Source organism: Haliscomenobacter sp. (assembly GCF_040403615.1).
Classification (GTDB): Bacteria; Bacteroidota; Bacteroidia; order Chitinophagales; family Saprospiraceae; genus Haliscomenobacter.
The window spans coordinates 1-57,671 of sequence record NZ_JBBAKG010000027.1; the positions used below are offsets into that span (position 1 = coordinate 1).

Here is a 57,671-nt window from a genome sequence, read left to right on the forward strand (position 1 = left end):
ACTTATTTATTTCTTGGGCGGGTAAACAAGAGTAATACCCCATTGGTTCAAGTCACTTTTGGCTTGAACCATGTTTAAGCCAGTTGATCCTAAAACTAGTCAATCGGTCTTTCACTTCGCTTTGCTGACGAATGTGCCCATTTATATAGGTCGCCTCACTTACATTCCCACTGAAAATCCGAAATCTCATACGATTTTTTTGTGTACGAAAAATGCCACCATTCGGTGCGTGTTGTGCGAAAGCCTTCGGCAATCATAGTCTCTTGCAGCAGTTTGCGGTTGTTGTTGATGGTGGCGGGGTGGCCGGTGTAATCGATGTAGGCTTTTTTGTCAAACACATCGTATCCCGTGCCCATGTCCAGTTCTTTGCCATTTTGGTCAACTACGGTGAGGTCTACCGCCGAGCCGCGGTTGTGCATCGAGCCTTTGCGGGGGTCGGCGACGTATTGTGGGTTGGGTACTTTTTTCCAGAGTTTCCATTGTGCCGAGTGGGGGCGGTAGCAATCGTACATTTTCAGGCCGCCGTAGCCCTTGGTTTTCAGGGCGCGGTGTACGCGGGCAATGGCTTGCGCTACTTCGGTGCGGAGGTAACATTCGGCACAATCGTAAATTTTTTCGCCCATAAAATTATTGGTCGTGGCGTAGCGGATGTCGAGGGCAATACCGGATTCCAGGTTTTTGACATTGATCCAACCTTCCTGATTGGCCGGAGTCTGACCAGAATACACCGTTGCCGAGGAGGCAATCAGCCCAAGTCCCAGCACGAGAGACAATTGTAGAATCCTCATTTTCAAAATTTAAGTATTCGCTGAAATAACTTTGTTCACCTGCTTACTTAGCTTAATTTCGCAGCTTTAAGTACACCGAATGAAAGACCAACAACGCAATACTTTGCTGTACATACTGGGCATTTTGCTGCTTTTTCCGGCCTTGCTGATCAATTTGGGCCTCCTGACCTTCATCGACGACGAAGGCATTCGCTCTTTGGTGGCGCTGGAAATGAAGCTCTCTGGCAATTACATCACGCCAACTTTGCACGGTGCTTTTTATTACAACAAACCACCCCTGTACAATTGGATTTTGCTGCTGTACTTCAATCTACTGGGGCAAATTAATGAATTTACGGTACGTATACCAACCATCGTGAGTTTGTGCGGATTTGCGCTGACGGTTTTTTACAGCTTTCGCAAGCATTTGGGCAGCTATCTGGCCGCAGTTACCGCTTTTGCGCTGATTACCTGTGGTCGGATCCTGTTTTGGGATTCTATGTTGGGACTGATTGACATTACGTTTTCCTGGGTCATTTTTTTGTTGTTCCTATCGGTGTACGAGCAATTTCAGCAGCGCAACTGGTTGCTGTTGTTTGTTCTTTCGTACTTTTTCGCGGCCATCGGATTTATGCTCAAGGGGCTACCTGCGGTGGTTTTTCAGGGCTTTACCTTGCTGGCTTATTTCATTTACCAAAAAGAATTTCGCCGCCTTTTTTCCTGGCAACATGTGGTAGGTGGCCTGGTATTTGTGCTGATTGTCGGATCTTACTACGCGGTATATGTGCAGTACAACGGCCTGGATACCGTATTTCAAACGCTGTTCAGTGAATCGGCCAAACGTACTGCGGTGCAATTTGGCTGGTGGAAAACCTTTTTGCACCTGTTCACTTTTCCACTGGAAATGCTGTACCATTTTGTACCCTGGTCTTTGCTGATGGTCTATTTGTTGCGCAAGGAAAGCTGGCAGATCATTCGACAGAACTCATTTTTGGCGTTTTGTGCGCTTTGTTTTATGGTCAACATCTTGGTGTATTGGTCGTCGGTGGAGGTTTATCCCCGTTACTTGCTGATGTTTTGTCCACTTTTGTTCGGCATCTTGGTGTACATGCACGACCATTTTTCAGCGCAACCCAATTGGACGAGCAGGCTGGTCAATGGCTTTATGGTGCTTTTTTGCGTGGTGTTGATCATTGGCAGCATTGCACCTTTCTTTTTGCCGCAAACCCAAAGCACTCCTCAGTTGTATCTTAAATCGGGTGTTTTGCTTTTGGCGGCTTTGGCGCTCAATGGTCTGTATTGGCAATGGAAGCCTCAGCGACTGCTGATTGTAGCGCTGGTTTTGCTGGTGGGCCGGATTGGATTCAACTGGTTTGTATTGCCCGATCGGAACGCCAATGATTATGGCGACTTGTGCCGCAAATCGTCCATTGAAATTGGCAAACGTTTCCGCGATCAGGATCTCTACGTGTACGGCGAAACCCCGATGCAATGGACCAATTCCATTTATTTGACCATTGCCCGAGGTAAAATCATCCCCATCCAAAAAGAAAATTTTGATACCAGTGCCTTATACATCGTTGACCCGGCCATGCATTATGGAGTCGTGGATTCGATTGCCGAACTCAAAGTGCGGCACGACCAACGCAACTTCATCATTGGAAAATTAAAGGTTCAACGTTGAAAATTTTCAACATGTCTACAGTCAAACTATCGGTAGTCGTTTGTGTCTACAACGAAGAAGAAAACATCAAGCCCCAGGTAGAGCGCATTGCGGAAGCCCTGGAGGGATACGAATATGAAATGGTCTTTGTAGACGACGGTTCCAAAGACAAGACCCTGCAAGAGTTGTACAGCATCACGCATCCGCGCCTCCGGGTGGTGGAACTGAAAAAAAACTACGGCCAGAGCCTGGCACTGATGGCGGGCATCGATTACGCGCAGGGCGAGTACATTGCCACCATGGACGGTGATTTGCAAAATGACCCTACCGACCTGCCGCGCATGCTCAAGATTGCGGAAGAGGAGGGTTTTGACATGGTGGCGGGCAACCGCGCCAACCGCAAAGACGGGATGGTGCTGCGCAAAATTCCGAGCCAGATTGCCAACTACATCATCCGCGGCACCACCGATGTGCACCTCAAAGATTATGGCTGCGCCTTAAAGGTACTAAAAGCGGATTTGGCCAAAGACCTGGGCTTGTATGGCGAATTGCACCGCTTTGTTCCGGTTTTGGCGCACCTCGAAGGGGCAAAAATTACCCAGGTAGACGTCAAGCACCATGCGCGCCAATTTGGCAAATCCAAATACGGACTCAGCCGTACTTTCAAGGTCATGAGCGACTTGCTGCTGATGTTGTTTTTCAAAAAATACATGCAAAAGCCCATGCACTTGTTTGGCAATGTGGGGGTATTTCTTTTCATCAGCGGCTTGTTGATCAATTTGTATCTCCTGATTGTCAAGCTGATGGGGTACGACATTTGGGGGCGGCCCATCCTGATCCTGGGCATGATGCTGTTGTTGGGGGGCATTCAATTCATTACCATCGGGATTGTAGTAGAAATTCAAATGCGGACGTATTTTGAGTCGCAGCAGAAAAAGCCGTACAAAGTGCGTAAGGTGACGGGGTTTTAGGAACGGGATTTTAGGAACGGGAAGGATGGCCTTCGTGGTGTTTTTTGCCAAAAAAGACCGGTAATAGTTGTATAGTTTTACAAATCTAATCCACACAAAACCAGCATATGCGTTTCGTACTCATCGCGTTATTGATCAGCACTACTATGGCTTTTGCACAAAAAAACACCCCCATTCCCCTGGAAGAAGGCGTTTCCTGGGAACTCGCCCAGTGGCGCGTCCAAAACCTCAGCGCCATCACTTACGATTTGGCGCTGAACGTCCCGCTTGCCAAAACTGATCCACTTCTGGGCAAAGTGTCCATTTCCTTTGAGTTGAAAAACAAACAGCAGGATCTGTTGCTGGATTTCAAGCCCGACAAGGCGTACCAGGACCAGATCAGCATCAATGGCAAAACCCTGCCAGGCAAGCACAGCCAGGGGCATTTTGTACTTCCCGCAACTGCACTGCAAATCGGCAAAAACCAGGTACAAATCAGCTTTGAGGCCAGCAACCAATCGCTCAACCGCAGCGCGGATTACCTGTATACTTTGGTGGTGCCGGATCGGGCTTCTACGGTTTTCCCCTGTTTTGATCAGCCCAATCTCAAAGCCCGTTACACCCTGCACCTGGACATTCCCGCCGATTGGGAAGCCATGGGCAATGGGCCACTGGAACATACCACCCCGACCGGAGCGCGCAAACAACTGGATTTCAAGACCACCGAAGCTTTCAGTACCTACGTTTTTGCGTTTTGTGCCGGAAAATTCCAGCAAGCCACTCAAACCCGCAATGGCCGCAGCATGACCATGTTGTACCGCGAAAACGACCAGGCCAAAGTGCAGCGCAATCTCAACGACATTTTTGACCTGCATGCCCACGCCATCGAGTGGATGGAGGAATACACGGGCATCAAGTTGCCTTTTGCCAAACTCGATTTTGCCCTCATGCCCGGCTTTCAATACGGCGGAATGGAGCACATTGGCGCCATTTTTTACCGCGAAGCCAGTCTGATGCTGGATGAGAATGCCACCGAAAACCAAAAACTGGGCCGCGCCAGCCTGATCGCGCACGAAACGGCACACATGTGGTTTGGCGATCTGGTGACCATGAATTGGTTCAACGACGTCTGGCTCAAAGAAGTTTTTGCCAATTTTATGGCGGCCAAAATTGTCAACCCCTCTTTTCCAAACATCAATCATGAGCTGCGCTTTTTGCTGGCCCATCAACCCAGCGCCTACTCCGAAGACCGCTCAGAAGGCAGCCACCCCATCCAACAAACCCTTGAAAACCTCAAAAATGCAGGCAGCTTGTACGGCGGCATCATTTACCAGAAAGCCCCGGTGGTGATGCGCCAGTTGGAGGCCATGATGGGCGAGGCAGCGATGCGCAAGGGCTTGCAAGAATACCTGCAAACTTACCGTTATGGCAATGCCACCTGGGATCAATTGATTGCCATTCTGGATGTGCACAGTCCCCAGGATTTGGCGAGCTGGAGCCAGGTTTGGGTCAAAGAGGCGGGCATGCCGCACTTTGCGCTGGAGCAGGTTGGCGACGGGCAAGGATTGGAAAAACTGCTGGTGCGCCAGCTAAAAACCTCTGCGACAGGCAAATACTGGCCGGAGCAAACCCAATTGGCCTTGTTTTTCCCCGATAGTGTGGTGCTTCTCCCGGTGCAGATCGCTGGTGCAGTGACGGAAATCAGCAAAGTGAAAGGTCATCCTTTTCCGCAAGCGGCCTTATTGCTGGCCTCGCCGATGAGCTATGGCTTTTGCCGACTCGATATGCGCTCTTTGACTTACTTCCTGGAGCAAACGCCCAAAATCGAAGACCCACTCCTGCGGGGTGCTGCCCGCATGGCCGTAATGGAAGAATTTCTACAAGAATCGATGCCGCCAGCCACTTTGCTGGAAAGCATTCTGGAGGCCTTGCCACAAGAGCAAGAACCACTCAATCGGCAACAGCTGCTGGATCAGTTGCAAACGGTGTATTGGCGCTTTGCCGATCCTGCATTGCGGCAAGCCAGCAAGGCCAAAATCGAAGCCTTGCTCTGGGATTTGCTGCTCAGTGCCAAAGACCCATCCGCCCGCAGCACCTACTTTGCTGCCTACCAATCGATGGCCGAAACCTGGCCGGCGGTGCAGCGCCTCAACCGTTTGTGGAACAAAACCCTGACCGTTCCAGGCCTGACCCTTTCTGAAAGCCAACGCATTGATCTGGCGGCGGCCATCTGTTTGCGCTGGCCACACTGGGCCGATTCCATCCTGACCATTCAATTGGCCGAAACCAGCAACCCCGATCGCAAGCAGCGCCTGACTTTTCTGCGGCCAGTTTTTTCAGAAAAACAAAGCGAGCGCGATGCTTTTTTTGAAAGCCTGAAAAAAGACGAAAACCGCGATTACGAGCCCTGGGTGGAAGATGCCCTGGAATATTTGAACCATCCACGCCGGCCCCTTGCCGAAAAGCTGCATTACATTCGTCCGGCCTTGGAAATGCTGGAAGAAATACAGCGCACCGGCGATATCTTTTTCCCTCGCCGCTGGATTTCGGCGGTTTTGGGTGGCCACAATTCGGGGGAAGCGGCGGCAGTGGTACGGCAGTTTTTGGCGCAGCAGCCCAAGTTTCCCTACCGTTTGCGCAACAAGATTTTGATGTCTGCCGATCTGTTGTTTCGGGCAGCCAAGATGCGGCGATATCCTGATCCAAAAGGTGGCGCAGCGCAAAATCTGACTGAATTGGAACGTGCCATCAAGGCCGAGCTGGCGCGCTGCGAGGGGACTTTCTTTGTCGCTTTTCGCGACCTGCAAAACCCACAAAATGCAATTTTCATCAATGAAAAAACCAGTATCCACCCGGCCAGCACGATGAAAACGCCCGTGATGGTGGAAGTATTCAAACAAGCGGCGCAGGGCAAATTCAAACTGAGCGATTCGCTGGTACTCAAAAATGAATTCAAGAGCATTGTGGATGGTAGCCCTTTTAGTCTCAGCGAAGGGGATGACTCGGATCTGCCCTGGTACCAACGCCTGGGCCAAAAAGTGAGCATTTACGACCTGACCCGGGCTATGATCGTGCGCAGCTCCAACCTGGCCACCAACATGCTGATTGAACTGGTGGGGGCGCCACAAACCACCCAAACCATGCGCGAACTGGGATTGAAAGACATCGAGGTGCGCCGGGGGGTAGAAGACAGCAAAGCCTATACTGCCGGACTGAACAATACTACTACGGCCTATGACCTCATGCTGTTGATGGAACGTATTGGCCATGGCGAGGCGGGCAGCCCGGATGCTTGCAAGGAGATGATTCGCATTCTTTCGGATCAGGAGTTCAACGATGTGATCCCTACCCGTTTGCCCGCAGATGTGCAGGTGGCCCACAAAACGGGGTGGATCACCCAGCACCACCATGATTCGGCGTTGTTGATTTCACCAGATGGGCGTTACTTTTCGTTTACGATCCTGTCTAAAGCCTGGACGAATGAAGCGCTGGCCAACGAAGTGATGGGGAAAGTAGCAGAAATGGCGTATCGCTTTTTTGTAACCAGATGATTAAAAATCCTAGTCTGACGCAAAAAATTACTTCCCGATTTTTTGAGAGGGTTTTGAATAGGAAGCTCACTTGAAATGAAGCGTTCTACTTCCTACTCAAAACCCAAAATCGGGAAGCTAATTTTTCTGCGTTAATTAGCGATTAATTAAACAGTCGATGTTTGGGGAAGTCGCGATAATTGCTAACATTTGTTCAACTTGCATGAATTTTATTCACCTCATAAATACCAACTGAAATGTCACTGAAAGACAAGTACCAATCAGCCCTTGATTTGGCCAAAGAAAATGGCGCAGAAATGGAAAATTTCCACGAAGAAAATGATGCCATCATTTTCAACGGCACTGTTCCTTCTCCTTATGTACGCAACTTGATTTGGGACAAATTCAAGGCCATCAATAGCCTGGCTAAAGATGCGGATGCTCCTGCTGAAATCCACGCCAACATCACCGTTAAGGACGACAGCGTGTACCACCACCACACCGTAGTAGCGGGTGACACTTTGGGTGAAATTGCCAAGCATTACTTCGATGACGCCAAGAAGTACATGGCGATCTTCGAAGCCAACAAAGGTATTCTGAAAGATCCAAACATGATCGTAGTTGGTCAGGTTTTGGCTATTCCAAATCCATAATGGATTGATTAATGGCACAAAGAAAGCCCCAACGCCGGTCTGGCGTTGGGGCTTTTCTTTTGCATCCGTTTCTAGTATAACGCAAAAAATTACTTCCCGATTTTTTGAGAGGGTTTAGAATAGGAAGCTTACTTGAAATGAACCGTTCGACTTCCTATTCAAAACCCAAAATCGGGAAGTTAATTTTTCTGCGTTACCTGGCGGATTTATTTTTGTTTAAACGCCTGCTCCGCCATTGGTTTAGGGCCGTTGCGCATCCAGAATGCGGCATGCATCAAGTTAACCAGGGTATTTTTGGGGTCAATTTGATGTGCATCCTGATACGCTTTTACTGCATCTATGTACCACTCGCCTTGCTCCAGGGCAATGGCGCGCATCAATCCTTGTACTACAGCTGGGTTTGTACTGTAAGCAGCAGCGGTTTCAGCTTTCTGAATGGCAGCAGTTTGGTCTTTGCTGGTTCCAAATTCAAAAGTAAGGGTATTGGATTTGACACCTGCGCTGCTCACTTCCCAGAGGTATTGCTGGCCTTCCTTGAATTTAGCCGGATCGAGTTCGAGGCTCAGTGTGGTATCCTGGGCAGTGGTTTTGACTAGGGTTTCACCTTTGCTGTTTTTGATTTCGAGGGTATAATTCTGTGCTCCGGCTGGTTTTGACCAACGGAATACCTGGGTAGCAGATCGGATTTTACCAAAAGGTTCAATTGTGCTGATGGTATTGCCTTTGCCACCCCAACCGTCGCCTTTCCCTTTTTGACCGCTAATCGTTCCCCAGCCGTCTCCTTTTCCTTTTTGACCCGTAATCGTTCCCCAACCGTCGCCTTTTCCTTTTTGACCAGTGATGGTTCCCCAACCATCGCCTTTCCCTTTTTGTCCGGTAATCGTTCCCCAAGCATCTTTAGGGTTTTGTGGGTTTCCAGCCATCATTACGGCTGCGATTAGATAATCATTGAAGCTTTGCTCAAAATTCAGTTTACTTAAGCCATCTTTTTCAGGAAATAAGCTGAGCAAGCTAGCGGTTTTTTCTCCTTTTACTTGTTGGAATTGCCCGTTGAAAAAAAGAGTCGCGGTACTTTTGGCTTTGAGTGTCAGCGTTCCGGTGCTTTTCAGGGCAGCACCTGCACTCAAACTTTTGGAAGAATAGCCTGGTGCCTGGTAGGCAATTTTACCTTGCGCGGCCATCACAATAATGGGATTTTCATCCTGGGCGAACCCGGACAATGAAAGACCCAAGGCAAAAATGGTCAAGATGAGATATTTGAACATACCTGGAGGTGTTTGAAGATCAAAATTGGAAAAACCCTGATTCCGATCCACGGTGATGAGATGTTTGGTTTTTGGTCAAGCTTACAAAAAATTGGCCCAGCGTTGCAATTTGCCGTCAGTCCCAAGTACAAACAAGATGCTTTTGTACACCATGATCTGCCCTTGGGGTGTCTCCACGTCGCGCTCAGGCTGTCCATACGCACTGACAATACTGCTGCGTACATCGCCAAGGCCAATGTTGCGTGCGGTTTTCCCTGGGTAGTTTGGGCTGGTGATGTGTACGTAGGTGCGCTCGTCGCTGCGGGTATTTTGGCTTATAAACAGTAGCGAAGACTTGCCTATCTGAGGATTTTGCAAAAAACGCAGTTTGCTGCTGATGTCCACCGTTCTTTTGTTGTCGAAAGACGGGTCTTTGCTGATGTCTGCTAGGCTCAAGCTGTCGATGCGTTCGATTTTTGCCAGGGTCATTGGCGGCGCGGCGGCGGCAGCTGGGGCTTGTTTGAGCAAGATACGGGAATTGATCTTGGCGGCAGCGCTGCCGGCAGTTTCTGCGGCTTTAAAAAAAGCTTTGGCCTTATCGGCGCTGTTGCTGCGGGCTTCGATGATGCCCATCAGTACATCAATGTCCGTATTGGTCTTGGGGTACCCCCCTACTTTGGCGGCCTGTCGGGCTTCCACATTGGCATAAAAGCGGGCGCGGTTGAGGTCGCCCAACAAGGCATAAGCATTGGCCTTGTTGAGGTAAGCAGGAGCATAATTGGGGTCCAGACTAATGGCTGCGTCAAAATGCAAAATGGCTTGTCGGAGCAATTGATCACGGGCATTGGCCAAGCCGTCGCCTTTGGCCGCAGAGCTCTCCAGGTCGAGTTCAATCGGGTAATGGTATTTCAGTTCATTGGGTTTGAAGTACTGGAGGGCATCCAGGCAGGCGGTTACCCCCAGGTTGTTGTAGATTTCCCGGCTTTGGTACTCCATCAAAATATAGCGGTAGTATTCGTAAGCTTCGGTATACTTGCCGATGGCCGTCAAAATATTGGCCATGTCATATGCTTCAGTCAGGCGGGCCAGTTTTTCGGCAGAACGGCGGCTGAGTGCTTGTCGATCACTCAGGCTGGGATAACCCTGGATGTCGTTTTTCAAGCCATAAGCCTTGTACAAACTCTGGATGATTTCGGGGCCTTTTTGAAACATCCCGTATCCAGCAGAATAGGCCAAAAAGCCTCCCAAATAATCGGCTTCGGTTTCATTGGATGCATCGTCAGCGAGATTGTCCAATTGAATGCCAATTTTTAAATCCTTATAATCGGCAGCAAATCCGGTTCGCCAGGCGTGTTTTTCGTAATAATGGGTGAGTTCATGTCCCAATAAGAATGCGATGGCCGCATCGGCATTGCTGCCCAGGCTGTTGCACACGCTGAGGGCTTTTTCTTCAATTACAATCGACAACTGGTCATAATCGATTCCAGCAACCCGGCGTTCTTCTGGGCTGATGCTGAAACTGGGTACTGGGTAGCGGAAGTCGCCGCGTGCTTGTACCAGGCGATTGTAAATGCCCACTACTTTTTTGTATTGAACGCTGTCTATTTTTTTCCCACTGCTGGAAATGCTTGCGCCTGGTTTTCTCACCAGAGGCAAAGTACCAAAGCTGCGTTCCTGGGCTGAGGCGGAATAGGCCAACACATAGAATAAGGCAAAACAAATAAGTTTTCTCATCATGATTATTTCATTTTCTCTAATGCTATTCGAAGCTTGTCGAGCAGTTGTTCAGCTAATAAGTTTACGTTGGTACTAGAGCCTTCCACCATGAAAGTCTCCAGTTCTTTTTCTTGATCACTTTTGTACAAGTAAGCGGTTACTTTCACCGCAGTTCCGGTTACTTCGTATTCTCCTCTGACGAAATAGTGCAAACCCGCCGCATCATCCGTGGCATAGTAGGCGTAAGGCAGTTCTGGATTGGAAAGCATCGTCTCCAATTGCTGGTTGACTTCGTCTTTAAACTTGAGGGGATCCAGGCGTTTTTTGTTGGAAAAATCGGAACGCGTAAAAATCTTTTTAGCCAGTGGCAGTTTGAAGGGTGTGCCATTTTTGATCAAGCCAATGCTAAAATCTTCCATCCCGATGAGTTTGGGCTCCTGAACTTTATTGAGTGCCGCAGCCAGCTTGGGTACATCGTCGCGTACTTCCTGGAATAACTTACCAACATCGATGTAATTGTCTTTGTTTGCAGCTGCCACTTTGGGCATGTTGTTCAGCAGGCTGTAGGTGAGTAATCCATGCCCAAACCGTGGGTCTTCATAGCTCAATTTATCCGCTGCGCTACCTGCGAGTACAAAAAAACCGGAGCGGTCTTTCATGCGCTCCAATGCCCGGCGCTGATCGGTATTCAGGGTATTTCCTTTTGCTCCTGCATCCAGTTTTTTGACCACTTCTCCAGAGTTGCAGGCATCCAGGATGAGGATGCGCTTGCGGGCTTTTACTTCAAGAATCCAGGCTTGCAGCGAATCTTGAGCAATGGCCAGCTGGCGGTTGGTGGGCACCGAGAGGTCAAAGCTTTCATTGTCTGGGCTAAGGCAGTAAAATTGGCTATTGGGATCATTTTCTGGCCAGGTGGTGCCGTGCCCGGAAAAATAAACCAGTAATACGTCTTTGGGTTGTGCTTTGGTGGCAAAATCGAGGAGTGCGGCACGAATGGCGGTTCTGCTTGGTCGAGTATTGCCTTTGGCGGTTGAGAGTAGCTTTATCTGCATGCGCATGCCAAAAAGCCCCGCTCCCGAAACCTGAAGCATTTCTTTGTAAGCTGCAGCATCCAGGTCAGGATATTTCAGATCCAGGGTAGTGCCTTTGTAGTCTGAAGTGCCCACAACCAGTGCATAAAGGGTACTTGCAATTGCCAGGTCGGACTTATCGTTGAGCGAAATAGTACTTGGTTTGGCAGGTTTGTCTTTTCCTTTTGAACCACCAGGAACGTATACCAGTGTATCGGGCGGACTGGGCAGCCATCCTTCTTTGTTGTAATAAATAAAGGACAAGCGGTTTGTTTCGCCTGCAATGAAATAATCGGCGTACTGTTTCAAATCGACCATAAAACTGGCCTTGCGTTGAGGGTTGACATCTGCTTCAATTTCTATGTGCTCATCCAGTCGCATACTGACCCGTCCGATGCCTCCACTACGCGGGCTGAGTTGTATGTCAACGTGGTCATCGATAAGTTTGGTGCTCCGTACCTCAGGGTAAAGTGCCAATGCCTGATTGTCGAGGTCGGCTACCTTCCGGAGCGTCCCGCTCGAAAGATTCATGATTTTGCTGAGCAATCCGGGTTCGTAATAGCGGTCTTTCAATTGATCCAGGGCAATGATTTCCAGGTCAGCCACATAATACAATCTTTCCATGGCTCCGGGTGAGGCATCAAATAAGCCCTCAGGCGTAGTGATCAACCAATCTTCCGCGCCGATGGACATGAGAGTGGCCAGCTCTACTCCAGTTTTAAGGTTCCAGATTTTGGAGGTATTGTCGCTGCTGCCAGAAATCAGGTATTGGCCATTGGGAGAGGTGGCCAGAGAGCGGATGGTGCTAAAATGCCCGTTGAATTCCCGCAGTAGTTTTCCAGTGAGATCATACTGTCTGATCACATTGGACGTAAATCCTGCCAAAATACTTTTGTTGTCCGGGCTAAAAGCCAAACTGGTCACCATTGGAAAGTTTACTTCGTCAGATGTGGAGCCGATGTGGAATATTTCCTTTGCGGTTTGGCTGTTGTAGACACTCAAGCCATATTTTTCATTGCTTGCCACGTATTTTCCATCGGCAGAAAATACGGCTTGATCTGAAGAAGTGCCAAAGGTGCGAATTGTGGAAAAATCGCTCAGGCGGTACAGGGTTGCGGGAAAGCCCTTGTCTTCATTGGGTTGTTCTTCCGCTTTGGGATCGTATAAATAGCCCCCCAAACTTGGCGACCATGGCCGGTTTCTTGCGATCAAGCAGGCAGTACCATCTGAAGAAAAGGCAAGACTTGTGGCATGGTTGGCGGGTAATTGCCATTCCTTGGCCTGTTCCCATTCTTTTTTACCATCGAAGTAACGCCACAACTGGATGCCTCCTTCAAAATCACTGATCAGGGAGGAAGCTCCATCTGCGCTTACGGCCAGTGCGGGATGGCTGCTGCTGCGCAGATTGGAGATTTCCGACAGGGATTCTTCATAGATGTTGTAGTCATAAAACTGTCTACCAGATTTACCGATCAACAAATTTGGGGCATTGGGAGTAAAGGCTACTGGCGTATTGAATTCAATTTCTTCAGAAAAAAAATGCTTCAATTCGTTTTCATTGAGGCCATCATCAACAGTCGAACCCTCCCTGGTAAACCCAATGACATCTGCGGTCAAGGCATCCCAAAGCCTGAGATGCACGGCTTGTCCTCCCGTGGCAATAAACAACGAATCGTCTTGTTCAAAGGGGGAAAAACCTACGCTGGTAACGGGTGAAGAATCATTGGCATATTCGGTAATCAACCTCCCTTCCAAATCGCACAAAAGGGCGCCCTTGTTGAGAGGGGCAAGCAGTATCCCTTCGCCATCGGGCGTAAAAATCAATTCGTTGACCTTGTCCAGCCTAAAAGACCTCAGGGCTTTGCCATTGCTGTCCCACAAATTCACGACATCATCATCGGGGCCTGCGGTAGCCAGCAAATCTCCACCAGGAGACACCGCTACACTGCGTACGATGGTATTGTGAGGGCCCATTTTTTTGAGTACCGTACCTTCCGTCCAATTCCAAAGCAAGGCCATTTTATCTTCTCCGCCAGAAAGAATGCGACTGCCATCTGGAGTAAATTCGATGGCCAGAACAGGTTTAGCTCCATGTCCATTCAAGGTTTTGAGCAGGGTTCCATTCAAGGAATACACCCGAATAAGTCCGGCTTCATCCGCAGAAGCCAGGTATTTGCCATCTCTGGAGCAGGCCACTTCACTGATGGGGGCCTCGCCACCGGGAAAGTTGCGAATTGGGTTTCCTTTCAGATCCAGCAAGGTTAAACCTCCTCCGCCATCACCGATCAAAATCTGTTGGTTGCCTGAAGCAAAACAGGCGTCAGCAATGTTCAAATCTTTAAAAACACCCAGTTGCTTGCCTTGATTGTCCCAAAGGTGCAAAGCCCAAATTCCTGTTTCGAGGGTTAACATGTATTTTCCATCAGCAGAAATCTCTGCGTCAATGAGGTCATTCTGGTGTCCTTCCAGTATTTTCAACAAGTTGCCATCGGAAGACCAGAGTAATGCCGTATTGTCCAGGTATCCAGCACAAGTCAGTACATACTTTCCGTCAGGGGAGGCAGCCAAAGCTCGAACGTAAGCCGCATGGCTCATGGGAGGCATCAGTTGCGGCTTTTGGGCAAACAGCCAGGAACTGCATTGAAGCGTAAAGAGGGCTAGAAAAGTGATTTTTCTCATAGTGTTTTTATTGGTTTCAGGTGCGGAGCATTCAATAAAACTTTCCTTCTATATAATTGCACAGCATGCAGAAATAGTTTCCAGTTGATTAAAAATCAGAGAAAAATTAAAGCAAAAAAATCAATGCATCAAGATTCTCTTAGTAGTGGGGCAAAAATAAGTGTTCATTTTCTTTGAGCCAAAGGATTAGATAAGGCACTTAAAGTGAATCGTTTGCTCATCTAATCCTTTGGCAAAATGAAATACTTATTTTTTTGTCGCCCGTTATTTTTCTTTCATGAATTCGATGCCCTCCCAATCTTCGGGGGTTCCAGAAGTGCTGTATCCTTTTGCTTTCTCTAAAAACCACTGGGCGGTTAAGTCCTTTGGGTTGATGGAGATTACCTGGTTTAAATCATCGATGGTTTGATCAAAGGATTTTTGAAAATAAGCCAATAATCCTTGATCAAAAACCTCCAGGGTTTCTTTTTTGTACTCAAATGATGTGGCGGAATCCCCGTCGATGCATTCGTAGATGTCGGTAAAAATTTTCTTCCCCTTCACCTGTACTTTACCCAAATGGCGGAAGTTGAACGCCGATTTGCGCTCAAGCATCTCCAGGGAATATTCACTGAGCAGAATGCGCGTTCCATAAAATTTGGTCAGGCCTTCCATGCGCGAAGCGGTGTTCACTGTATCCGAAATCGTAGCGGCATCCATGCGTTTTTGATCGCCAATGATGCCCATGATGAGTGAACCCGTGTGCAGGCCAATCCCCACTTCTATTTTCTTTCGGCCCTTGCTCAGGCGTAGTTCGTTGTACTGATCCAACTCTTTTTGGATGGCAATTGCCGCGCGCAAGGCATCATCGGGCAACCCTGTGAAAATGGCCATAATGCCATCGCCGAGGTATTGATTGACGAAGCCCCGGTGTTGCTGCACCAAAGGGCCGATGCGCTGATTGTAGGCTGCCACAAATTTGAAGTTTTCTTCCGGGCTCATGGATTCCGACAAACTTGTGTAATCGCGGATATCGGCAAAGAGCACCGTCACGATCTGTTCCACGTGATCGCCCAAGCGTACGCCAACGATGCTTTCATACCCAAGTGCCCGAATGAACTCATTGGGTACAAATCGATTAGAGGCTTGGTTGATTTTATGCAGGTTGAGGTGAGTACTGAGTCTGGCCAAAAATTCGTCTTTGGAAAAGGGCTTGGCGATGTAATCATTTGCCCCAGTATTGAGTCCGGTGATGAGATCAGAAACCTGGTTTTTGGCGGTGATCATCAGTACCGGAAGTTCACTGGGCAGGTATTTTTCCCGGATTTTTTGGCAAACTTCGTATCCCGACATGCGGGGCATCATTACGTCCAACAATACCAGATCAATTGAATCGTCCTGGTTGATGGCCTGCAAGGCCTCTTCGCCACTCAGTACCTGGGTTAGGCGATAGACCTTTTTATCTAGAAAGTTTTTCAGCACCTGTTGATTGACTACCTCATCGTCGACCACTAAAATGTGTACCTTTTCGGTATCGGAATGGGTGGTGTCATTGGCAGTTGACCCACTTGGGTCAATGCCATTGAAAGTGATTTCCCAGGTGTTGATACCCGCTAAAGGCGTCAACTCCTGATGTTGTGCTGCAACTTCAGGAGCAACCCCATCCGTAGATGCGATGGGCAGGGAAAAGAAAAAAGTAGAGCCTTTGCCCGGTTCTGACTTCAACCAGATTTTCCCACCGTGCAATTCGACCAGGCTTTTGGACACCGCCAATCCCAGACCCGTACCTGCAAAACTGCGGGCAATGGAGCCATCGCCTTGTTCGAATTCTTTAAAAATAAGCTCCTGTTTCTCTTTGGGGATGCCTATACCGGTATCTTCTACGGAAAGCACAATAAGTTCATGTTCCAATTCTGCATTTACGGCGATGAAACCCGTTTCTGTAAACTTGAGGGCATTGCCGAGCAGGTTGTACAAAATCTGCTGCAAGCGGTTTTCGTCGGCCAGTGCTGCCGGAAATTCTTTGGGGATCGAGTTGCGGATGCTGAATTTTTTACCTTTCACCAGCGGAGATAAAGTACGCAGTACCACATCGGTCAGGGCATACAGGTTTACCGGTTTGAGAGCCAATTCAATTTCCTGATTTTTCAATTTTGAAAAATCCAGAATGTCGTTGACTAAACTGTTTAGCCTGCGGCTGGAAGAAATGATCATGCTCAAATCTTCTTGCTGCTCGCTGTCCTGCACCCTTTCGATTAAGGACTCTGACAGGCCGATGATGCCTTGCAAAGGGGTGCGCAATTCGTGGGAAGTATTGGCCAAAAACTGATCTTTGAGCACGTCCACCTTGCGCAATTGTTCATTGACTTTTTGCTCCTGCTCGGTTTTTTGGCGTTCCAGTAGCAATTGCTGGGTTTGTCGCTGTTGTTCTTTTCTCCACAACCAATATAAAATTCCACCGAGCAATGCGGTGTAAATGAGGCACATCCACCAGGTTTTCCACCAGGGTGGACGGATGCTAAAGGAATAAGTCTGTTCATCGCTCCAAACACCGGTGCTGCTTCTAGCTTTGGCACGAAAGGTATATTCGCCAGAAGGCAGGTTACCGTAAGGTGCTTCGTTTTTTGTGCTGAGCGAACTCCAGGAGGCATCAAATCCTTCTAACTTGTACTGGTATTTTACTTTTTCTGGTTGTTGATGAGTAACACCTACAAAAGAGAAGCTGAGGTTGTTGTTGTTGTGCTTTAAACTGAGGTTTTGAGGCAAGTTATTCCAGGCAGATAAGCCCGAAAAATGAAAATCACCCACTCTTACCCCATTGCCCAATACAAAAGAACTGTCTTGCTGGTGCAAAAGATCCGGCCAGGAGATGTTTTCATTGTACAGCGAAATGCCCATCAGGCTCAGGTACGGCTTGGAATTGCGGATACGCTCTCCGTTTGGATGATACACGGTGAGTCGATCATTGGCCCCAATGTAGATGTCGCCATTTTTGGCTTCAACCATACTATTGCGCCAACAACCAATGCCGAGAAAACCGTCCTCGTAGCTGTAGTTTTTAAAGAGTACGGTGGAAGGCGTTAGCTTAAAAACAGGTTGGGTGGAAATAGCGGTTTGGGTCGCTTTCGACATTTTGGACAACCCGAAGCGAGTGCCAATCCATATGTTTCCTTTGCGGTCTTGCAAAAGAGAAAGCACAGCATCGTTGCCCAAGCCTTCTTTTTCGGTAAAATGGGTAAAATACTGCCCGTCGAATCGGTTTAAGCCTCCGCCTAAAGTGCCAAACCAGAGGTTGCCTTTTTTGTCCTGGATGATGGACGCTACATCTTTGTGACTTAGCCCATTTTCCGGGAGAAAGTGGGTAAAGTATTGACCATCGAATTGGGTCACCCCACCACCATCCGTACCAAACCAGAGGTTGCCTTTCGTGTCTTCCAGTATAGAAAAGACGGTGTTGCTGCTCAAGCCTTCTTTTTCCGAAAAATGAGTAAAATATTGGCCATTGTATTTGGTTACCCCACCATCTCTTGTTCCAAACCAGAGGTTGCCTTTGTTATCTTCTATTATGGATAAAACTTGATTGCTGCTTAATCCATTTTCATCTGAAAAATGGGTGAAATTTTTTCCATCAAATTTAAATGCCCCATTGCCATTGGTGCCAAACCACAAGCTCCCGGATTTATCTTGAAGTATGGAGTAAATGAAATTATCACTTAAGCCAACGGTATCGTTGTAATGATAAAAAAAGTGATTGTCAAATTTGGAGACTCCCCCACCAGATGTTCCGAACCACAAGACGTTTTTGCGGTCTTTGATTGTACTAAAAACTTCACTATTGCTTAAACCTTCCCGTTCAGTGAGGTGAGTAAAGATATTGCCATTGTATCTGCTTACGCCGCCACCATCTGTGCCCAGCCAGGTATTTCCCCCTTTATCTTCAAATATGCACCGAATTCCATTGACATTCAATCCTTCTTCCGTAGTAAAATGGGTTAGGTTTTTTCCATCGTACTTGATGGCACCATTTTCTAATGTACCAAACCAAATGTTGTCATCTTTTCCAACAGACGCACACGAAATAGGGGTACGCATGATGTTTTTTCGACTGGCAAAATGGTAAAAATTTTTTCCATCATACATTACGCTTCCAAGCTTGGTGCCTAGCCAAATTTTACCATTCTTATCTTCGGCAATCGAGGAAACCTCCTGTAACAATGAATCTTCTTGGGGGCTAAATTGTAAAAATGAAGTCCCATCAAATTTGATTATTCCCCCGTTGAAGGTACCCAACCATAAATTGTCTTTGCGGTCACTATAAATACACAATATTTGATCACTTGCCAAACCTTGTTTTGAGCCATAATGTATGAACTGTTTATCGTTGAACATCGCGACACCATTGTCATTGCTTCCAATCCATAAATTGCCTTTGCTGTCTTCAGCTAAGCAAGAAATGGTGTTGCTCATCAGTCCCCCCTCTTGAGAATAATGCTCGAATGTTTCCCCATCGTATTTTGTCAGTCCCCCGCCATCCGTTCCAAACCACAAGTTTTCATTTTTATCTTCCAGCATACAAATGATAGAGTTGCTGCTCAAACCCTCTTTTTCTGTAAAATGTGTGAAGTATTTTCCATCATATTTTGTTACCCCACCACCAAAACTCCCAAACCATAAGTTGCCTTTCGAATCCTGCGTAATGCAATTGATTACATTGTGCTTCAGCCCTTGCAATTTTCCGAATACACTAAAATTGAATGGATTTTGGTCTTTGCTTCCCCTATCCTTGGCCAAAACTACCTCTGGTATCCCTACTGGTACTTTAATGCCTTTGGCCGTGAAAAATTTAGGTTTGGCAAAGCCCCCGTTGCCCGGGCGGTTTTTGATCAAGGCAACTTCGTTGACTGGAATTGATTGTAGCTGACCCGCAGGAAAGACATTGAGGTCGGTTGGAATGGCCTTGGGAGTGCCTGCTTTGACAATGGAACTCGCAGAAATGTTGACTTTTACTTTTTTTGGACTTTTTACAGAATCCTTGGGCACTACATAAGGCATTGCCTTTACCCGGGTAAGGATGTGCACATTGGATTGCTCGTCGCTGTTTTGCAGGGTACAGCCCAGTACCCAAAACAGGACAATAATACCCCCATACAGCTGTATGTTTCTAATTTTTTCTTGCACAATGGGAGAATTTGAAAGGTCTGAGAGCATGCTCTAAAGATCCTAAGCAAAGCTATTCATTTTTCGTTGACCAGCAATACATCAAAAAGGGCTTTTGACGCACAATTAAGGTTCTTTTCCCTAAAACTGAAAATAAATAAACGGCACCACATCTGCGCTCGCCGTTTGTATCACCAGCCAAACCACCAGTGCCAGCACCAATGACTTTACGGGCACCGGGCTGCGTTCGAAGAGTTTATCCCAAAAAGCGTACCAGCGTTCGGGCAAAAAATGCAGCACATACCCGAGTACAATCAAAAAAAGTACGGGTTTGTAGCCATCCCACAACTGCCCCCACAGCTCGCCATGAAAGGACGAACCAATCTGGGTCAGCACCATTGAGGTGGTCTCCAGTGGCGTGTTGGGATTATTGAGCGCCCCTGAGCGGAACAGTATCCAACAGAAAGTCACGAAGTGAAAAGTCAAAAACGTACCCACCCATGCGCCCAGAATCTGGCGATTGCTCAATACATCAACCGCAGTTGCAACCAGGGTTAACAATAAGGCCAAACTAAAAAAGATCAAATTACTCAGCGATAAAGTGGTGATTTGTTCGGGCGTGATTCCACCGGAAGCCGCCATCGATTGCAAAACACCCTGCAAGGCCAACTGCACAACAAATACAATGATGAAAGCCCGCATGCCCGGATTGCCCCAGAAGCGGTTTTTGACCGATAGTGCCCGATCAATGGCCAAGGCAATCCCATGCAGCGCACCCCAGGCAATGAATACCCAACTCGCGCCGTGCCATAGCCCGCCCAAAATCATGGTGATCATGAGGTTGATGTACGTAAAAAACTTGCCTTTGCGGTTGCCACCCAAGGAAATGTACAAATAATCGCGCAACCAGCTGGACAGTGAGATGTGCCAGCGCCGCCAAAATTCCTGGATGCTACTGGAACGGTAAGGTGTGTGAAAGTTGTCGGGCAAGGCAAACCCCAACAATAGCGCCAAGCCTATCGCCATATCGGAATAGCCCGAAAAATCACAGTAAATCTGAATCGCATAGCCATAAGTTGCGGTCAGGTTTTCCAGGCCAGAGTACAAATTAGGATTTTCAAAAATCCGATCCACGTAATTGACACTGATGTAATCGGAAATGATGGCTTTTTTGAACAAACCGCCCATGATCAGGATCATTGCCCGCGACATTTGCGCGTTACTCAAACTCGGCTTTTTGCGAATTTGGGGCAAAAAATCGGCAGCCCGTACAATTGGTCCGGCCAGCAATTGAGGAAAAAACGTCACAAAAAATCCAAAATCAAGGAAGCTGCGCAAAAACGAGCGCAGATCTTTCATGCCCGCACTGACGGGTTCAATTTGCCCCCGGTACACATCAATGCTGTAACTGAGGGTTTGAAACACAAAGAAAGAAATGCCCGCTGGCAGGTAAATATTTTGCAAAGCCCATTTGGTGTCAAATGCAGCATTGGCAATTTCGATGAAAAAGTTGGTGTACTTGAAATACACCAGCATGCCCAGGTTGAAGACCAAACTGAGCACTAAAAACAACAGTTTCCCACCTTTGGATGGGGCAATGAAAATGAAATGCCCCAGAAAGAAATCTACCACCGCCGAAAAGATGAGCAGCAGGAAAGGGTAAGAGTACAAAATCCACAAGTTGACCGGGCCACCGGTGCATTTGTAGTAGAAAAACAAGGAAAAAACGGTGGTCAGCAACAAACGCAGGTTGAAACTGCGCAACAAAAGCAGGTAAAAGCTGTAGAAAATAAAGAATAGAATGAAGAACTCCAGGTTGCTAAACAGCAGAGGCCTGGATGCTACATACGTCCACAATCCGGAGAGGTCAGTCCAATTAATCGGCGGCATAGGCTTTCATCAGCGCGCTGTACAACAACTGCGCCTTTACTAAATATCCCTGTTCGGTAAAATGAATTCCATCGGCTTGCGCAAGTCCTGCCGAGCGCCAGCGGCGCATTGAGCCCAGTCCACCCATGATTTGATGCAAATCCCAGATGGCTACATTTTGTTCTTGCGTTTGCTTGCGCAAGATATCTCGAACCTGCATTCCAATGGTATTGTCTGATGATTTATTTTTCAATACATCCGGGTTGATGGTCACCAGGATCGGAACATTGGGCATTTTGGTCCTCAGCTTTTTCAAAAATGACGCAATTTCTCGCTCCACCTCTCCCATTTTACTGACCGGCAAAAACGATTCGTTGGTCCCCAGGGTGATGATGATCAGATCGGGAAACAACATGGCCGCCTGATCTGCAAAGTTTTCGGCGCGATTGTAGTGGTAGTAGGTCACGCCATTGGCACCAGCCGAACAATACAATACGCCTGGTTGGGTGTTGTTTTCCAGCAAAAAACCAAACAGGGTTGCGCGTTCTTGTTGGGGGTTGCTTCTGAGTCCCTTGATGCGCAAAACCGAGGTCAGGGTATCCAGATTGACCACACTGATGAAGGGCTGTTCGGGATTGGATTTACTGGAAACGACTTTGGCGCCCGCTTCGATAAAGGCATTCAGATCGGGTGCTGGTGGAGGCGTTTGTCGGGGAACGACCCGGTTGGAAGCCGGAACCTTGAGGTAGTCTCCGGGGTGGATCAAGTTGCTGTTGAGTCCATTCAAGCGCCGCAATTCCGCGATGTTGCAATGGTAACGCCGGGAAATGCTGTACAAAGACTCTCCTGAACGTACCTTGTGCCGACTCGTTCCAGGGTTGAGCAAGGGCTTGCTCACCACACTGGCCGTAATGACTTTGGCGGCTGGTATTTTAGGAGGGCGGGGTTCTTTTCGACCCGTTTCAACCAGCATATCAAAAATTTGTGGGCCTTTCTCGTGAAAAATGGTCACCGAATTGAAACGTTGATCCAGTCCATAAAGGTCTTGAGGGAAGATATTGATTTCAAAATCTTCGTAATACGTGCGAATGCCCATCGCGCTGATGCCAATCGGGATTTCGGTATTTTGAAAAGTGCTTTTGCGCCCTTGCCAATTGCCCCGGCTGCTCGTTTTGATATCGCGGGCATTGTAACTCCCTGCCTCGCGGTACGGAAAAACCAGTCCTCGACCTGCTTGTCCGAATTCCTCCTGAAAAAAATCGCGCATCCAGCCCGTAAAATAATCCCCCTGGATGTGTGAATCACCGATGTGCAAAATCCGCACTTGCTGGGATTTGCCAGATATCAAGGCATCCAGGCGACTGAAAAAAGGAACCAGTTGTTCTTTGCGTTCGATGGTATTGGCCGCAAAATCGATGAAAGGGTATTTTGCCGGATCGAAGGACGGAGGCTTAGGAATGGTGTCGCTTGGCGCAGGTGCAATACTTTGAGCAACCTGTTGCGCCAGACTTGCCTTCGGGCTTTTGACCCTGGACGTACAGCCTGTTGAAGCCAGAATTAAACTCAAAAAGAGCTTAAAGGGAAGTTGAAACATGACCTGAATGTGAATGGTTCGAGGATGTGCCGGGGTCTCAGGTTCATGGGAGATGGGGTAAAGGTAAGAAAAATTGGGAGGGAGGTGATGGAATTTGTTTTTTTAGGGAACAATTGGGTGGTTTGCTTTGTAAGTGGTTCGCGATTGAGGGCTAAAAGCTTGGAACAATGACTATAATTTATTGGTTTGTTGATTTTTATGACAGATAAATTAACTCATTTAGCAATAAATTTAATCAAATACTTGTTGTTAATAATCTTTAAACGTATATTCGCGTTTATATTTTCATACCACTATGTACTTCGTTGGAAATGAAGTACGGAAACAATTAGATAATGAGCGAGACAACAGAAAAGAAATCACCGTTCTGGAAACGAATTCGTCCAAAGAAAGACGCTGCTACTTCAAAAGAACTGTGGGGTACTCTTGATACAGCCAAGGAAAAAATCAAGAAAATTCAAGAAAATAAAAAAAATAATTCTTCTAATTTAGATCAGACATTTGATGCAATACCTGAATGAACACACCCCCTTCTAGTCCTTTGTTTGAAGTTTGCGACTTTAATGAGGAAAATCTTACCTATGCGTTCAAAAGCAACTGGAATGTTGTTGAAAATATTGATCAGGACAAGCTCCATTTCAAGGTGTTGTATGAATACCTCTGTTTTGCATTGAACATAAAGACCATACTGATCGAAAATCAATATTTCAGTAGATCTTTTGCGAGTGATTTCTCACAAAGCAGTAACATATCTTCAAATCTAAATTCATTTTTGTGTAAAAGAATTCATTTTTTCTCATCAGAATTCCCCCCTCATGATAGTCTATTCAATAAATCCGCTTCTATTTTAAACTCCAATTTGCGGAAAAATTACCAAGGCTTTGCAACAGTTAAACCACTTCAAAAAGCCAAATTTGGCACTATTTTGTTATCTCCGCCCACGCATATTTCTGATCAAGATTCCTGGGTAATTAGAGACTACGATGTGGAATTATTGGGAGAATCGATCAGAATAAAATCCTTAGCATTCCAGGAGCAAGATGGCATAATCAGCGCTTGTGCTACAATTGCTTTATGGACAGCCATTCATATGTTGCATAAGTTGTTTAGGGTTGCAATTCTGGCTCCCAATGTCGTAAACCGCCGTGCTGGTGTGATTGCTAGTGGTCATCAAGATATTGGCTTAAGTTTAAGCCAAATTTGCAGGGTGATAAAAAGAATTGGACTGATAGCATTATTGCACACTTTTAATGAAAATCCAGACACTTCTCTTGACAATAATCTTATCAAAAAAATAATATACGCCTATATTAAAATGAAACTGCCAATATTGGTAGGTCTCAAACTATCTAATTCTGGTCAGCACTTGATTACTATGGTTGGTTTTGAAGAACCAGAAATGGATACTATTTCTTTAAAAAAGAAAAAAGAAGGTCAGCTCCACACGTATAGCGATTTAGTTTCCACTTATTATGCACACGATGATCAAACTGGCCCATTCACTAAATTAATTTTTTTGGATGACGAAGGGAATGTCAAAATTTTGCGTTGGGAAAAAAGAACAGAACCAAAAAGCTTCTACCATGGAGTAATTTCAAATATCATTGTGCCGATTCATAAAGATATTCGAATTTCTTTTGAAGACATTTATGTACAAATATCGGAAGTTTTTGAAGAAGTATTACAAAAATTATCAGATCCTGATGAACATCCAGGTTCAGATCCTGATCTAGACATCGTTTGGGACATCTACCTTATTCAAGCAAATGATTACAAAGGTCAATTACAGAAACGGGGGTCCGGTTATTCCTCTAAACAACGAATAAGCTTAATCAATACGTTTTTGCCCCCATACATCTGGATAGCCAGGGGTAGTTCTGAGGGAGTACCATTTATTGAGTTCGTTTTTGACGCCACTGCCTCTAAAGTTAATTCACAAAATTACTGTTTGAAAGCTCTGTTCCTCAATAAAGGTTTTTCAAATTATTTGAAGAAAATTCTTTACCCCAAAAAAGACAACGCTATTCTTAATCAAGCAATGTTGAACAAGTTTTTTGAAAAATCTAACGCTGATCAATCAAACCTTTGGCATCAAATTATAGCTTCTTACGCGAGTTCAGACTTACTTCCAATTAATGTACAAATCGAAATAAAGAAGCCTAAATATCCGCTGGGAGAAGAGAAAAGAATACCTGAAGGAATTGCATCCGGTTTTAGTTGCTATGAAAAATGGAAGCAGGACATTGGAAATGGTCTGACTATAAAATCATTTCGATTGATTAGCAAAGAAATTAATAATCTCTGCAAAAAAAATAACTTGAATGAAGAAAGGAATTCTATTACACTTATATCCAGCGAATACGAAAGACTTGAAAGAGATCTTTTGAATGGAATTATTAAATACGTAGAATCTAATACAATTTATAATTCCATTTATTATAGATTACTTCAATTAATTGCCGAATTAGAAGACCTTAAGCTTGATTGTCTTGATTAGACTTATGATTAAAAAACCAACACCTTAAGCACCCCCGTCTTTTGCCCATCCTGCACCACTCCAAAAACCATACCTTTTGCATTCGATTGCACCTTGATTTCTCCATCATTCAGGTGAGTAAACTTTGCGTTCACTTGTCGCCCCTGAGCATCATACAAACGCACAGAAGGTTGATTCAACGCATGTCGAATCACGAAAGTACCATCCAATGTAGGATTGGGGTACACCGAGACCTCCGCAGACAGTTCAATGTTTTGAGCACTAGTTGTGGTAGCGGAAAATACGCACTCTTTTAGTGCCTTATACTTCGGTGCCTGGGTTTGTGCCATGTAATCCTTCAAGCCCCAACTCCCCCATTTGGAAGGCAGGCCATGCGAGGAAAAAAAGCAAAACAAATCTCCTTTGACGGTATTGTACCAATATTGGCTGTATGTACAGTACAACTCTTGCAGCCCCGCGTCTCGGTTGGCTGCGATCAGTTTATTGGTCAGCGCGTCGTTGTTGACATTGTTGCCTGTAGCCACTACGTGTGAGCCCCCTTCGTAGACCAACAACTTTAGCCCGTACTTGTCGGCCATTGCTTTTTGTGCATTCATCCAGGCATAGGATTCGGGAAGGGAAGCTTTGATGCGCGCTACAATTTGAGCCACACTGATGCTGTTGACAACGTTTTCGGTAACCAATTGATCGGGCACACTGCCTCCAAAGTAAGGCGCAATGGCGATGGCATCCGCCTTCACTCGTTTGGGATTGTACAAAGGATCGTTGAAATACGTGAGGAGTTCATTAGTGATCCAATCATTCACAGCAAAACAAGGGATCAATTTAACCAACCTGGAGCTGTTTTGACCAAAAACGGTTTCAAAATGGTAAAACAAGTCAGCCGAACGTTTGGCGGTGTATTTCCAGGCACGCCCCCAGGGTTCGCCGCTATAGCCAAGCGCCAGCCCCGCGCTGCCCGCATAGGCATGTTGGAAAAAAATGCCGTTCCATACCTCGTTGCTGTATTCCAGGTATATTTTCAGGTTGGGATTGAGTTTTTCTTTGAGCAAAAGGGCCAGTTGCCGGATGTATTCATCGTTGGCTTGATGCGGAATGTTGATCCAGGCGTTTTTATTGGTCTTGTTGCACAATTCAATGACGTATTCCCAGGCTACCCCGCTGTTTTTGGTTTGGGTATAATGACTCAAGGGGGTGCGATCAGCCCAGGTTTTCACCTCCGAGCCATTGGTGCGCAGCCAATCCATGAAGCGGATGGTTTGAAAGTCTTTGACAAAATCGAGAAATTCAGTGGTGAAAGTCTGATTTTGCCAGGTATTGACGTATTGGGGATAGATGAATTTTACATCTTTGATGGGGTTGTTGCGTAGCGAAACTTCAATCTCCAGAACGACTCCGCCATTGGCAGCATTCACGCTTACGAGCGTATCCACTGGACATTGGAAGGTGCCATTTGCAGCACCCCATAACCTCACCCTTCCGGCACCAGCCACCATCAAGCGGTATTTGCCACTCGGGTAATATCCTTGCAAATCCCAAAGCAGTAACGCTCTTACGGCCTGTGGAGCTTGAGTGCCATTGCTGTACGGAATTTCCTGTGGGAATCCATTGGCTTGGAGGGGGATGGAAACCCCACTGTCCCAAGGTGCTCCATCACGGGCTTCGTGCACTGTCCATTCGCGGGCCTGCTTGAACGCATCGGTGAAGACCAACTCAGTAGACCAGTCTACTACTCCGCTGAGGTTGATTCCAGCAGGCTTTTGGGCTTGAGAAAACGGTGAAGCACATACCCAAAAAAGGAGATAGACGAGATGCTTGTAGCTGTTCATTGGACGAAAATTTAGTTTTTATTGCCCTTTCTCAACCAAATCACGTACCCTGTAAACGCCATGATCGCCAGACCCAAACTGCCCAGTCCATAAATCAGTTGACTGATCCAGCCACCGTATTTCCCGAAGTGGATCTGCTCGATGCTGGCTTCCAGGTTGGCTTCCAATTCCGCGTCCTCTTTGTGTTTTACCTCAAGGAGTTTTCCGTTGCTGGAATCGAATGAAACCTCGGTATTGAATTTACCCAAAATGCGTTTGCTTTCGGGGCGAGAACCGCGAATGGCAATGGGGTCTTGTGGTTCGCGGGGCATGGCCACAAACTGTGGCACAAAATTAGGGACTTCAGTGCTGGCCTTTTGAATCAAGGTTTCCAGTGTATAAGCTTCAATTGAAGCAGTTGCTTTTGTTTCTGGAGCCATAACTGGCGCCTTAGGTTGACGGCGTTCTCCTTCCTCTTCGCCAAACAGTCTTTCTACTTTTTCCCAGTGCATAAAAGTCCCGGTTCCGCCCATAACCAGCAAGAAGAGGAAGATGCTAACGCCCGTCAATTTGTGCAAATCGGCATTGTAGATGTAGGTGTTGGTCTTGCGTACACCCACTTTGTATACTCCAAACAACGAACGGCGGTAATACCACAATCCGGTCAGTACCAAACCAATGAAGCACAACCCAACAATGAACAAAATGAAATGCCCCCAAGGGCCAATGGTCAGGTGTTCGTGGATCATGAGGATCTGGCGGTGCAGGGTTTTCTCTCGTTCGCGGCTGCCCAAAATGGCACCTGTGTATGGATTTTGGTGCACCAAAAGCCGCTTTTTACCCTCAGAAATATCCGCTACTGTGGCCCAATTGGGATGTTGGGTTTGCAGCAATAGGCCACCTATTTTGGCAGTGGGGAATTCTTTTTTCACCACATTCAGCAATGAATCTGCACTAAGGCGTTCTCCAGCAGGAGCAACTTGAGTCAAGCCAGGATTGAACATTCGATCCAAAGACTCATCGTACAATAGTATGATTCCGGTTAAGCTCAACATCAGCAAAAACAAACCGCTGATTAATCCAAACCATTTGTGGAGGGTGTAGACATTTTTGTCTGAAAATAGCTGCAACATAGTAGAGTATCTTTGCAACAATAATACTCAAAAAATGGAGTGCAGCAAAGTATTTTGGTCTGTTCATCGATTTGAATTTGAATTGAAATGGGACAAATTTGGAAGATAATGTCAATTGATTACTGACCATTGACAGCATAAATTTTCTTTTGCATCTTTGTGAGCGTAAATCCCGCGTTTGCAAATACCCCAAATATGCGCCAGTTTTTTCAATTGACCCTCTTTTGCCTGCTGTTGCCCTTGATTACAAAAGGCCAAGGCCAACGCGCTGCTCCAATTGGAGCTTTAATTGTCAGTGTGGATACTCCTTATCTTCGCCGGGGAATCGTTTTTGAATACAATGCGGATTTTATCCGTTTCAAACCGCTTGGCACGGGAAAAGACACCACACTGCAATTTGACGTTACCAAATTAAAAAGTTTTACGCTGTTAAAAGAACAAATCCAATTTGAAGTATGGCCTTTGGCGGAGAATCAATCCAAGATCGTACGCATTCAAAATAAATTTGGATCGGTAAAATTGGCAAAAACGATCAGCGATCCTCCAGCACTGTTCATCCGAGAAGATACTTTAAGTCCGGTATTATTGGATCAAAACAATTACAGATCAATTCTCGAAAAGTTATCAGCAAGTAGTGTGTACTCTAAAGATTTTCTCTCCCAGGTGCTTTTAAAAAGCAACAGCATCGATCGATACCTTGGCCATGTTGCAAAAAACTCAACAAAAACCTTTTCTCATTTAAAAACAGGCATAACCGTAGGGTACAACAACCATGGTGTCAATTTAAATAAAATCATGGGGAGCAGCTTTGCGGGTGAAGCCAATAAAGCTTATGGTCAACGTTTTCAATTGGGAGCGTGGACGGAGATCCCTTTTGGTACTACCAACAACTTTTCTTTGTGGACTTCGCTGGCATTGTTTTCAGATGATCAGGCTTTCACCTCAGGATCAAATCTAGCGGGAATCCGATCGGGCTTGTCGATAAAATCATCTTACCTAGAACTCCCCCTGCTGGCCACAGCACAACTGCCCCCAATCAGTGTTCAAAAACACTGGTATACTTTTTTTAGAGGGGGCTTTGTGTTTCGACAGCGCCTGGCTGCTCAAGTTCGGAAATACAGGATTGTCCAGATTCAAGAAGGAATCGATGAATTACAATTCACGCCGGTAGAACTAGGCTATGAGACAGACTTCGGATTAAGTACTGTGCTTGCGCTCAACCATCCACTGTCCCCCAAAACGAGTATCGACATAAGTCTACAGTATCTATATTTCCTGCAAAAAGATCTGTATACCAGTCATCTCCGCCTTGCATTTGGGCTTGGCTTTGGAAAATAATCTAAACTGGACGCCATGAAGGTTAATATTTTATTTCTTCCTTTTTTTACAATCCTGCTGTGTTCAAACTGTGAAAAGGCAATCAACGAGCTTGAGTCCAATCCAATTGTGGAGTTGATGTCCCTACCGGAAGAAACCTCTGAAGGTGTTGAAGTCTCTGCAAAAGTAATTGGAATCGGTAAAGAAGAAGTTCTGGAGCGAGGCGTTGCCTGGCTACCGAGCAATACGATTCCCGCTTATCCCTTAGGTCCCAATGCAAAATTGCCGAATGGGGGAGGCCTTCGAACAGGTGAAAACATCAAATTGCAATTAGATCGATTTCTCTTTCCTGGAAATAAATACTACATCCGGTTTTACGTCAAGACAAAATCGAAGGTCATTTATTCGAATGCGAAGGAGATGGTAAGCAAGGGTGCCAAAATTCAAGAATTTCAAACACATGGTTTTCCCCAGTTGATTGGAGCGGGGATCAATCGTGCTGTTTATTTGACCAAAGGCTCTAAGGTGTATTTTCTTTCTCAAAACAAAAAACTCTTGAAATTTGATACTGAAACCAACCTTTGGTTTGATCTACCAGTTCAAGATTTTTTCGCCATCGCAAGCGATGACCAATATTTTTATTTTTTCAATCCCTCTATACCTTCCACATTGCACTCTTTTGACCCCGAAACATTTGAGGTAAAACCCTTGATCGATAACGTTCCGATTAGCTTGTATGGTCGCTTGTTTAATTTTACGATTTCTGGAGTGATATACATTGGAGCCTACAGTAGCGATGGTTTGAATTTATGGGAATTGAATCCTGCCAAACGCAGTATCAAGAAATTGAATGAACTTCCCTTTTTTGACCCCGATGGAGGAGACCTAAAGGTTCCTTACATCTTCACCATTGGCGACCAGGTATTTGCTCTCCAGACAGTTAAAAGGCAAAATTTGTTCTGGAGCTATAATGTAGCTCAAGACCGGTGGGAAAAAAGGGCCGATTACCCGGGCGAAGGAAGGTATTATTTTTGGCATGGTGCCGTAGACAAGAAAATTTACTGCGGCGGGGGCATGTATGGGGATTACAATTTTTTCACTGTTTTTGCGGGGCCTGATTATTGGAGTTATGATCCTCAAAAAGACCTATGGTCTCACGAAGGATGGCTTCCTATGTCCACTACAACAATTCAGAGTTTTTCCACCAACGATCGTCTTTATTGGGTCTGTTATGATGAACGAGCACCGAATCCTTACACTGCGACAAAAATGTTCAGCTTCAAAAGATAAAGCGCGGGTGATAATAAAAAACCGCCCCTCGCTTGCGCAAAGGGCGGCATCTTTGGGCTAAAGCCCAATCAAGCATTGCATTTATATAACTTTCTATAAACCCTAGGCAATCAATTCTGAATCCAAGACTTCAACTTTACTGTTGCTTTCAGCATTGTTGCCTCCATTCCCTTTGCTGCGGGTAAAAAACAAGCCAATGCGATCGACGATGGAATAAACAGCAGGAATCACCACCAGGGTCAGCAACATGGAGCTGGTCAAACCACCCACCAAGGCCCAGGCCAGGGCGTTTTTCCATTCTGCCCCAGCACCTTTGGCCAATGCGATTGGGAGCATACCTGCTACCATCGCAATGGTGGTCATCAGGATTGGGCGCAGACGGGTACGTCCCGCCAACACCAAGGCTTCCTTGTAAGTATGGCCTTCGGCTTTCATTTGATTGGTAAAATCGACCAGCAAGATGGCGTTTTTGGCCACCAAACCAATCAACATGATCAAACCTACCATGGCAAAAAGATCCATCGTTTGCATGGTCAAGGCCATGGCCAGGAATGCACCCACCATTGCCACCGGAATCGAAAACATCACGACTAAAGGATAAATCCAGTTGTCGTACAAAGCCACCATGATCAAGTACATGAACAAAAGCGCGGCGGCCATGGCGATAAACAAGCTACCAAAACCTTCGGCTTGTTGCTTGAGGTCTCCTTCAAGCGCAATGGTTACTCCTGGAGGAGGTGGATCCAGTGCCATTTTGGCCTGAATATCTGCGCCAATCGTACCCGCAGGTCGTCCCAAAGCGTAGGATTTTACAGTAACCGAGGAGATGCGGTCTTTGCGTTCCAATCTGGAAGGCCCAGTTGATTGGTAAATTTTGGCAAATTGTTCCAGGCGAACCAATTCTCCGCCCTGATTTTTGAAGCCAATCTGAGACACGTCATCGATGTTCTGTTTGTCGAAATCATCAATGCCGATGTTGATGTCGTATTCGTATGCGCCATCGCGGTATTTGGCATTGGTGTTGCCACTGAACGCCGTTTGCATCGTTGCACCGACCGTTTGGATGTTGAGTCCCAACTCGGCCATGCGCTGGCGGTCGATGTCTACTTTGATTTCCGGGTTTCCTTCTTCTACCGAGATTTCGGAGGCCAATGTACCTGGAACACCTTTGAAGATGGCCAGCAATTTGTTGGCATAGTTCATCGCAACATCAAGATCGGTAGCCCCTACTATGAATTGGATCGGTGCTTCATCGGCACCACCCCCTACGAAGCTTACCTGAGCAGTTTCAACTTTCACCCCGGGTAAATCTCTTTCCAGGTCGTTGCGGAGCAATTGTGCGTACTTATCTGCTCTTATATCCCGTTCTTCCTTGGGTACCATCTTTACGTTGATCTCCGCTAGGTAAGGAGTAGCTTGGCCGCCCAATATGCTGGACGTCCGCCCGATGGTGCTGTAAATATCCGTGATCTCCCGTTTTTCCGAGAGGTAATCTTCAATTTTCTTCACGGCTAGGTTCGTTTCTTTCAAGGTGCCATCCTTAGGCAATTCAACCTTGATGATAAATTGACCAGCGTCACTCGGTGAAAAGAAAGCGGTGCCGATGTATCCTCCGGTGATTAAACCGAAAGAGGAAATGAGAATGAAAAAGGCACCCAAAACCACTAAAACACTGCCCCACCATCGACTGATAATCAATTTGAGCAAGCGTGCATATTCATTGGTCATCCAGGCGATAAAACGCTCTACCAGAATAAGCAACATATGCCCCGGATTTTTGGGATTCAATTTGGTAACCTTGGCTACTCGGGAAGCCAACATTGGTGTAATGGTAAAGGATACCAACAAAGACATCAAAGTGGAAATGACCACCACCCAGGCAAACTGCCCCATGATGCTACCCACCAGGCCACCCGCCAAGGTAATCGGAAAGAACACCACCACGTCGACCAAGGTAATCGCGAGAGCGGTAAACCCGATTTCGTTTCGGCCATCAATAGCGGCTTGCCGACGGTTTTTGCCCATCTCCAGGTGTCGATAGATGTTTTCTAAGACCACAATCGAGTCGTCCACCAGGATACCAATCACCAAAGACATGGCCAAAAGCGTCATCAGGTTGAGCGTAAAGCCCAGAACGTACATCCCGATAAAGGTCGTGACCAAGGATGTTGGGATGGCCACCATGACGATCAAGGAGTTGCGTAAACTGTGCAAAAAGACCAGCATCACCAAGGCCACCAAAACAATGGCAAAGGAGATATCGTGCATTACCGCGTCTACGGCATCGCGGGTAAAATTGGTAGAGTCGTTGGCGAGATTGAATTTCACGCCCTGGCGTTCGAAAGTTTTTTCCAGCTCGGCAATTTTTAGTTTCACGCCATCTGAAACCGCCACTGCGTTGGCCTCGGGTTGCTTGAGCAAAGACATAAAAATGGCCGATTTGCCATTCAAGCGCGCGAGTTCAGTGGTTTCTTTCAGGTTATCGGAAATATCCGCTACGTCCTTGAGTTTGATCAAGGTGCCGGTATTGGAGGTTCCAACGGTTACATCTTTGACATCTTCCAGGGAAAGGAACTTACCTGCAAGGCGTACCGTAATTTGTTCCTTTTCAGATTTGATTTTTCCCGTAGGGAATTCGAGGTTGGCAGCTTGTACGGCAAGTACCAGGTTTTGTAACGCCAGACCCTGGTTTTCCAGTTTCTCGCGGTTGACCTGTACTTTGATCTCCCGTTCTTGTCCACCAATCAGGTTAACCTGACCAACGCCGTCAATTTGCGAAAGCGAGGGCTTGATCCGTTGTTTGATCAAATCGTACTGCTCCCCTTCTGGCAGATTGGTGTTGACAGCCAAACTGATGATCGGGAAATCATCAGAACTGAATTTGGTCAACGCCGGATCTTTTGCATCATCGGGAAGCGTTGATTTTACAGCATTGATTTTGCGTTGCACATCCTGCAAAGCAACGTCAATTACAGTACCACTCTTGAATTCAATGATCACTGTAGACAGTCCTTCAAAAGAAGTAGAGCGGATCGAAACGATGCCTTCAACACCTGAAACGGCGTCTTCAAGAGGTTTGGTCAAAGAGTTTTCTACCTCGGAAGGAGATGCTCCAGGGTAAATGGTGTTGACCAATACCAAAGGTGCATTGAATTTGGGAATGAGCTCGTAGCTCAAAAAAGTATAAGAAACAATCCCCAAAAAGGTCAACACCGCAAAAAACACGATGATGAGCGAGGGTCGTTTGATGGCGATTTCGGTTAGTGTCATTTTTCGTTGGGTTCTGTAGAGACGCGATGCCTCGAGTCTAACTGGATTTATCGCGTCTCTACGGATTAATTATTTATTCTTCAACTTTCACCTTCATGTTGTCTTCCAGGTTGATCTGGCCAGAACTCACTACTACTTCCCCCAGCTTGAGGCCAGAAAGCACCGCTGCAAAATCGTCGTAAATCGAACCCAACTGAATTGGGCGCAACTTGGCTACACCATTTTCTACTACAAACACCTTGGCGTCGCGTGAACTACCGACGATGCATTTGCGAGGCAAAGCCAAAATGGTTACTGAGCGTCCCGTATTGAATTCTGCTACTCCATCCATTCCGGCTTTCAAGGGGGTAGAAGCGGGGTTGTCCAATTCTACTTCCACCAAAAAGCGCTGTGCGTTGTCGGCTTGTACGTCGATCAGGTTTACTAACCCTACAAAATTTTTGTTGGGGTAAACTTCGGTATGCAATTCTACGCGTTGGCCTTTCTTGATCTGGAGTACTTCCGCATCGGTCAGGTAAGCGGCCATTTTCAAGCGCCGAACGTCGATGATGTCCATGATCTTCATTGCAGGCGCAAGGAAAGCTCCTTTTTCTACCGTTTTCCCGGAAACTGTACCTGAAATAGGCGCTTTCACATAAGTCATGCTGATCTGCTTCTCCAGGTTGCGGATATTGATCTTGATGTTGTCGATGCCATTTTGAACATCGTCTACTTGCTGCTGGGTTACCCCTCCATCGCCGAGCAAATTCTTGAGACGGGTTACATCATTCTCCGCTTTTTTGAGGTTGATGCGGGCCAATTCGAGCTGATTTTTCAGCAAGTCATTGTCTACAGCCAGCACTACCGCGCCTTCCGCTACGAACCCACCGTCTTTGACATTGAGCTGAGTGATGCGCCCCTGGGCTTCACTCATTACGGATAAGTGTTTATAGGGTTGGAAGGTGCCACTTATCTCAAAGCCACCTTGAATGGTTTGCGTGCCAAGGGTAACAATTTTAACCGGAATCTCGGTATTGCGTACTTGGGTCAGTTTGCCGTCCGTTTCAATTTTTTTCTTGTTCTGGCCCAATTGCCAGAAAGCCGCAGCCGTAAGACCGCCAACAACAATGAGTGTAATGATAATGCCAATGATATTTTTCATTGCGGTATGTTTGATTAAAGGGTTATCAGAATGAAGATGTTGTTACTTGTACAATTCGCGGGTTTTGCCATTGGCATAATCCAGATCTACCTTAGCCAATTGGAATTGCAGCAGGTTGGACAGCAGATTGGATTGAACCTCGCGCATGGTTCTTTCGGCAACCAATACTTCGGTTACGCTGGCCAGCCCTTCTTTGTAGCGCTTTTGGGTCACTACAAAGACTTCTTCGGCAACCTTGCGGTTTTCGCGCAAAGCGTTCAAGGTATTCCAGTAACTGAGTAGCTGCTGTTTGGCCTGACTGTGTTGAAGCTGTAAGGATTGCATGGTTTGCTTGCGGTCTTCCACGATTTTCAACATGTCGATGTTGACTTGCTCGATCTTACTCTTTTTGTAAAAACCGTCAAAGATTGGAACATTGATGCTCAAACCCAGTGCGGAATAACTGAACCAGTTGTCGTTTTTGCCCAGAGCGCCAAATCCGTTGCCTTGGCCTTGAAAGTTGTAGTTGGCAAAGGCACGCAGGGTAGGCCAATAAGTTGCCCGAAATTGGTCAGCATTGAGTTGCTGTAGGGAGGTTTGCTGATCGAGCAGGGTTAGATCCAGTTTGTTTTGATAAGCTGGTTCCAGATAACTTGGATCAATGCTGGGCATCACCACTTCACTGAGTGTATCGCTCAGGGTCAGTTGTGTTTCTTGAGGCATATTCATGGCAAACTTCAAGGATTGCAAGCCCTGCTCGTAGTTGAGGTTGATGTTTTGCAACTGGGTCTCAAGCGTAATCAGGTTTACCCGCAATTGATCCACATCTACTTTTTTGGCCAGGCCGTTTTTGTATTGCAAATCCGTTGCCTTGAGCAATCCAGATACCTGTTGAATATTGGCCGCGATCAGTTCACTTTGCTTGGAAATGGTTTGCACCTGGTAATAGAGCTTCACCACATTGTGCGCCACGTCCTCTTCGGTTTTGAGCTCTACCGTGTTGTTGAAGTTGCCCAGGGCTTTGACCGCTTTGATGCCCACCCAGTATTGTTGACTGTACAACAATTGATCAACTTCGGCTCCCACCACCGTGTTGAGGGAAGTACCGAATTGAACTGGAATGAGTTCATCTGGTTTGCCCTGAAAAAAGTTGGGAATGAGTTGCGTAGGCAATTTGGCATTGTACGTAAATCGAACGTTACCACTTACCTGTGGCAGACCGGAGCTTTTGTATTCGCGTACTTGCTCCAAAGATTTGCGGGTTTCAAGTTTTGCTTTTTGCAAAATTGGGCTGTTTTTCAGTGCAAATTGAACACTTTCTTTGACAGACAAAGCGCTTTGTGCAAAGAGGGTACTGGTGAGTGTGCAAAGCAGCAGTACCGCAGCCACGCGGAGTGAATTTAGGAATCCTTCATAATAACTCATGGCAGTAGTCGGTTTGTTTAGCCCACGATTTAAATCGTGGGTTGCGATAACACGATGAATCGTGGGTTGCAAAAACACGATGAATCGTGGATAAAGTAGTTTGTGTTTAAATCTTGGGGTACACGTTTGACTAACCTCTGATTGCTTGTTTGGCTTCATGGAGGTATTTGGTCATTTTATCCAAACCTTGCTCGGAGGCTACCCCCCGCACAAAGTGATAGATGTATTCCTTAAAAACCTGGTCGGGTTGAAACTCCCGCACCGGGAAAAGTGATTGATCAATAGGCAAATAAAGACTGCCTACGTGTAGGCGAGCCATAATTTCAGGATTGAGATCGTTGCGGTAATCCCCTTCCGTGATGCCCCGCTTGAGGTTGTCCAGAATGGATTGGTACACATGCTCTCGTTGCATTTTATCCATCTGAGTCCAGGCTTCGGGGTAGTATTTTTTGAGGTCGTATACAACGCTGGGCGAAAGTTCCTGAAACTGGCCGATGATGTGTCTGGCCAGCAACATGATCTCTTGCAGGGCATTTTCAGCGTTGGAATGAATCAAATCCATGTCGCACATCTCCTCTTGGAGGTGGCTTTCGATGGTTTTCAGGATTAAATCTTCTTTGTTCTCAAAAAACTGGTACAAGGTTTTTTTGGAGAGCCCCAATTCACGGGCAACATCATCCATGCTGACACTCTTGATGCCAAAACGCATAAAGAGTGACTCAGCCCTGCGCATGATTTGCTTCCTCGTGTCCTTGTTTTCGTTGTTTTCCATATTGATGCAAATGTACACTTAATAAACTTTGGAAACTCAAAAAGGCTTTAAAGTTTCCAAAGTTTTCTCAGTTTATAGATGAAATACAAGAAAAGTCCGATGAATGTTCCAGAATGGTAGATGTTTTTTTAAATTTTTTTTCCGATATCTCTTTATAAATGAGTAACTTAGTATAACTGACAAGCAATTGAAGTTTGGTTATCGCAGGATTTTCCAAATAAAATTTAGTGCATGATCTTGAATAGCTGATTTTAAAAAACGGCTTGCTCGAATCTCCAAATTATTGTTCAGGAGTGATCGATTTCATTTTTTTGCACCGCAAATCTGAAATACCCTGCGACGATCAGCACAACCGTTCCTGACAACAAAAACGTGGCACCTGCTCCATACTTCCACCAAATCAGCCCCGCCAACGCGCTGGCCAACATGCTGCAAAGGCTTTGCAAACTTGCGTACAATCCGATTGCAGTAGCCGTTTCGGTTTTGGCACTCACCCCACTGATCCAGGCTTTGGAGATTCCTTCTGTAGCGGCAGCATACAAGCCGTAAAGTAAAAAAAGCCCGAGGTAAACGTAGAGGTTATTGGTAAAAGCAATGACAATGTACACCCCCGCGAAGATCAAAAGCCCCATAATGAAAATATTGCGCTTGCCCCATCTGTCGGCCAGAATGCCCAAAGGGTAAGCAAAAAGGGCGTAAACCAGGTTGTAAAAAATGTAAATGCCAATCACGACGGTATCGTCAAGCCCGGATTGTTTTACTTTGAGCAACAGCAATACATCCGAACTGTTGAACAGGGCAAAAATCAATAACCCCGCAACAAGTTGGCGGTATTCTGGATTACTTTTGCGCCAATACCCGAAGTACGAAAAAGGCGATCGAATTGTAGCTGCTTCCACGGGGCGTTCCTGTTTTTTCTCTTTCAAATAAAGTGTAGCCAAAATGGCCAAAAGCCCTGGAAAAAAAGCCAAGACAAACAGGAGTCGGTACTGTCCGGGATAAAAATACAAAAACAACAAGGCCAGCGCCGGCCCCAAAACTGCCCCGGTGGTATCCATCGAACGGTGAAATCCAAACACCTGCGCTTTGGTCGCTGGAGTAGCTTCATCGGATAAAAGGGCATCCCTGGCTCCGGTTCGGATGCCTTTGCCCAGCCTGTCCAGGGTACGCAGGCTGAAAATCCACAAAGGGTGAAAAAACAAGGCCATCAAGGGTTTGGTTAAAGCGCTGAGGCCATAACCCAATTGTACGAATGGCACCCGCCGCCCCATCAAATCCGATTGTTGGCCAAAATACCCCTTGCTCAAGCCTGCGGTAGCCTCGGCAAGGCCTTCCAAAATACCAATCAATAGTACCGAAAAACCAATTGATTGCAAAAAAATGGGCATAATGGGGTACAACATCTCACTGGCCATGTCGGTAAACAAGCTGACGAGGGAAAGAATCCAAACACTGCGGGTGATGTTTTTCAAAATAGTTGGCGGTTTTAAACTTTGCTGGAAATTACACTTTAAATTCGGCAACCGTAAAGTCTATTTACTCCGCATTTTGTATCCTTACCTCACCAAAATCTTCCGCCCTACCAATGCCCCGCTTTTCAACTGTACCCGCAAGAAATACATTCCCGGAAAATACGGCGTTAAAACATCAAACCGTGCACCCGGTTTGTTCACTTGCAGCAAGACCCTACCGTCGAGTCCGATGAGGTGCGCATTCAAAACCGCTTCCGAACAAGTAACAGAAATGACGGAAGCCACTTGTGCAGGGTTTACAAATTGCATGTTGAAATCTGCTCTGCCAAGGTCACGCACCCCTACCGTTGTGGGCAAACCAACTGTCAAGTTGCTGTTTTGGGTCAAATTCACTACATCCGTATACCCTACGACCCCGTTGTAAGAGACCGTGACGCGGTACTTCCCTTTAAAGCCCCGAATTTGAGCTTCCCCACGGGCGTTGGTGGAGGTTGTAGCATTCGTCCACCATTGGTCAAACAACAAATCCGCTACGGCTTTACCCGCTGGCCGCATCGACCAATCGAGTCGAAAGTATGGGCCATTGCTGAGCCAATGCGCGCCATTCCAAAAGCCCCAACTCAAAAACCCATCCACTGAAGGGTGACTGAAGCACATAGTGAGGTAATCGGCAGTAAAGCGCGCGGCCAGGCTGTCGCTCAACAGATTGCCATAGTCGTATTCGGTGATTTTTGCCCGCGCACCAAAAGTGTTGTAAAAATCGTCCAGGGTATTTTTGACATCGTACAAGGAAATCAATCCCGACCCAATGTGTGATTGAAAACCAATGCCGTCAATTTTTATTCCCGCATTTTGAATCTCTTTCAGGTATTGTTTGGTGCGTTCATAAATCGGGTTGCCTGCTACATTGCCTTGATCGATGGTAGAATATTCGTTGATGTACAACTTCAAATTTGGATCCAGTTCCTTGGCTTTTTTGATGATGTCGAGGTAAATTTCACGACCAGTAGGGTAGCCCGGGCTGCCCGCAAAAGCCTTGGCCAGATCTTCATTTTGGGTAATTTCATTCAGGACGTCCCATTCTTTGATCACGCCTTTGAGGCCCGGATAAGTCAGGATTTCGGTCAATCGATTGTTAATGCGCTGCTTGAGGTAGTTTAAATCGTTTGAGCGAGATTTCAAATCGGCAGGTAAAAACTGCCAGCCGGGCCAAACCAGGTTGTGGCCTCGAATAGAGATGCCCCGGCCAGCCAGCCAGGATACTGCTTTGACCAGCTCGGGGTGCGACACCGACCAGGTCTGTTCCCAGCCGTCCCATTTGAGGTCGTTTTCAAATACGACCTCATTGAATCCGTGGCCTTTGCCGTCAAAGTCGATGATTTTTTGTTGGTAGGTGTTGTCCTGAGCGCGGTTGCCTGCAATGCGGTTGGCTGTGATGGCTGAGCCGAATTTGAACTCGTGTTCCAGCATTTCTGCCTTCACCGTTGCCCCGCTTACGGGTTCGCCTTTGGCATTGGTGACGGTAATTTTAAGATCGGCCTTGCGGAATTGCTCAATTCTTTGGGCGGCTTCGGCACGCCAGGGCGCATTGGATTCCGAGCCGGCATAATTTTGGTTGGCCTGAATCGGAAAGCGATCCAAGGTGTAGGTATTTCTAAAATTGATCAAAGCAACCCCGCCAATTTCAATGGTTTGCGCTTTGTACCCGGTATGAAAACCCAGGTTCAATTGTTTGGCGGTATAGCTGAAATCGGCATCAAAAGGCACGATGAACTGCTGCCAATTGGTAGCGATCTCTACCGTAATGAAAATTTCTTTTTCGTACGTATTGGCCCGTTCCAGAAACAGGTTGACTCTTCCTTTTTCAGCGGTAGTAGAACGCGCCCAGATGACCGCCAGCCCCTTTTCACCCTTGGACATCGGCTGGCTATTCGTCCACAAAAAGCCACTGCTGTAGCTTTCAGCGCCGGCACTCGGCACGGTCATTTGGCGGGTTTTGGTAAACGCCTGTCCTGAAACCGTGTTTATTCCTCCCAGACTCCCACCGTAGGCAGTAGCGGCGTTGAGTACCTGGGTTTCATCATTGGGAAGCAACCAAACGCCCCCTGAAATGTTATATTTGCTGCTCAGTTGGCTCTGTAAATTGCTGTAATACGCACCTTGAGCGGCAAGGCTACCAGCCAAAACGATGGCCATTGTAGTTAAAATCCAGGTTTTCATAACTTGCGATTTATTTAAGTAAAGCAGAAAAATTAACTTCTCGATTTTGGGTTTTGAATAGGAAGTCGAACGGTTCATTTCAAGTGAGCTTTCTATTCAAAACCCTCTAAAAAAATCGGGAAGTAATTTTTTGCGTCAGACTAAGCTTAACTCAAGGTAAACGTTTTATTGGTGGCAAAAAACCAGAGCGCATATTTAAAAAAGGATCGACATGATTGTTTACAACGAGACCATTAAAATAGACGAGGCGATTCACCAGGAATGGCTGGATTGGATGAAGCAGGAGCACCTGCCCAACGTGATGGCAACGGGAAAGTTTACCGAACACCGGGTTTGCCGGTTACTGCACGACGACGACGATGGCGGCGTGACTTATGCAATCCAGTATTTTAGTCCAGATATGGAAACATTCCAGCAATACCAGCGGGAACATGCCGCACTTTTGCAACGCAGCCACATGGAGCGCTACCGGGATCGGTATGTGGCGTTCAGAACTTTGATGGAAATGGTGTGAGAGCTATCAGCGGTCAGCTATCAGCTGTGAGCTTTCAGCTATCAGCTATCAGCCTTTTGGAGACTTTGCTGAAGGCTGATGGCTGATAGCTGATAGCTGCTTACTTCTTTTTAAAATCCCCGTCTTTCCAGGCCTTGAAAAACTTTCCCCAGGCAATTGGACTGAAGATATTCATTGGCGCAGCTTGGCCGTAATAGTAATATTTGCTGGCTTGGCGGCGCAGGTAAAAATCGGCATTTTCATCACCGTCGTATTTCGTTCCCACCTCTGCTTTTTTCAGGGTCTCTTTGGCAAGGTTTTCCACCGCCCGTTTTTGTAGTTCAGAATTGACATCCATGGCCAGGAATTCCAGTCGGAAATGATCTCGACTTGGCCAGGGAAAAATCACCGTTTCGGGCAGATTGACCACATCCTGCGTCATCAATTGCACCAACGAATAGCGGTCTTCCTCCAAATCCTTTGGAATCTTGTATTCCACCGCTTCGTAACCGACTGCTGAAAAGCGAATGACATCGCCTTTTTCAACCACGACGGAGAAAAAACCTTTGAGGTCTGAATAAGTACCCCGGTTTTTTCCTTTGATAAAAATATTGGCATAAGGCACCGGAATAAGTTGATCATTGCTTCCATCCAGTACCAAACCTGAAAATTGAACCAGGTTGGAATCTCGTTGCGCTTGCAATTCAGCCCCGATGCTCGTGATGCCGACCAAAAACAAAATCCACCATATGCGCTTCATAATCATCTCCGATGCTTTTCTTATTAAGACCCCCCGAAGGTAGTAAAGGTTTGTTTACACCCTGCTAATTTACGAAATTATTGGGATTCAAGGAGCCATATTGTCGAATTTACCGACTACTGTCCCCCACTTTTGTTGCGATCCCTGAATTTTTGCTGAATGTCCGGATCCAATTGCTGTGCTTTGGCAAAAGCCTGTTGCGCGTTGGCATTGTCTTTTACAAATTGATAAGCCATGCCCAATTCAAACCAGGCGTCGGCATGTTGGGGCATTTGGTTTTTGGCTTTTTCAAAATAACCTAAGGCATCGGGAAAATCCTGCGCTACGTTGGAAGCGACACCCAACAAACGCAAAGTTGCGTAATCATTGGGATCAAAAGTGAGTGCTTTCTTCAAATATGTAAATGCATTGGCCAAATTGCCCCGCTTTTCACCTTCTTCCTGCCCCAATAAACGGTACGCAACCGTCAGATTATTGATGGTATTGGTATCGCTGGCGTTGAGCGAATACGCGCCTTCAAGATATTTCACGGCCTCGGGGTATTTTTTCAAATGGATGTTGCAGGTACCCAATAAGAAAAATGCGTCTTTGTAGCCAGGGTACAATTCCACCGCGCGTTGCAAGCTGATGGCGGCTTCTTCGAGTAGAGCAGTTCTGGTCAGCGAGTCTTTTTTGATTTTTTCGGCATCGGATACCAATTGTCCCCCGAGCGCATTGTGTACTTTAGCGCTGTTTACCGAGGTTTTTGCATCGGTACGAAACAGGGTCAAATTGTTTTTCCAGGCCGGATTGCGCAGGATGGTTAGCCCACCAAAAACCAATGCTACCGCTCCAATACTGACCAACAAGCTTTGTGGTCGCAGGGTTTGAGGCAATTTTGTGCCATAAAACAAAGCGGCCAGTCCCGCAACCAGCGCAATACACAAACCAACCGAAGGCATAAATACCAAACGCTCTGACATATTGGTACCTACTACCAGAAACAGATTGGAAACGATTGAAAGGGTCGATAGATAAAATAGGAAGCCGTAAGCAATAGGCGATTTTTTGCGCAGTCCCAGCACACCATAAATGCCCATGCCCAGATACAACAAGAAACTCAGGATTGACGCAGGTTTACTCCAATCCATCCGTGGAATTTGCATGGGGTAATAATCATGGGTGAGCGGGTAGGGTGCCAAAAACAACTGCAGGTACTTGCCAAGCGTATAAAATACGGTAGCCTGTTTTTCTGCTCCTGTAAAGGGTACATACTGCGTGCCTTCCAATTTCAGAAAAGGATTGTTCATCAATTCTCTCGATACGGTGCCAATCTGCACATTGGGAAGAACCGCTGAACGAATCAATAAAAACAACAGCGCAACCACCAAAAAAGGAGCGGTATGGCGGATGATTTTACTCACCGAAGCATCCGTAAAAAACCAGTACGTCAACGGCACCACGGCCAAAAAAGTGATGGCGTTTTCTTTGGAAAAAATACCAATTAAAAAGGCCAATACAGCGAGTGCTTCCCAGCCAATTTGCTTGGAATGGTAACTGCGCAAAGAAAAATAAAGCGCGCCCAGGCAGCCCAATAGTGCCATGATCTCATCCCGGCCTTTGATGTTGGCCACTGCTTCGGTATGCAGGGGGTGGGCAATAAAAACCAGCGCTACCGCAAAAGCCAACCAAGCACTCAAGATCTTGTTCCAACGGTAGGCAAACAAGCCACTGCTGAGCAAATACAGCACGATTCCTGTAAGTCCGTACCACAGCAAATTGAATAAATGCCCCCAAAACGGACTTTTGCCAAAAATACTCAACTCTACTGCAAACATCGCCAACGTAAATGGCCGATAACGGCCACCTTCCAGCAATCCTTGCTTATCTGTTTTGAAAAAACCATGAAAGGTATCTTTGTAAAAGATGTCCTTGAACCCCGCCCAGCCCTTTTGCACGTGCATGTTGTCAGTGATGACAATGGCGTCGTCCAGAGCAAAGTCGTGGCTGAGGGTATTGGCGTAAAGCAAAATGCTCAGGCCGAGCAGCAGCAGCAAATGCATCCTTTGGGGTGATTTCTCTTGATCCAGGGTTGCATTGATTTCCTGCACATCCGGGAGCACGGGCTTATTGGGGATACTCTTGTTGGGTGTTGGTTTTCCGCTTGCGGGTTTCCGTCCTTTGGGTACTTTGCTCATGGTGCAATGGTAATTTTTTCTCTGCGAAGGTAATCATTGAAAACAATATCATAAAGTTGCGAGATTATCCCTAATTTTGCGACTGTATAATCACAAGAAAAGCGGGCGCATGGAACTCATCATCAAAATTCAAACTGAGTTTTACCGCTGCATCTTGTTATAATGATCAAAATGGGTCCTGAGATATTACTCACTATTCTCCTTGTTCTTTTAAACGGATTTTTCGTTGCCGCTGAATTTGCCATCGTCAAAGTCCGCATCTCTCAAATTCAAGTCAAGGCAAGTAGCAGCTTTGCTGCCCGCATTGCCGAAAATGTAGTGGGCAACCTCGACGGTTATCTGGCCGCTACTCAATTGGGCATTACGCTGGCCAGTTTGGGTTTGGGCTGGGTTGGCGAAGACGTTATGACCAAATTGATTCTCTCCGCTATGGAGGGGCTCAACATTAAAGTCGATCCAGTTTTGGCGCATCGGATTGCACTCCCAGCGGCTTTTTCGGTCATTACGGTTTTGCACATCGTATTTGGAGAATTAGCTCCTAAAACCCTGGCCATCCGGTATCCGACTGCTACTACCCTCTATACTTCCGTGCCACTCAATGCTTTTTACTTTGTCTTCCGGCCATTCATCTATATCCTCAATGGTTTTGCCATCATCATTTTGAAATTGTTTGGCATTCAGCCAGTGCCTCATGCCGAAATCCACTCGGAAGACGAGCTCAAGCTGATCATTGCCGAAAGTGCTGAGGGCGGTGCCATTCTGGCTTCAGAACGCGAGCTGATTCAAAATGTTTTCGATTTCGACGATCGTACAGTGCGTCAGGTGCTCAAACCCCGCAACCAGATCTCGGCCATCAATGTGGCTATGCCCATTGACGACGCCATCGATTACGCCATTCAGGAAGGGTATTCCCGTTACCCCGTGTACGAAGACAATATGGACCACATTTTGGGTTTCATCCTGACCAAAGACCTGCTCGCTACCTTGCGGGGCGATCGAAAAGCCACTTTGCGCAGCATGACCCGCGAATTGTTGTTTATTTCTTCCAGCAAAAAAATTAGCCAGGTATTGCGCCAGTTTCAGGAGCAAAAAAACCAAATGGCCATCGTGGTCAATGAATTTGGCGGCATTGTAGGTTTGCTTACCCTGGAAGACATCATTGAAGAATTGGTGGGCGACATCCAGGATGAAACCGATACGGAAATGCCCATCGTGGAAAAAATTTCAGACAAAGTTTTCCGCATCCACGCTCAGCACCCGGTGGATGAGATCAATAATTTTTTGCCTTTTCCTTTGCAAGAAAGTGAAACCTACATCACTTTGGCCGGTTTGATCATGGAGCAAAGTGACGAATTACCCGAAGAAGGCCAGGAACTCATCATCCATCCGTACCAGGTACGCATTGTAGACATGATTCAAAACAGTCCTTCCATCATCGAAGTAACCATCCTGGATGTGCCATCCGGAGTTCCCGACGAAGCTTGAAGGGCAATTTGGTTTTGGAATTTTAAAAAGATACGAATACCCCTGGTACCCTCAACGGATAAATTCCAGTTGTGAAAATTTTGCTTGGGAAAATCCTAGTGTCTGCTATCTTTATCGTGTAAACAACAAAAAACATGAAGAAGATCAGCACGCTTTTGGGGCTATTCCTTTCTTGCGCCTTTCTCTTTGCCCAAAAGCCAATGAATGTCATTTTCATTCTGGCCGACGATCACCGCTACGACGCCATGGGCTTTACCGGGAAATTCCCTGGCTTAAAAACCCCCAATCTCGACCGCATGGCGGCGCAGGGCTGTCACCTGGAAAAAGCTTGCGTGGCTACGGCCTTGTGCTCCCCCAGTCGAGCCAGCATCCTGACCGGGCAATACCCACACCGACATACCGTAGTAGACAATCAGGCTCCCGTTCCTCCGGGTCTGGTGTTTTTTCCGCAATTGCTGCAAAAAAGAGGCTACAATACCGCATTTTTGGGCAAATGGCACATGGGCGATGCGGACGATAAACCTCAACCTGGCTTCAATTACTGGCTCAGCTTTAAGGGCCAGGGCGTGTATTACAATCCTACTTTCAACATCAATGGCCAACAGGTAGCGCACCGCGATAGTGCTTACATCAGCGATTTGTTGACCGATTATGCCATCGATTGGCTCAAGGCACAGCCTGCCAAAAAACCTTTCTTTTTGTACCTTTCTCACAAGGGCGTACATGCCATGTTTGAGCCCGCCAAGCGCCACAAAGGCATGTACAAAGACATGCGTTTTAGCCCTCCGCCCTCTATGTTCATGACCGCGACGGATACGAGTAAGTACCTCGAATTAAAAAACAGCGGGGTTAGTCCCGAACTCAAACCTTTTGTAGAAAACAAAAAAGACCTGCCCAATTGGGTATATGCCCAACGCCACAGCTGGCACGGGGTAGATTACATGTACCACGGACAAATCAACTTTTACGATTTTTACCGCCGCTACATGGAAACCCTCATGGGCATAGACGAAAGTGTAGGGCGGGTACTGGACTACGTCAACTCCAATGGCTTGGCCGACAATACCGTGGTGATCTACATGGGCGACAATGGCTTTAGTTTTGGCGAGCATGGCCTGATCGACAAGCGCCATGCCTATGAAGAATCCATGCGGGTGCCCATGCTGCTGTATGCGCCGAAGCTGGTACAGGCCGGCTCCAAGCTGAATCAGGTCATTCAGAACATCGACATCGCGCCCACCATTTTGGCCATGGCTGGCCTCAAAATGCCGGGGTACATGCAGGGCAAATCCTTCTTACCACTTCTCAAAGGCGAAAACATTGAATGGAAAGACCGGGCATTTTATGAATACTATTGGGAGTACGATTTTCCGCAAACGCCCACAATGTTTGCGCTGCGTACCGACCGCTACAAGTACATTTACAATTATGGTGTTTGGGGCATCAACGAGCTTTACGACCTGCAAAACGACCCCTATGAGATGAACAATTTGATTCGCAGCACCGCCCATCAAGCGGTGGCCAGTCAGATGCGCACCGACATTTTCAAGTGGTTGGAACAAACCGGAGGCATGCAGATTCCTTTGCGTCCACTCACGCCAGAGCACACTCGTGGCGATCACAAATACCAAAAAACCTACTAAAATGAATAAGTTATACTCTATTCTGCTGCTGACATTGTCCCTGTTTGTGGATGGCTGGAAAACGCCCACTGCCAAAGAAAAACTGCCCAACATCGTAGTGATTTTTATGGACGACCTCGGTTACGGCGACCTGAGCTGCTACGGTGCAATGGACTACAAAACGCCCAATCTCGATAAACTCGCTGCGGAAGGCATCCGATTCACCAATTTTCTTTCGGCGCAACCGGTATGTACCGCTTCAAGAACCGGCCTGCTGACGGGTTGCTACCCCAATCGCCTGAGCATGTCCGGGGCTTTGTTTCCCAACAGTAAAGTAGGCATCAACGCCAATGAAACCACTTTGGCCGAATTGCTGAAGCAAAAAAACTACGCCACGGGTATTTTTGGTAAATGGCACCTGGGCGACAACGCAAAATTTTTGCCCCTGCAACACGGTTTTGATGAATACTACGGTATCCCCTTTTCCAACGACATGTGGCCAGTATGGTACGATGGTACGCCAGCAACGCCAGAGCAAAAAGGCAAATTTCAGTTTCCACCGCTGGCCTTGATGGAAGGCAACAACAAAGTGGGTGAACTCAAAACCTTGGCCGATCAAGGCACCTTGACCAAACGCCTCACCGATCGGGCAGTTGGGTTTATTCAAAAAAACAAAAGCCATCCTTTCTTTTTGTACCTCCCTCACCCGATGCCGCACGTACCCATCGAAGCCTCACCCGCTTTCAAGGGCAAAAGCAAACAGGGCTTGTACGGCGATGTGATGATGGAAATGGATTGGTCGGTGGGACAGATTGTGCAGGCACTAAAAGCCAATGGACTGGAAAAAAACACCTTAGTCATTTTTACCAGCGACAACGGACCCTGGTACAATTTTGGCAGCAATGCAGGCTCTAATGGCGGTTTGCGCGAAGGCAAAGGCACTTCGTTTGAAGGGGGATTGCGAGTGCCTTGCATCATGCGCTGGAAAGGGCGCACCCCAGAAGGCGTCATTTGCAACCAGTTGTGTTCCACCATTGATGTGCTGCCCACCATTGCCGATTTGTGTCAGCTCAAATTGCCCGACCACAAAATTGATGGCTTCAGCATGTTGCCCATTCTGAAAGGCAGTACTGAATTTGAGGTACGCAAAAACTTTTATTACTACTACTACCGCAACGACCTGCAAGCGGTGCGCAGCGGCCATTGGAAATTGGTGCTGCCGCACAAAGGCCGCTCCTACCTGCATCAAATGCCCGGCAGTGATGGTTTTCCTGGCGCTGCCCCTGAGGATGTTCTGTTCCCAATGGGCTTATACGACCTGCGCCGCGACCCCGGTGAGGCTTACGATGTACAACAAAAATACCCGGAAGTGGTACAAGAGCTGCTCAAGTTAGCGGAAACTGCCCGCGCTGATCTGGGGGATAATTTGACCAAACGAGAAGGGGCGAATGTGCGGCCAAGTGGGACATTGGAGTAAGGTTTGGGTTAGAGAAGCTTTCGCAAGGAATGAGTAGATACACTGTTCTTTTCACGCAGATGCAGCGCAGATTTCACGCAGATTTTTTCTGCGTGAAATAAAAATATCCAGCAGTATGGAGTGGATGATCCTCTAAAAAACAAAAACAACCACACATGAAAAACACCCTTCTTTGCCTTTGTCTTGCCTTCCTGCTTTGCGCGGCAAAAGACAAACCTGCCAAATCCCCCAAGCGCCCCAACATCGTTTGGATCGTATGTGAAGACATGTCGCCCCACTTGGGTTGTTATGGCGAAAAGGTTGCACAAACCCCCATCCTGGATCAACTCGCCAAAGAAGGTACCCGCTATATCAATGTTTTTTCTACCGCTGGAGTATGCGCACCCAGTCGGGCAGCCATCATTACGGGCTGCTACCAAACGGCAATTGGAGCGCAGCACATGCGCACCCTGGGAGCTGGCCCGGCCAATCGAAGTGCTTATCCTCCGGGGTACCAATCCTACTCAGCGGTAGTCCCGGAAGGCGTGAAGTGCTTTCCCGAATACCTGCGCAAAGCGGGCTATTACTGCACCAACAACAGCAAAGAAGACTACCAGTTTGAAGCACCCCTTACTGCCTGGGACGAAAGCAGCAGCAAAGCACATTGGCGCAACCGCAAAGCCTCCAATCAACCTTTTTTTGCCATTTTCAACCTGATGGTCACCCACGAATCTCAAGTGTGGGTACGCAGCAAACAACCGTTGCTGGTAGACCCCGCCAAGGTGGAGGTACCGCCCTATTATGTTGACAATGCCATTACCCGACAAACCATTGCCCGCTTTTTGAGCAATGTGATGGAAATGGACAAGCAGGCCGGCGATCTCATCCAGCAACTCAAAGACGACGGCTTGTACGACAACACCATCGTGTTTTTTTACAGCGACCATGGAGATGGCATGCCTTTCGTCAAAAGAGAATTGTACGACCGCGGACTAAAAGTGCCACTGATCATCAAAGCCCCATTCCTTCCCAAAGGTGCAACTGATGCGCAATTGATCAGTTTTGTGGATTTAGCACCCAGCGTATTGTCCCTTGCGGGGGTTCCTGTGCCCAAAAGCATGCAGGGAAAAGCTTTTATTGGCGGTCAAAAAGCCAAACAGTTACGGAAGTACATTTTTGCGGCGCGCGATCGCATGGATTCGGAATACGACCGGGTGCGGGCGGTGAGCGATGGCCGCTACAAGTACTTGCGCAATTACATGCCGGAATTGCCGTATTATCAAAATCTTACTTACCGTTTGGACAATCCCATCATGCCCGATTTATTGCGATTGAAGGCGGAAGGCCAGCTCAATGCTACCCAAATGTTGTGGTTCAGGCCATCTAAACCCATTGAGGAGCTTTTTGATACCCAAACCGATCCTTTTGAATTCAACAACCTGGCTGCTGATGCAACCTATGCTGCCAAACTAAAGGAATTGCGCAACGTGCACGAAAACTGGATCAAGCAATACGGCGACCTCAGTGCCATTCCCGAAAAAGAAATGGTAGCCCGATGGTGGAATGGGCAGCCTCATGCACCAATCACAGAAAAACCAATCGTAAAATTGGCCCGGGGCTGGGCTCAGATATCCTGTCCGACCGCCAGCGCGTCCATCGCTTACCGCAAATCAGTAAAAGACAATTGGATGGTGTATGACCACCCGGTACAGGTACCCAAGAATGATTCCTTGTATGTCTGCGCGCAGCGGATTGGGTATGGGAAAAGTGAGGTTTTGAAGTTAAGTTTTTGAGTAGGGCTTAATTCATCAGGTTATTGCCTTTTGGCTTCAATCAATTCACCAAGGGCAATAGATTTCGAATTATAAATGGATAGCTTATCACACAAAAGGCAATACCCCAAATCAGGAAGGTTCGAGGTAGGCTTCCTGCATCTTCGTTTTCCAAATAAACCTCCCGCTTTGACTTATAAAAATAGTACCAAACGGAAACCTTTTGCCCTACCTGATAGGGGCAGGGTGTAACATAGTTGGTGGAATGGTGGCGGTAAGAGCCTGAGCTGGTGTTAAATTCAACTACAGGAGCTTCTCCTTCCCCTTCGGTTTTACTGAACAAGGGCCCAGGATTTTGGCGGATTTCGATTACGGTGCCTTCCGCTTTTATCCCTCTTTTTTTTACCCGTTCGGGCAGTTGGGCACGATCAAACGAGAGGATCAGCAGGTAAGTGCCAACGAGTGCAAGCAGAGGAAGGTATTGGGTGATGGTGTTTAAGAATTCCATTGGGTTTGGACTTATTTTGGTGTTTTTCTGATTTCCTTGATGTTCCCGCTGATCGGTATAATGGCCACTTCTCTTTGTTCTTTCGTCACATAAAATACGTATAGACTGTTTTGGCCAATGATGCGTACTTCCCTAGAACTGTTGTCATTGAATACAAGCGTATGATTCATTTTGAATTCCCCTTGGACAATACGCTCCTTCATCTTGTAGCCATAACCTATTCTAATGCCCAAAAACAAACAAGACAAATATACCATCATGAACAATAAGGTTTGCCTTTGCATCGCTGCAAATTTTGCATCCGCTTTGTCCATATCCTTCATTATTTTTTGGTACCAATTTTGGTCTTTTCCTCTTTTGTGCAAAGCTGGCATTAATTTGAAATAAAACAGATAGGCTAAAAACATGATTACGACAACCGCAATAAAAATCCTAATGTCAATGATCAGCATATTGATTGGAGCCATTAAAATATCAGAGATGCCAGAATAATTTAGGATGTCAACACCAAAAAAGTTGTAAAAAATGACCTCATCAATAATGCCGAGGAAGACCAGGTAAACGTAGCCTAGGGATAAGTACTCTTGCAGGTTGTATTGATATTGGGGTAGTTTGTTGTTGCTCTCTTCCATTTTTATTATTTAAGCGAATGCAAGGGAAAGATAGCTGCAAAATCTGAATCAGCAAACAAGGCCAGGTAATTGCTTTTGAAACTTTTTGATCCGATTGGAGTGGATTGGCGGAGGATGGGTTTCCGGTTATGCAAAATTTATCATGTCAATAAAAAAGAGCATTTATCCCCCTCCAACCATCCCACCCGCATGATCCGCATACGACAACCACAATTGCTGTGGCTGTACCTTCAGCAAAGGCAACAGCGCCTGTGGTGAAGCAAATGCTTGCACGCTTCCGCCTACTGTAGCCATTAAGTCGCCATTCAATTGATCGAGGCAAGTGATCACCAGTTTTTTGGGGGCCGTGCCCGAAAAATTTCGGTCACTGTCCAGGGCATAATTCAATAAATCCACATCAAGTGGGGCCACCCGCAGGTGGCCTTGCCATTCGTTGTAGCAATTGGTTTCACGGGGGTTGGGGGTATAATTCAACTTAAGGCCTTCATTGGATAAAAAACCGATGCCGTGGCGGGACTGGTACGCCCGGGTGATGTAATGCACTTCCGGTTGCGGCAATTGGTAGGTTTGAATCAGCTCCATGGCATTGCGCGAAGTGGTATAAGCCCTGGTAACGTTGGGAAAAAACCCAAAATCGCGATCAAGCAATATGCCCTGGCTGCCTTCAAAAACCAGCGCATCAAAGCCCCGTTGGTTGACGTGAGTTGTCAGGAAAGTTTTTTCTTCCACCATTTCAATCAGCGGCAAAACCTGCTTTACCGCTTCAATAAATGCGTCGAGTGGTTCTTGCAAATCCAGCATCAATAAGGGGTTGTGCACCTTGCGGCGGTAGTACTCGCCAATGGCCAGGAGCTTTTGTTCCAGCACACTGGGGTAAACCAAATCCTGAACATACAAACGGTAAGGCGTCATTTCATTGCGTTCCATCGTAGCTCCAAACCCCATGCCACAACTGCCGTGGGCATTTATTTTTTCGGAGGCGCGGTTGTGGTACACATCGTAAGGCGTGGTGACCTGCGCCAGCGCGTCGAGATAGATAGTCGGGGCAGGGCTTGCCCCTGCCCCAACAAACGCCTGGTATTCCTTCAAAAAATTCTCCGGTGCAAAAGCGCAATACCGACTCCAGTAAGTAGCCGCACTCGCCATGCTTCCCGCGCCGATGCTTGAAAACACGTGCCGTTTTCTTTCCGCATCTACCACGGTATGCCCCGCCTGATGGCCACCCGAAAAGCGAATCACCAGTGGATGATGGGCTTGCCGACAAAGGAAATCGGTGGTTAGACCCTTTCCCTCGTCGCCATAGCCCAGTCCAAGTACTATTTGTGTTTTCATCAGTGGGTTAAATTATAGCCGCACTACCCCGCTGTCGCCGCCAGCTTTGAGTACGTCCGTATTCACCTTCATCAAGGCATTTTTGACCGAATTGGCAGTAGCTGCGTCAAATTCAGCGGCAACTTTGTCCAGATTAGCCCCATTGATCACTGCCACCGTAGAGGCAATCAGTTCAGCCACCGCCATGTGGTTGTCCAGGATCAGCGCCCTTTCGCCGAGGAGTTTTTTCCAGTAGCCAATCACATCCGGGTTGTCTTTGTAGCCGGTTTCGTTGATGTGGATGTGAAATACGTGGTACATGCGTTGGGCTTGTGCCAATACTTGCGCATCGGTGATCGGGTCGGTTTGGGCATAGCCCATCAGGTCTTTGAGCCGATCTGCGGCCACCGAGTCCCAGCTTTTTTCATCACCGATGGTGAACAAGAAACCTTTGCGGCCTCTTATTTCAAAACAATCGATGCTGGTGTGTCTACCTCCTACCAGCCAGGCCAGCAAGTAAGATTCCATGTTTTGGCCACCGCCACCACCTTCGATGTACACTTTCGACAGGCAGTCGTTCAGCTCGTCGGTACCAGATTCAAATTGGCCAATTTGCAGCGGAGCGCGGTCGGTGTGGTGGTCTCCAATGGCCGAAAACATCACCTGCGGATCTTCTACGCCATGTGCCAATAGCGTATCCATCAACGAACCCAGTTTGTGGCGAATCAGCATTTCGGGAATTTGACCCATCGATCCCGTTACGTCCAGGAATACGGCAATGGCCAGAGAGTTGGGGTGGGCGTCGGAATCGCGGCTTTCGCGAAACACGAGTTCTAGGGGATTCATCAGGGGGTTTATGACGCTGCCGAAAATTTCATCAGCAGATTTACTGGAATAACTGGTTTTTAAGTGCGAATAAGCATCGCTAGACCATGAAGTGTAGCCCATTTTGTTTGGTTTTTAAGGATAAAGTTGTTGAATCTTATAAATTTAGTGGAACAAACTTCTTAGGAAAGTGCTTTTCCAGGAGTTTGCGGTACTTGTCGTAGCATTCGTAGGCATCGGTATGTGCGGTAAGTAGAAAGTCGATGTACGATTTTAGGTGTGTTTTTTGCAGCTTCACGCCCATGCCCGAAGGGTCTCCCAGCAAGACAGCGGTAGTGCGTTTGCAGAGTTCAAGATCGGTGATTGGTTGCGCGATTTTGTCCACAAAAAGGGCGTTCGGGTACCAATGCTTGTATTTTGCTGAGATCGTTTTTACCGTTCCTTCGCGAGACGTCAGGTGGTAAAAAGAGCCGATGATGATGCCGTGGGTTTCGGGTACGACAAAGACACTTTCGGGATTGATGCCACCATGCGTCCAGCCTTCTTGTGCCAGCCAAGCCGAAAACTCAAGCAAGCGCGACAAAATCCAGTTGGCGTGGCCTTGGGACAGCGTCAGTCCAGTCAGCGGTGCTGCCCAGTGGCTGAGTTGCAAGGTCAGTGCTTCGCCATCCAGTGACATGGATGCTGGCAAATACCGCTTGAAATGTTGTGCCGCAGGGCTATTCAAACTTTTGAGGTAACCGCAATTGCGGTACGATTGCATCAGTAAAGTTGGGTCGCCTACAAAAGTGATGGTTTGGTTTTGGGCGCGTACCGCTCCTGCATCATCCACAAAACGGTAGCCCTTTTCCCAGCCTTCTTTGAGCCCGTTCAAACGGGCAAATGCACCTGCTGCTCCGGGGATGCTGCAAACATCGGGATGGAGTACCTTCGCAATGTCTGCGTAGTGTTTTCGCCAGTTTGACAGATCCACCACATCCCCCAGGTGAGAAGCGTTGTTGATTTTGTCGATGTATTCTTGCGGAGTCATACACTTGGTTTTGATTCTAAACTAACCTTTGGTGATTCAAATATACATTAGCTTAGTTTAAAAGTCAAACTAAGCTGTGTTTTATTCGATCAAAAAATGGAAAGTCTCGAGTAAGTGGCTTATTTATCCGATATACGCAAGCCTGGGGCAGAAGGTTATCCCTAAAAAATTCGTCTAATCTAAAATATCGACAGCAATGCGGAAAAGGCCTTATTGAAATCCCGATTTTGCGAAAGTGGAGGCAGGTTAAGCGAAAAACTGTTTGAGACCCGACGCAGGCCAAGGCCGATTGGTTCTATTTTAATCATGGCAATAAAGCCCTGTTAGGGGCGAAATATGGGTAGAAAACATCGGGACCGTTGTTTTCTACCCATATCACGCCCCTAGCGGGGCTTCCGATGCACGAAATAATAGAACCAATCGACTCTGCGACGCAGAAGGGGCGAGTTTTTTTCGCGCCGCAGGAGCTTTTGCAAAATCGTTTAAAACTAAAACCGATCGACCCTGCTCCAAACCCACACGCCCAAAATTCCAACCCCAAGCGTATTCACACTCCCATGCAGGGCATACATCCAGGGGATGGACAAAAAAGGCAGTGGGAAATAAGTGCGCCAGCCATACAGTAGCGCCAAAGTCATTCCTAAAAACAGACAGCCAGCAATGCCCAATTGCCCACTGCGTCTTAGCACAGGGCTGTTTTTTTCAAAAGCCAAACAAACGTGCCAGACCGCCAATACGATTCCACCACTGGCCATAATGGTTGCAGCAGCCGTCTCTATCCAGACAGGTGCATCAAATTGGGATAGCGTAATGCCCAAAGCAACCGCAGGAATGCCGCTCACGATGAGCAAACTCAACACTTGAGCAGCCACTCTTGACCTGGCTTTCGACAATACCTGTGCGGCAATCCAAGGCAACAAAAAACCTGCGTAGTGAAAATGAGCTGCGGTCAGTAAAATGATAATTGGACTAAAACCGAGTGGCGTCCAAGACAATCGATCGCTGAATGCGGCAATGGTGCCAACAGGGAAGAACAAATAAGCCGAAAATAGGGCAATCTCGGCGTAATCTCTATTTGACAGCAGAAAATTTTGAAGTGCCTTGCCCAAGGTTAGTATCGAAACCAATAGCCAGGGTAGGCTCAATATTGCAGCCAAAACACCGGGTTGCTGGGTATAAGCAGCCAGCAATGCCCATGCAGCCAGGGCTACCGCGATTTGTTCTCTCTGGCGTTCAACAATCCCGGTGCGCTGCAAAACGATGGGTATCAGCACCATTGCGGCCAGCACAATCAGCAGTTCTACCCAATCCTTTTCCAGGGGATGCAAGATGCCACGGTATACCCAAAAACCAAAGAACCCAATGTTACTCAACAAGTATATGCTTTTCATAGCTTAGGCTTTGGTGCTTACTGCCTCTTGCATGGCAGCAAACGAATCGCGTCGAAACTTGCGCTGATACGCCCTGCCCAGGGGGTAAGCCAGCCAAATGTACCAGCGATTGGGCCTGGAAAAAGCCTGGATACGGTACCACACACTGCCGTCGTCGCGGAGTTCCACCATAAAAATTTCTTCTCCTTTTTCGATGTGCGGAGGCAGAGTACCATACGCAAAGCCAAAACGGGCAGGCTCATCAATGAGGTAAACAATGCGGGAACTGTTGCGCCACCACCAAAGGCCAAACAAGCGAAACAACACCAAGACTTCTTGTCCAACTTCTACTGGAGCATTGCCAGGGTAGATTTGCGTCCAATCCCGTGGAAACATCGCCCAATGCCGCAAGGCTTGCGCCGCTTTTACAAAAATGGCATCACCAAAACCCAGGTGGGTTTCCTCACGGTCGTGTTCGTATCCAGGAGGGAATTGCCGAGCAGAAGCACCCACTTCGGGATAGGCGTATGGACTGGATTTTTGCGCCAGCCAATGTTCATGTAATACTAAATCGGGCGGAATGGTAAACCAAGGATTCATTCTTTCAAAATTTATTGAAAATTATGAAAATTAAACGCCGCATGGCGAACCCTTGTTTTATGAAACCAATAAAAAATCAAAGCGCATCCAATCCGGCCAATATCACCCCACAGGCCCACTCAATTTCCTGCTCAGAAATAATCAGTGGCGGGGCAATCCGCATGGACTCGGCATTAAACAAAAACCAGTCGCTGATTAGTCCTTGTTCCAAACAATAGTGGATGACTTTCATTACCGCATCGAAACTACCCAGATCCACCGCCATCAACAAGCCCGCGCTGCGGACTTCAAGAATTTTGGGGTGTTGCAGCAACTTGTGGAAAAGTGCCTCTTTGGCTTTGACTTCAGCAACGTAAGGGGTATCCAACAGGGTTTGCAAGTTGGCCAGGGCTGCTGCGCAACACACCGGATGCCCCCCAAAGGTAGTGATGTGTC

At 47.0% G+C, this 57,671-nt stretch carries 38 protein-coding genes (1 of these 38 running past the window's edge); 13 read left to right on the plus strand and 25 right to left on the minus strand.

The window, feature by feature from the left end; genetic code table 11:
* Positions 1 to 155: 155 nt before the first annotated feature.
* Positions 156 to 788, minus strand: a complete 633-nt coding sequence (locus tag ABW391_RS10650) for a M15 family metallopeptidase (protein WP_353481844.1) — start codon at positions 786 to 788, stop codon at positions 156 to 158.
* 79 nt (positions 789 to 867) lie between these two features.
* On the opposite strand from ABW391_RS10650, the gene ABW391_RS10655 reads away from it, so the two are divergent.
* The 4 genes from ABW391_RS10655 to ABW391_RS10670 all read left to right on the plus strand — a co-directional run bounded on the left by ABW391_RS10655 (position 868) and on the right by ABW391_RS10670 (position 7,563).
* Positions 868 to 2,451, plus strand: coding sequence for an ArnT family glycosyltransferase (locus ABW391_RS10655; RefSeq protein WP_353481845.1), 1,584 nt, complete (start codon positions 868 to 870; stop codon positions 2,449 to 2,451).
* Between the two features lie 11 nt (positions 2,452 to 2,462).
* On the plus strand, positions 2,463 to 3,401 hold the full coding sequence (locus ABW391_RS10660) for a glycosyltransferase family 2 protein (protein ID WP_353481846.1): 939 nt from the start codon (positions 2,463 to 2,465) through the stop codon (positions 3,399 to 3,401).
* 107 nt (positions 3,402 to 3,508) lie between these two features.
* Positions 3,509 to 6,931, plus strand: a complete 3,423-nt coding sequence (locus ABW391_RS10665; RefSeq protein ID WP_353481847.1) for a serine hydrolase — start codon at positions 3,509 to 3,511, stop codon at positions 6,929 to 6,931.
* A 236-nt stretch (positions 6,932 to 7,167) separates the two neighbouring features.
* On the plus strand, positions 7,168 to 7,563 hold the full coding sequence (locus tag ABW391_RS10670) for a LysM peptidoglycan-binding domain-containing protein (protein ID WP_353481848.1): 396 nt from the start codon (positions 7,168 to 7,170) through the stop codon (positions 7,561 to 7,563).
* A 206-nt stretch (positions 7,564 to 7,769) separates the two neighbouring features.
* On the opposite strand, the gene ABW391_RS10675 is transcribed toward ABW391_RS10670, so the two are convergent.
* The 6 genes from ABW391_RS10675 to ABW391_RS10700 form a co-directional block, all read right to left on the minus strand.
* The gene (locus ABW391_RS10675; protein ID WP_353481849.1) at positions 7,770 to 8,828 is read right to left on the minus strand and encodes a tetratricopeptide repeat protein; all 1,059 of its coding nucleotides are present in this window, start codon (positions 8,826 to 8,828) and stop codon (positions 7,770 to 7,772) included.
* An 81-nt stretch (positions 8,829 to 8,909) separates the two neighbouring features.
* A complete protein-coding gene (locus tag ABW391_RS10680) occupies positions 8,910 to 10,544 on the minus strand; it encodes a tetratricopeptide repeat protein (protein ID WP_353481850.1) in 1,635 nt (544 codons plus the stop codon).
* Between the two features lie 2 nt (positions 10,545 to 10,546).
* On the minus strand, positions 10,547 to 14,272 hold the full coding sequence (locus ABW391_RS10685) for a caspase family protein (RefSeq protein ID WP_353481851.1): 3,726 nt from the start codon (positions 14,270 to 14,272) through the stop codon (positions 10,547 to 10,549).
* A gap of 264 nt (positions 14,273 to 14,536) precedes the next feature.
* Complete coding sequence (locus ABW391_RS10690; protein WP_353481852.1) at positions 14,537 to 19,429, minus strand: two-component regulator propeller domain-containing protein; 4,893 nt, start codon at positions 19,427 to 19,429, stop codon at positions 14,537 to 14,539.
* 120 nt (positions 19,430 to 19,549) lie between these two features.
* On the minus strand, positions 19,550 to 21,298 hold the full coding sequence (locus ABW391_RS10695; RefSeq protein WP_353481853.1) for an MBOAT family O-acyltransferase: 1,749 nt from the start codon (positions 21,296 to 21,298) through the stop codon (positions 19,550 to 19,552).
* Complete coding sequence (locus ABW391_RS10700) at positions 21,285 to 22,871, minus strand: LysM peptidoglycan-binding domain-containing protein (RefSeq protein ID WP_353481854.1); 1,587 nt, start codon at positions 22,869 to 22,871, stop codon at positions 21,285 to 21,287. The genes ABW391_RS10695 and ABW391_RS10700 overlap by 14 nt, the downstream gene beginning before the upstream one ends.
* Before the next feature lie 335 nt (positions 22,872 to 23,206).
* Between ABW391_RS10700 and ABW391_RS10705 the strand changes: the two genes are divergently transcribed.
* Both ABW391_RS10705 and ABW391_RS10710 read left to right on the plus strand, forming a co-directional pair.
* Positions 23,207 to 23,392, plus strand: coding sequence for a hypothetical protein (locus ABW391_RS10705; RefSeq protein ID WP_353481855.1), 186 nt, complete (start codon positions 23,207 to 23,209; stop codon positions 23,390 to 23,392).
* Positions 23,389 to 25,368, plus strand: a complete 1,980-nt coding sequence (locus tag ABW391_RS10710; RefSeq protein ID WP_353481856.1) for a hypothetical protein — start codon at positions 23,389 to 23,391, stop codon at positions 25,366 to 25,368. The genes ABW391_RS10705 and ABW391_RS10710 overlap by 4 nt, the downstream gene beginning before the upstream one ends.
* Before the next feature lie 8 nt (positions 25,369 to 25,376).
* Here the strand turns inward: ABW391_RS10710 and ABW391_RS10715 are convergent, their stop codons facing one another.
* Both ABW391_RS10715 and ABW391_RS10720 read right to left on the minus strand, forming a co-directional pair.
* Entirely contained in the window at positions 25,377 to 27,197 is a 1,821-nt protein-coding gene (locus ABW391_RS10715; protein ID WP_353481857.1) for a T9SS type A sorting domain-containing protein, read from the minus strand.
* An 11-nt stretch (positions 27,198 to 27,208) separates the two neighbouring features.
* Complete coding sequence (locus ABW391_RS10720; protein ID WP_353481858.1) at positions 27,209 to 28,309, minus strand: PepSY-associated TM helix domain-containing protein; 1,101 nt, start codon at positions 28,307 to 28,309, stop codon at positions 27,209 to 27,211.
* Positions 28,310 to 28,504: 195 nt separating this feature from the next.
* Between ABW391_RS10720 and ABW391_RS10725 the strand changes: the two genes are divergently transcribed.
* Together ABW391_RS10725 and ABW391_RS10730 are read left to right on the plus strand one after the other, a co-directional pair.
* Positions 28,505 to 29,647 (plus strand): hypothetical protein, encoded by a 1,143-nt coding sequence (locus ABW391_RS10725; RefSeq protein WP_353481859.1) that lies wholly within the window; start codon positions 28,505 to 28,507, stop codon positions 29,645 to 29,647.
* Positions 29,648 to 29,662: 15 nt separating this feature from the next.
* Positions 29,663 to 30,916, plus strand: a complete 1,254-nt coding sequence (locus tag ABW391_RS10730; RefSeq protein ID WP_353481860.1) for a Kelch repeat-containing protein — start codon at positions 29,663 to 29,665, stop codon at positions 30,914 to 30,916.
* A gap of 102 nt (positions 30,917 to 31,018) precedes the next feature.
* Here ABW391_RS10730 and ABW391_RS10735 read toward each other — a convergent pair whose 3' ends face one another.
* The 6 genes from ABW391_RS10735 to ABW391_RS10760 all read right to left on the minus strand — a co-directional run bounded on the left by ABW391_RS10735 (position 31,019) and on the right by ABW391_RS10760 (position 41,195).
* Positions 31,019 to 34,186 carry an efflux RND transporter permease subunit gene (locus ABW391_RS10735; protein WP_353481861.1) on the minus strand — a complete coding sequence of 1,056 codons (3,168 nt, stop codon included), beginning with the start codon at positions 34,184 to 34,186 and terminating at the stop codon, positions 31,019 to 31,021.
* 73 nt (positions 34,187 to 34,259) lie between these two features.
* Positions 34,260 to 35,327, minus strand: a complete 1,068-nt coding sequence (locus ABW391_RS10740) for an efflux RND transporter periplasmic adaptor subunit (protein ID WP_353481862.1) — start codon at positions 35,325 to 35,327, stop codon at positions 34,260 to 34,262.
* A 42-nt stretch (positions 35,328 to 35,369) separates the two neighbouring features.
* The gene (locus tag ABW391_RS10745; protein WP_353481863.1) at positions 35,370 to 36,731 is read right to left on the minus strand and encodes a TolC family protein; all 1,362 of its coding nucleotides are present in this window, start codon (positions 36,729 to 36,731) and stop codon (positions 35,370 to 35,372) included.
* Between the two features lie 130 nt (positions 36,732 to 36,861).
* Complete coding sequence (locus ABW391_RS10750; protein ID WP_353481864.1) at positions 36,862 to 37,503, minus strand: TetR/AcrR family transcriptional regulator; 642 nt, start codon at positions 37,501 to 37,503, stop codon at positions 36,862 to 36,864.
* Between the two features lie 287 nt (positions 37,504 to 37,790).
* Complete coding sequence (locus ABW391_RS10755; RefSeq protein WP_353481865.1) at positions 37,791 to 38,975, minus strand: MFS transporter; 1,185 nt, start codon at positions 38,973 to 38,975, stop codon at positions 37,791 to 37,793.
* A gap of 84 nt (positions 38,976 to 39,059) precedes the next feature.
* Positions 39,060 to 41,195 carry an endo-1,4-beta-xylanase gene (locus ABW391_RS10760; protein WP_353481866.1) on the minus strand — a complete coding sequence of 712 codons (2,136 nt, stop codon included), beginning with the start codon at positions 41,193 to 41,195 and terminating at the stop codon, positions 39,060 to 39,062.
* Between the two features lie 211 nt (positions 41,196 to 41,406).
* Here ABW391_RS10760 and ABW391_RS10765 point away from each other — a divergent pair, with 211 nt between their 5' ends.
* The gene (locus ABW391_RS10765; protein WP_353481867.1) at positions 41,407 to 41,709 is read left to right on the plus strand and encodes a DUF4286 family protein; all 303 of its coding nucleotides are present in this window, start codon (positions 41,407 to 41,409) and stop codon (positions 41,707 to 41,709) included.
* A gap of 100 nt (positions 41,710 to 41,809) precedes the next feature.
* Here the strand turns inward: ABW391_RS10765 and ABW391_RS10770 are convergent, their stop codons facing one another.
* Positions 41,810 to 42,448, minus strand: coding sequence for a carboxypeptidase-like regulatory domain-containing protein (locus ABW391_RS10770; RefSeq protein WP_353481868.1), 639 nt, complete (start codon positions 42,446 to 42,448; stop codon positions 41,810 to 41,812).
* 116 nt (positions 42,449 to 42,564) lie between these two features.
* Positions 42,565 to 44,625: a tetratricopeptide repeat protein gene (locus ABW391_RS10775; protein WP_353481869.1), complete on the minus strand. Its 2,061-nt coding sequence runs from the start codon at positions 44,623 to 44,625 to the stop codon at positions 42,565 to 42,567.
* 162 nt (positions 44,626 to 44,787) lie between these two features.
* Here ABW391_RS10775 and ABW391_RS10780 point away from each other — a divergent pair, with 162 nt between their 5' ends.
* From ABW391_RS10780 to ABW391_RS10795, 4 genes are all read left to right on the plus strand, one after another.
* Positions 44,788 to 46,110 (plus strand): hemolysin family protein, encoded by a 1,323-nt coding sequence (locus tag ABW391_RS10780; protein ID WP_353481870.1) that lies wholly within the window; start codon positions 44,788 to 44,790, stop codon positions 46,108 to 46,110.
* Between the two features lie 134 nt (positions 46,111 to 46,244).
* A complete protein-coding gene (locus ABW391_RS10785; protein WP_353481871.1) occupies positions 46,245 to 47,753 on the plus strand; it encodes a sulfatase family protein in 1,509 nt (502 codons plus the stop codon).
* 1 nt (position 47,754) lies between these two features.
* A complete protein-coding gene (locus ABW391_RS10790) occupies positions 47,755 to 49,209 on the plus strand; it encodes a sulfatase family protein (RefSeq protein WP_353481872.1) in 1,455 nt (484 codons plus the stop codon).
* A gap of 155 nt (positions 49,210 to 49,364) precedes the next feature.
* A complete protein-coding gene (locus ABW391_RS10795) occupies positions 49,365 to 50,981 on the plus strand; it encodes a sulfatase family protein (protein WP_353481873.1) in 1,617 nt (538 codons plus the stop codon).
* A gap of 40 nt (positions 50,982 to 51,021) precedes the next feature.
* Here ABW391_RS10795 and ABW391_RS10800 read toward each other — a convergent pair whose 3' ends face one another.
* The 8 genes from ABW391_RS10800 to ABW391_RS10835 all read right to left on the minus strand — a co-directional run.
* A complete protein-coding gene (locus ABW391_RS10800) occupies positions 51,022 to 51,468 on the minus strand; it encodes a DUF3592 domain-containing protein (RefSeq protein ID WP_353481874.1) in 447 nt (148 codons plus the stop codon).
* An 11-nt stretch (positions 51,469 to 51,479) separates the two neighbouring features.
* Positions 51,480 to 52,100 carry a hypothetical protein gene (locus ABW391_RS10805; RefSeq protein ID WP_353481875.1) on the minus strand — a complete coding sequence of 207 codons (621 nt, stop codon included), beginning with the start codon at positions 52,098 to 52,100 and terminating at the stop codon, positions 51,480 to 51,482.
* Between the two features lie 162 nt (positions 52,101 to 52,262).
* Positions 52,263 to 53,432 (minus strand): adenylosuccinate synthetase, encoded by a 1,170-nt coding sequence (locus ABW391_RS10810; protein WP_353481876.1) that lies wholly within the window; start codon positions 53,430 to 53,432, stop codon positions 52,263 to 52,265.
* A gap of 12 nt (positions 53,433 to 53,444) precedes the next feature.
* Positions 53,445 to 54,359, minus strand: a complete 915-nt coding sequence (locus tag ABW391_RS10815) for a hypothetical protein (protein ID WP_353481877.1) — start codon at positions 54,357 to 54,359, stop codon at positions 53,445 to 53,447.
* Positions 54,360 to 54,393: 34 nt separating this feature from the next.
* Complete coding sequence (locus tag ABW391_RS10820) at positions 54,394 to 55,266, minus strand: hypothetical protein (protein ID WP_353481878.1); 873 nt, start codon at positions 55,264 to 55,266, stop codon at positions 54,394 to 54,396.
* 488 nt (positions 55,267 to 55,754) lie between these two features.
* Positions 55,755 to 56,657 carry a YndJ family transporter gene (locus tag ABW391_RS10825; protein WP_353481879.1) on the minus strand — a complete coding sequence of 301 codons (903 nt, stop codon included), beginning with the start codon at positions 56,655 to 56,657 and terminating at the stop codon, positions 55,755 to 55,757.
* Between the two features lie 3 nt (positions 56,658 to 56,660).
* Positions 56,661 to 57,236 (minus strand): DUF1990 domain-containing protein, encoded by a 576-nt coding sequence (locus tag ABW391_RS10830; protein WP_353481880.1) that lies wholly within the window; start codon positions 57,234 to 57,236, stop codon positions 56,661 to 56,663.
* Between the two features lie 76 nt (positions 57,237 to 57,312).
* Positions 57,313 to 57,671, minus strand: partial view of an aspartate aminotransferase family protein gene (locus ABW391_RS10835; RefSeq protein ID WP_353481881.1) — the end only. Its footprint extends 823 nt past the window's final position; 359 of the gene's 1,182 nt are visible here — the last part of the coding sequence; the start codon falls outside the window, past its right edge — the gene reads right to left on this strand; its stop codon occupies positions 57,313 to 57,315.

Excerpts from the sequence above, each read along its gene's own strand:
- ABW391_RS10790 (WP_353481872.1), top strand. The coding sequence starts at position 47,755 with ATGAATAAGTTATACTCTATTCTGCTGCTGACATTGTCCCTGTTTGTG.
- ABW391_RS10805 (WP_353481875.1), bottom strand. The coding sequence starts at position 52,100 with ATGGAAGAGAGCAACAACAAACTACCCCAATATCAATACAACCTGCAA.
- ABW391_RS10670 (WP_353481848.1), top strand. The coding sequence starts at position 7,168 with ATGTCACTGAAAGACAAGTACCAATCAGCCCTTGATTTGGCCAAAGAA.
- ABW391_RS10750 (WP_353481864.1), bottom strand. The coding sequence starts at position 37,503 with ATGGAAAACAACGAAAACAAGGACACGAGGAAGCAAATCATGCGCAGG.
- ABW391_RS10680 (WP_353481850.1), bottom strand. The coding sequence starts at position 10,544 with ATGATGAGAAAACTTATTTGTTTTGCCTTATTCTATGTGTTGGCCTAT.
- ABW391_RS10770 (WP_353481868.1), bottom strand. The coding sequence starts at position 42,448 with ATGAAGCGCATATGGTGGATTTTGTTTTTGGTCGGCATCACGAGCATC.
- ABW391_RS10740 (WP_353481862.1), bottom strand. The coding sequence starts at position 35,327 with ATGAAAAATATCATTGGCATTATCATTACACTCATTGTTGTTGGCGGT.
- ABW391_RS10725 (WP_353481859.1), top strand. The coding sequence starts at position 28,505 with ATGCGCCAGTTTTTTCAATTGACCCTCTTTTGCCTGCTGTTGCCCTTG.
- ABW391_RS10695 (WP_353481853.1), bottom strand. The coding sequence starts at position 21,298 with ATGCCGCCGATTAATTGGACTGACCTCTCCGGATTGTGGACGTATGTA.
- ABW391_RS10785 (WP_353481871.1), top strand. The coding sequence starts at position 46,245 with ATGAAGAAGATCAGCACGCTTTTGGGGCTATTCCTTTCTTGCGCCTTT.
- ABW391_RS10800 (WP_353481874.1), bottom strand. The coding sequence starts at position 51,468 with ATGGAATTCTTAAACACCATCACCCAATACCTTCCTCTGCTTGCACTC.
- ABW391_RS10795 (WP_353481873.1), top strand. The coding sequence starts at position 49,365 with ATGAAAAACACCCTTCTTTGCCTTTGTCTTGCCTTCCTGCTTTGCGCG.
- ABW391_RS10745 (WP_353481863.1), bottom strand. The coding sequence starts at position 36,731 with ATGAGTTATTATGAAGGATTCCTAAATTCACTCCGCGTGGCTGCGGTA.
- ABW391_RS10655 (WP_353481845.1), top strand. The coding sequence starts at position 868 with ATGAAAGACCAACAACGCAATACTTTGCTGTACATACTGGGCATTTTG.
- ABW391_RS10775 (WP_353481869.1), bottom strand. The coding sequence starts at position 44,625 with ATGAGCAAAGTACCCAAAGGACGGAAACCCGCAAGCGGAAAACCAACA.
- ABW391_RS10650 (WP_353481844.1), bottom strand. The coding sequence starts at position 788 with ATGAGGATTCTACAATTGTCTCTCGTGCTGGGACTTGGGCTGATTGCC.
- ABW391_RS10730 (WP_353481860.1), top strand. The coding sequence starts at position 29,663 with ATGAAGGTTAATATTTTATTTCTTCCTTTTTTTACAATCCTGCTGTGT.
- ABW391_RS10820 (WP_353481878.1), bottom strand. The coding sequence starts at position 55,266 with ATGACTCCGCAAGAATACATCGACAAAATCAACAACGCTTCTCACCTG.
- ABW391_RS10760 (WP_353481866.1), bottom strand. The coding sequence starts at position 41,195 with ATGAAAACCTGGATTTTAACTACAATGGCCATCGTTTTGGCTGGTAGC.
- ABW391_RS10810 (WP_353481876.1), bottom strand. The coding sequence starts at position 53,432 with ATGAAAACACAAATAGTACTTGGACTGGGCTATGGCGACGAGGGAAAG.
- ABW391_RS10700 (WP_353481854.1), bottom strand. The coding sequence starts at position 22,871 with ATGTTTCAACTTCCCTTTAAGCTCTTTTTGAGTTTAATTCTGGCTTCA.
- ABW391_RS10780 (WP_353481870.1), top strand. The coding sequence starts at position 44,788 with ATGATCAAAATGGGTCCTGAGATATTACTCACTATTCTCCTTGTTCTT.
- ABW391_RS10765 (WP_353481867.1), top strand. The coding sequence starts at position 41,407 with ATGATTGTTTACAACGAGACCATTAAAATAGACGAGGCGATTCACCAG.
- ABW391_RS10705 (WP_353481855.1), top strand. The coding sequence starts at position 23,207 with ATGAGCGAGACAACAGAAAAGAAATCACCGTTCTGGAAACGAATTCGT.
- ABW391_RS10815 (WP_353481877.1), bottom strand. The coding sequence starts at position 54,359 with ATGGGCTACACTTCATGGTCTAGCGATGCTTATTCGCACTTAAAAACC.
- ABW391_RS10715 (WP_353481857.1), bottom strand. The coding sequence starts at position 27,197 with ATGAACAGCTACAAGCATCTCGTCTATCTCCTTTTTTGGGTATGTGCT.
- ABW391_RS10825 (WP_353481879.1), bottom strand. The coding sequence starts at position 56,657 with ATGAAAAGCATATACTTGTTGAGTAACATTGGGTTCTTTGGTTTTTGG.
- ABW391_RS10685 (WP_353481851.1), bottom strand. The coding sequence starts at position 14,272 with ATGAGAAAAATCACTTTTCTAGCCCTCTTTACGCTTCAATGCAGTTCC.
- ABW391_RS10665 (WP_353481847.1), top strand. The coding sequence starts at position 3,509 with ATGCGTTTCGTACTCATCGCGTTATTGATCAGCACTACTATGGCTTTT.
- ABW391_RS10710 (WP_353481856.1), top strand. The coding sequence starts at position 23,389 with ATGAACACACCCCCTTCTAGTCCTTTGTTTGAAGTTTGCGACTTTAAT.
- ABW391_RS10660 (WP_353481846.1), top strand. The coding sequence starts at position 2,463 with ATGTCTACAGTCAAACTATCGGTAGTCGTTTGTGTCTACAACGAAGAA.
- ABW391_RS10675 (WP_353481849.1), bottom strand. The coding sequence starts at position 8,828 with ATGTTCAAATATCTCATCTTGACCATTTTTGCCTTGGGTCTTTCATTG.
- ABW391_RS10720 (WP_353481858.1), bottom strand. The coding sequence starts at position 28,309 with ATGTTGCAGCTATTTTCAGACAAAAATGTCTACACCCTCCACAAATGG.
- ABW391_RS10830 (WP_353481880.1), bottom strand. The coding sequence starts at position 57,236 with ATGAATCCTTGGTTTACCATTCCGCCCGATTTAGTATTACATGAACAT.
- ABW391_RS10735 (WP_353481861.1), bottom strand. The coding sequence starts at position 34,186 with ATGACACTAACCGAAATCGCCATCAAACGACCCTCGCTCATCATCGTG.